Source organism: Pseudomonas sp. Marseille-Q8238, from assembly GCF_965111915.1.
This window is the reverse complement of sequence record NZ_CBCOPI010000001.1, coordinates 2,275,780-2,333,450: the sequence shown is the minus strand read 5'-3', so window position 1 is coordinate 2,333,450 and position 57,671 is coordinate 2,275,780. Positions and strand designations below refer to the sequence as shown.

51 protein-coding genes (2 of these 51 only partly in view) are annotated in these 57,671 nt (G+C 57.1%); 5 read left to right on the top strand and 46 right to left on the bottom strand.

The features are described from left to right. The 42 genes from fliG to ACWPW0_RS10590 all read right to left on the bottom strand — a co-directional run. A protein-coding gene (fliG, locus tag ACWPW0_RS10795) for a flagellar motor switch protein FliG (protein WP_447591906.1) crosses the window boundary here: on the bottom strand, positions 1-706 show its 5' portion. 311 nt of this gene lie to the left of the window's left edge; 706 of the gene's 1,017 nt are visible here — the first part of the coding sequence; it begins with the start codon at positions 704-706; the stop codon falls past the left edge of the window. Beyond that, positions 699-2,486, bottom strand: a complete 1,788-nt coding sequence (gene fliF / locus ACWPW0_RS10790; RefSeq protein WP_454255324.1) for a flagellar basal-body MS-ring/collar protein FliF — start codon at positions 2,484-2,486, stop codon at positions 699-701. The genes fliG and fliF overlap by 8 nt, the downstream gene beginning before the upstream one ends. Positions 2,487-2,503: 17 nt before the next feature. Continuing rightward, the gene (gene fliE / locus ACWPW0_RS10785; protein ID WP_447591910.1) at positions 2,504-2,836 is read right to left on the bottom strand and encodes a flagellar hook-basal body complex protein FliE; all 333 of its coding nucleotides are present in this window, start codon (positions 2,834-2,836) and stop codon (positions 2,504-2,506) included. 242 nt (positions 2,837-3,078) lie between these two features. After that, positions 3,079-4,488: a sigma-54-dependent response regulator transcription factor FleR gene (gene fleR, locus ACWPW0_RS10780; RefSeq protein ID WP_454255323.1), complete on the bottom strand. Its 1,410-nt coding sequence runs from the start codon at positions 4,486-4,488 to the stop codon at positions 3,079-3,081. Positions 4,489-4,491: 3 nt separating this feature from the next. Then, entirely contained in the window at positions 4,492-5,730 is a 1,239-nt protein-coding gene (locus tag ACWPW0_RS10775; protein WP_454255322.1) for a sensor histidine kinase, read from the bottom strand. Between the two features lie 159 nt (positions 5,731-5,889). Then, positions 5,890-7,365, bottom strand: a complete 1,476-nt coding sequence (locus tag ACWPW0_RS10770) for a sigma-54 dependent transcriptional regulator (RefSeq protein ID WP_447591916.1) — start codon at positions 7,363-7,365, stop codon at positions 5,890-5,892. Between the two features lie 209 nt (positions 7,366-7,574). Beyond that, positions 7,575-7,871 carry a flagellar protein FliT gene (locus ACWPW0_RS10765; RefSeq protein ID WP_447591918.1) on the bottom strand — a complete coding sequence of 99 codons (297 nt, stop codon included), beginning with the start codon at positions 7,869-7,871 and terminating at the stop codon, positions 7,575-7,577. A 15-nt stretch (positions 7,872-7,886) separates the two neighbouring features. Beyond that, entirely contained in the window at positions 7,887-8,273 is a 387-nt protein-coding gene (gene fliS, locus ACWPW0_RS10760; protein WP_447595656.1) for a flagellar export chaperone FliS, read from the bottom strand. Positions 8,274-8,609: 336 nt separating this feature from the next. Beyond that, on the bottom strand, positions 8,610-10,010 hold the full coding sequence (fliD, locus tag ACWPW0_RS10755) for a flagellar filament capping protein FliD (protein ID WP_447591920.1): 1,401 nt from the start codon (positions 10,008-10,010) through the stop codon (positions 8,610-8,612). Between the two features lie 69 nt (positions 10,011-10,079). Beyond that, complete coding sequence (locus ACWPW0_RS10750) at positions 10,080-10,430, bottom strand: flagellar protein FlaG (RefSeq protein WP_454255321.1); 351 nt, start codon at positions 10,428-10,430, stop codon at positions 10,080-10,082. Positions 10,431-10,505: 75 nt separating this feature from the next. After that, entirely contained in the window at positions 10,506-11,666 is a 1,161-nt protein-coding gene (locus tag ACWPW0_RS10745; RefSeq protein ID WP_447591923.1) for a flagellin, read from the bottom strand. A 254-nt stretch (positions 11,667-11,920) separates the two neighbouring features. Next, complete coding sequence (locus ACWPW0_RS10740) at positions 11,921-16,765, bottom strand: glycosyltransferase (protein ID WP_454255320.1); 4,845 nt, start codon at positions 16,763-16,765, stop codon at positions 11,921-11,923. Positions 16,766-16,822: 57 nt separating this feature from the next. Beyond that, positions 16,823-18,244, bottom strand: coding sequence for a glycosyltransferase family 2 protein (locus tag ACWPW0_RS10735; protein ID WP_454255319.1), 1,422 nt, complete (start codon positions 18,242-18,244; stop codon positions 16,823-16,825). Beyond that, positions 18,241-19,188: an FkbM family methyltransferase gene (locus ACWPW0_RS10730; RefSeq protein WP_447591928.1), complete on the bottom strand. Its 948-nt coding sequence runs from the start codon at positions 19,186-19,188 to the stop codon at positions 18,241-18,243. The genes ACWPW0_RS10735 and ACWPW0_RS10730 overlap by 4 nt, the downstream gene beginning before the upstream one ends. Next, on the bottom strand, positions 19,188-20,366 hold the full coding sequence (locus ACWPW0_RS10725) for a methyltransferase domain-containing protein (RefSeq protein WP_454255318.1): 1,179 nt from the start codon (positions 20,364-20,366) through the stop codon (positions 19,188-19,190). Before ACWPW0_RS10725 ends, ACWPW0_RS10730 begins: the two co-directional genes overlap by 1 nt. 79 nt (positions 20,367-20,445) lie before the next feature. Next, the gene (locus ACWPW0_RS10720; RefSeq protein WP_454255317.1) at positions 20,446-21,474 is read right to left on the bottom strand and encodes a hypothetical protein; all 1,029 of its coding nucleotides are present in this window, start codon (positions 21,472-21,474) and stop codon (positions 20,446-20,448) included. A gap of 60 nt (positions 21,475-21,534) precedes the next feature. Then, positions 21,535-22,290 carry a phosphocholine cytidylyltransferase family protein gene (locus ACWPW0_RS10715; RefSeq protein WP_447591932.1) on the bottom strand — a complete coding sequence of 252 codons (756 nt, stop codon included), beginning with the start codon at positions 22,288-22,290 and terminating at the stop codon, positions 21,535-21,537. Continuing rightward, positions 22,287-22,901, bottom strand: a complete 615-nt coding sequence (locus tag ACWPW0_RS10710; protein WP_447591933.1) for a gamma-glutamyl-gamma-aminobutyrate hydrolase family protein — start codon at positions 22,899-22,901, stop codon at positions 22,287-22,289. The genes ACWPW0_RS10715 and ACWPW0_RS10710 overlap by 4 nt, the downstream gene beginning before the upstream one ends. After that, positions 22,898-25,210: a PEP-utilizing enzyme gene (locus ACWPW0_RS10705; protein ID WP_447591935.1), complete on the bottom strand. Its 2,313-nt coding sequence runs from the start codon at positions 25,208-25,210 to the stop codon at positions 22,898-22,900. Before ACWPW0_RS10705 ends, ACWPW0_RS10710 begins: the two co-directional genes overlap by 4 nt. 6 nt (positions 25,211-25,216) lie before the next feature. After that, positions 25,217-25,999, bottom strand: a complete 783-nt coding sequence (locus tag ACWPW0_RS10700) for a class I SAM-dependent methyltransferase (RefSeq protein WP_454255316.1) — start codon at positions 25,997-25,999, stop codon at positions 25,217-25,219. Then, the gene (locus ACWPW0_RS10695; RefSeq protein ID WP_454255315.1) at positions 25,996-26,535 is read right to left on the bottom strand and encodes an adenylyl-sulfate kinase; all 540 of its coding nucleotides are present in this window, start codon (positions 26,533-26,535) and stop codon (positions 25,996-25,998) included. The genes ACWPW0_RS10700 and ACWPW0_RS10695 overlap by 4 nt, the downstream gene beginning before the upstream one ends. Further along, on the bottom strand, positions 26,522-27,586 hold the full coding sequence (locus tag ACWPW0_RS10690; RefSeq protein ID WP_454255314.1) for an NAD-dependent epimerase/dehydratase family protein: 1,065 nt from the start codon (positions 27,584-27,586) through the stop codon (positions 26,522-26,524). Before ACWPW0_RS10690 ends, ACWPW0_RS10695 begins: the two co-directional genes overlap by 14 nt. Continuing rightward, the gene (locus ACWPW0_RS10685) at positions 27,573-28,634 is read right to left on the bottom strand and encodes a class I SAM-dependent methyltransferase (protein WP_454255313.1); all 1,062 of its coding nucleotides are present in this window, start codon (positions 28,632-28,634) and stop codon (positions 27,573-27,575) included. The genes ACWPW0_RS10690 and ACWPW0_RS10685 overlap by 14 nt, the downstream gene beginning before the upstream one ends. After that, positions 28,631-29,278, bottom strand: coding sequence for an HAD family hydrolase (locus ACWPW0_RS10680; RefSeq protein ID WP_454255312.1), 648 nt, complete (start codon positions 29,276-29,278; stop codon positions 28,631-28,633). Before ACWPW0_RS10680 ends, ACWPW0_RS10685 begins: the two co-directional genes overlap by 4 nt. After that, a complete protein-coding gene (locus tag ACWPW0_RS10675; protein WP_454255311.1) occupies positions 29,278-31,107 on the bottom strand; it encodes a thiamine pyrophosphate-binding protein in 1,830 nt (609 codons plus the stop codon). The genes ACWPW0_RS10680 and ACWPW0_RS10675 overlap by 1 nt, the downstream gene beginning before the upstream one ends. A gap of 1 nt (position 31,108) precedes the next feature. Next, positions 31,109-32,635, bottom strand: coding sequence for an N-acetylneuraminate synthase family protein (locus ACWPW0_RS10670; protein ID WP_454255310.1), 1,527 nt, complete (start codon positions 32,633-32,635; stop codon positions 31,109-31,111). Then, positions 32,632-33,960, bottom strand: coding sequence for a lipopolysaccharide biosynthesis protein RfbH (rfbH, locus tag ACWPW0_RS10665; protein WP_454255309.1), 1,329 nt, complete (start codon positions 33,958-33,960; stop codon positions 32,632-32,634). The genes ACWPW0_RS10670 and rfbH overlap by 4 nt, the downstream gene beginning before the upstream one ends. Beyond that, positions 33,957-35,021 (bottom strand): CDP-glucose 4,6-dehydratase, encoded by a 1,065-nt coding sequence (gene rfbG / locus ACWPW0_RS10660; RefSeq protein WP_454256725.1) that lies wholly within the window; start codon positions 35,019-35,021, stop codon positions 33,957-33,959. Before rfbG ends, rfbH begins: the two co-directional genes overlap by 4 nt. Continuing rightward, positions 35,012-35,782, bottom strand: a complete 771-nt coding sequence (gene rfbF, locus ACWPW0_RS10655; protein WP_454255308.1) for a glucose-1-phosphate cytidylyltransferase — start codon at positions 35,780-35,782, stop codon at positions 35,012-35,014. Before rfbF ends, rfbG begins: the two co-directional genes overlap by 10 nt. 234 nt (positions 35,783-36,016) lie before the next feature. Next, positions 36,017-37,264, bottom strand: coding sequence for a flagellar hook-associated protein FlgL (gene flgL / locus ACWPW0_RS10650; protein ID WP_447591955.1), 1,248 nt, complete (start codon positions 37,262-37,264; stop codon positions 36,017-36,019). Between the two features lie 12 nt (positions 37,265-37,276). Further along, the gene (gene flgK, locus ACWPW0_RS10645) at positions 37,277-39,307 is read right to left on the bottom strand and encodes a flagellar hook-associated protein FlgK (protein ID WP_454255307.1); all 2,031 of its coding nucleotides are present in this window, start codon (positions 39,305-39,307) and stop codon (positions 37,277-37,279) included. Between the two features lie 8 nt (positions 39,308-39,315). Then, positions 39,316-40,497 (bottom strand): flagellar assembly peptidoglycan hydrolase FlgJ, encoded by a 1,182-nt coding sequence (gene flgJ / locus ACWPW0_RS10640; RefSeq protein WP_454255306.1) that lies wholly within the window; start codon positions 40,495-40,497, stop codon positions 39,316-39,318. Positions 40,498-40,507: 10 nt separating this feature from the next. Further along, entirely contained in the window at positions 40,508-41,608 is a 1,101-nt protein-coding gene (locus ACWPW0_RS10635; protein WP_454255305.1) for a flagellar basal body P-ring protein FlgI, read from the bottom strand. A 17-nt stretch (positions 41,609-41,625) separates the two neighbouring features. Then, positions 41,626-42,339 (bottom strand): flagellar basal body L-ring protein FlgH, encoded by a 714-nt coding sequence (gene flgH, locus ACWPW0_RS10630; protein WP_447591962.1) that lies wholly within the window; start codon positions 42,337-42,339, stop codon positions 41,626-41,628. Between the two features lie 64 nt (positions 42,340-42,403). After that, positions 42,404-43,189: a flagellar basal-body rod protein FlgG gene (gene flgG, locus ACWPW0_RS10625; protein WP_447591964.1), complete on the bottom strand. Its 786-nt coding sequence runs from the start codon at positions 43,187-43,189 to the stop codon at positions 42,404-42,406. Positions 43,190-43,234: 45 nt separating this feature from the next. Continuing rightward, a complete protein-coding gene (locus ACWPW0_RS10620) occupies positions 43,235-43,978 on the bottom strand; it encodes a flagellar basal body rod protein FlgF (RefSeq protein WP_447591966.1) in 744 nt (247 codons plus the stop codon). A gap of 195 nt (positions 43,979-44,173) precedes the next feature. Further along, a complete protein-coding gene (locus ACWPW0_RS10615; protein ID WP_454255304.1) occupies positions 44,174-45,670 on the bottom strand; it encodes a flagellar hook protein FlgE in 1,497 nt (498 codons plus the stop codon). A gap of 67 nt (positions 45,671-45,737) precedes the next feature. Continuing rightward, positions 45,738-46,403, bottom strand: a complete 666-nt coding sequence (gene flgD / locus ACWPW0_RS10610; protein WP_454255303.1) for a flagellar hook assembly protein FlgD — start codon at positions 46,401-46,403, stop codon at positions 45,738-45,740. A 23-nt stretch (positions 46,404-46,426) separates the two neighbouring features. After that, on the bottom strand, positions 46,427-46,870 hold the full coding sequence (gene flgC / locus ACWPW0_RS10605; RefSeq protein ID WP_447591972.1) for a flagellar basal body rod protein FlgC: 444 nt from the start codon (positions 46,868-46,870) through the stop codon (positions 46,427-46,429). Positions 46,871-46,884: 14 nt separating this feature from the next. Beyond that, positions 46,885-47,292, bottom strand: a complete 408-nt coding sequence (gene flgB, locus ACWPW0_RS10600; RefSeq protein ID WP_447591973.1) for a flagellar basal body rod protein FlgB — start codon at positions 47,290-47,292, stop codon at positions 46,885-46,887. A gap of 362 nt (positions 47,293-47,654) precedes the next feature. Beyond that, positions 47,655-48,482, bottom strand: coding sequence for a protein-glutamate O-methyltransferase CheR (gene cheR, locus ACWPW0_RS10595; RefSeq protein ID WP_447591975.1), 828 nt, complete (start codon positions 48,480-48,482; stop codon positions 47,655-47,657). 44 nt (positions 48,483-48,526) lie between these two features. Continuing rightward, the gene (locus ACWPW0_RS10590; protein WP_447591976.1) at positions 48,527-49,459 is read right to left on the bottom strand and encodes a chemotaxis protein CheV; all 933 of its coding nucleotides are present in this window, start codon (positions 49,457-49,459) and stop codon (positions 48,527-48,529) included. 82 nt (positions 49,460-49,541) lie between these two features. Here ACWPW0_RS10590 and flgA point away from each other — a divergent pair, with 82 nt between their 5' ends. The 4 genes from flgA to ACWPW0_RS10570 all read left to right on the top strand — a co-directional run bounded on the left by flgA (position 49,542) and on the right by ACWPW0_RS10570 (position 52,120). After that, positions 49,542-50,297, top strand: coding sequence for a flagellar basal body P-ring formation chaperone FlgA (gene flgA, locus ACWPW0_RS10585; protein WP_447591978.1), 756 nt, complete (start codon positions 49,542-49,544; stop codon positions 50,295-50,297). Positions 50,298-50,431: 134 nt separating this feature from the next. Further along, positions 50,432-50,770 carry a flagellar biosynthesis anti-sigma factor FlgM gene (gene flgM / locus ACWPW0_RS10580; protein ID WP_447591980.1) on the top strand — a complete coding sequence of 113 codons (339 nt, stop codon included), beginning with the start codon at positions 50,432-50,434 and terminating at the stop codon, positions 50,768-50,770. 50 nt (positions 50,771-50,820) lie between these two features. Beyond that, the gene (locus ACWPW0_RS10575) at positions 50,821-51,291 is read left to right on the top strand and encodes a flagella synthesis protein FlgN (RefSeq protein WP_447591982.1); all 471 of its coding nucleotides are present in this window, start codon (positions 50,821-50,823) and stop codon (positions 51,289-51,291) included. Positions 51,292-51,370: 79 nt separating this feature from the next. Continuing rightward, entirely contained in the window at positions 51,371-52,120 is a 750-nt protein-coding gene (locus ACWPW0_RS10570; protein ID WP_454255302.1) for a flagellar brake protein, read from the top strand. Between the two features lie 27 nt (positions 52,121-52,147). On the opposite strand, the gene ACWPW0_RS10565 is transcribed toward ACWPW0_RS10570, so the two are convergent. The 3 genes from ACWPW0_RS10565 to ACWPW0_RS10555 form a co-directional block, all read right to left on the bottom strand. Further along, entirely contained in the window at positions 52,148-53,491 is a 1,344-nt protein-coding gene (locus ACWPW0_RS10565) for a glutamine synthetase family protein (protein ID WP_454255301.1), read from the bottom strand. Positions 53,492-53,572: 81 nt separating this feature from the next. Continuing rightward, positions 53,573-53,809: a glutaredoxin family protein gene (locus ACWPW0_RS10560; RefSeq protein WP_447591987.1), complete on the bottom strand. Its 237-nt coding sequence runs from the start codon at positions 53,807-53,809 to the stop codon at positions 53,573-53,575. A gap of 44 nt (positions 53,810-53,853) precedes the next feature. Then, positions 53,854-54,978 carry a DUF5610 domain-containing protein gene (locus ACWPW0_RS10555; RefSeq protein WP_454255300.1) on the bottom strand — a complete coding sequence of 375 codons (1,125 nt, stop codon included), beginning with the start codon at positions 54,976-54,978 and terminating at the stop codon, positions 53,854-53,856. Between the two features lie 328 nt (positions 54,979-55,306). On the opposite strand from ACWPW0_RS10555, the gene ACWPW0_RS10550 reads away from it, so the two are divergent. Then, positions 55,307-56,611, top strand: a complete 1,305-nt coding sequence (locus ACWPW0_RS10550) for an OprD family porin (protein ID WP_447591991.1) — start codon at positions 55,307-55,309, stop codon at positions 56,609-56,611. Between the two features lie 53 nt (positions 56,612-56,664). On the opposite strand, the gene ACWPW0_RS10545 is transcribed toward ACWPW0_RS10550, so the two are convergent. Continuing rightward, on the bottom strand, positions 56,665-57,671 hold the 3' portion of the coding sequence (locus ACWPW0_RS10545; RefSeq protein ID WP_454255299.1) for an ammonium transporter. The gene runs 202 nt beyond the window's last position; only the last 1,007 of its 1,209 coding nucleotides appear in the window; the start codon falls outside the window, past its right edge — the gene reads right to left on this strand; it ends in the stop codon at positions 56,665-56,667.

The window sequence follows — 57,671 nt, the reverse complement described above, 5'->3', positions numbered from 1 at the left end:
CGATCTGGGTCGAAAGGTCTTCGTCGACTTCGCGAATCGAATCCATCAGTTGGCCTTCGATCGAACTGTCGAGGAAGTTCATGATATCGGCCGCACGCTTCACGCCGCCCAGGCTGGCACGGGTGGTGTTGGCGCTCCCGGAGAACTGTTTCTCCAGGATCAGGTTGAGTTCCTTCAATGCAGCCGGCTGCACGGTGTTCAACGAGGAAACGCGCAGCACGATATCCAGGCGTACCTTGTGGTCGAAATGGCTGAGCACTTCGCCAGCCTGGTCCGGGTCCAGATAGGCCACAACAATGGCTTGGATCTGCGGGTGCTCATAGCGGATCACATCGGCGACGGCACGTGGTTCCATCCATTTCAGGCTATCCAGGCCGCTGGTGCTGCCACCGAGCAGGATACGGTCGATCAGGTTGCCGGCCTTGTCCTCGCCCAGTGCCTGGGTGAGCATCTTGCGGATGTAACCGTCGGCGCCAACGCCCAGGCTGGTCTGGTCGCCGACGATGTCGACGAACTCGCCCATGACCTGCTCGACCTGCTCGCGATTGATATTGCGCATGCCGGCCATGGCCACGCCAACGCGCTGTACTTCCTTCGGCCCCAGATGGCGCAGCACCTGCGCAGCATCGGTTTCACCGAGGGACAACAGCAGAATGGCGGCCTTATCGACCTTGTTCAGCTTGGCGACGCTGCGATTATCACTCATCGGCATTGATCCAATCTTTCACGACTTGGGCGACACGGCCCGGATCTTCTGCCACCAGACCTTTGATGGCATTGAGCTGTGCATCATACCCCTCAGAAGGGCTCGGCAGCAGGATGCTTTGTGGGCCACCGAGACTGACACGATCTGCCGATAGCTCACCGACCAGGCCACCCATTTCACCCAGCTCCACATCACTATCGCGACCACCAGCAAGTCCCTGCTTACCACCGCCAGTGATGTTGTTCAGCACCGGGCGCAGGACGAACCACACCAGAATCAGGATCAGCAGCGCCGGGAAGAGCTGCTTCAGGCCGCTCATGGCCATCAGGAACAGTTCACTCTGATACCAGGGCATGTCGAACACTTCACCGATATTCGGTGCGAACGGAGCATTGATCACGCTGACGCTGTCGCCACGGCTGGCATCGAAGCCCACGGCGTCTTGCACCAGGCGAGTGAAACGCTCCAGATCAGCAGCATTCCAGGGGGCATGCGTAACCTGGCCGTTCTCACCGATCTTGGCCTGGTCATCCAGCACCACGGCGACCGAAAGTCGGCGCAAGCGCCCTTGCTGCTGTTTGGTGTAGCTGATCGAACGATCGAGTTCGAAATTACGCGTGGACTGCTCGCGCTTGTCCGCCGGATAAGGCGCCAGCATCGGTTGGCCAGTGGCCGGGTCCATGATCTGTTGGCCATTGGAATCGAGCAGCGGCTGACCCGGCTGTACCGGACCGGCAGGCGTAGCGGCGGCAGTCGCTTGCTGTGGCGCCGACGCCGCACCTGGTGGCTGGTTGCTCAGGGCGCCGGGCACGCCCTGCGGGCCGAGGCTGCTGGAGCGCTGTTCGTTGACCTGTTGCTCGCTGCGCAACGCTGGTTGGTCGGGGTTGAACATCTCCGAGGTCGACTCGACCGCACTGAAGTCCACATCTGCGGAAACCTCCGCCTTGTAGCGACCATTGCCCAGGACCGGTTGCAGGATATTGTGCACACGCTGGGTAAACAGGCTTTCCATCCGTCGGCTGTAGTCGAACTGCTTGCCAGCCATGGTCAGCTCGGACAGTTCCTGCTGATCGGACAGCAGCGTGCCTTTCTGGTCGACTACAGTGATTTGCGATTTACCCAGCTCCGGCACACTGGTCGAAACCAGATTGACGATGGCCATGACCTGGCTCGGCTCCAGGCCACGGCCCGGATACAGCTCGACCAGAACCGAAGCGCTTGGCTTGCGTTCGTCACGAACGAACACCGAGCTTTTCGGGATTGCCAGGTGCACACGGGCACCCTTGACGTTGTTCAGGCTGGAAATGGTCCGCGCCAACTCCCCTTCCAGGCCGCGACGATAGCGGGTCGCCTCCATGAACTGGCTGGTACCCAGGCCTTGTTCCTTGTCGAGTATCTCGTAACCGATGTTGCCGTCGTTCTGCGTAATGCCTGCGCTGGCCAGTTTGAGGCGAGCACGGCCAAGGTCGGACGACTTGACCAGCAGTGCGCCAGAGCTGGGATCAACGGTGTAGCTGATGTCGGCAGCATTCAGGGTTTCAACGACCTGATTGGCATCCATACCCGCCAGGCTGCCATACAGGGGACTGTAGTCCGGCTGTTGTGACCAGAGCACCACGGCGAAACCGATTGCCACGCTGGCAGCCAGACCGACCAGCAGGCCGACCTGACGCAGCATGGTCATCTCGGAAAGGTTTTCCAGGAAGGTGAGCCCGAACAAGGGCTTCTTCTCACCGGAAGAAGTGGTGGCAGGTACGTTTGCAGCGACTGCTTCAGCCATGACTCAATTCCGCCCTGTTAAACCGGCATCTGCATGATGTCTTGATACGCCTGAACCAGCTTATTGCGTACCTGAGTCATCGCCTGGAAGGATACGCTGGCTTTCTGCGAGGCGATCATCACATCACTGATATCGACACCACTCTGGCCCATCTCGAATGCTGTCGCCAACTGGTTGGAGGCCTGCTGGGTCTCGCTCACCTTGTTCACCGCCTGCCCCAGCATTTCCGAGAAGCTCGGAGCGCCTGGCTCTGGTGCACTGACGGCAGCAGGTCGCTGCTTGGCCATAGCATCCATTTGCATGGAGCGCATTTCCAACATCAGGCGATTGAATTCGATACCTTGGCTCATGACCTTCCTCCATCAGCCGCAGTTTTTTGACGCTACGCGGCTCTATACAGGTGTATTAGCAACAAGGATGCCAGATAGGCATTACAGCTTATTCAACGCAGCATTGAAGCGTCGACAGACCAAGACGTCGTGCAAAGCAGAAGGAATGAGCCGGCCCTGCCAGTCGCAGGAGCCAGCCAAATAGGAGCCCAGGTGAAAACTATGATCGACAGCCGGTTTATCCCTGCCGTCAAAGCTGCTCTTCAACTGGCGAACAGATACGCCTCGACATCCATACCGGCATCACGCATCTGCGCCAGCTTGTAACGCAGAGTACGCGGGCTGATGCCCAGACGCTCGGCAGCCTCCTTGCGACGGCCCCGCTCGGAGCGCAGCGTATCAATGATCAACTCAAACTCGCGGCGACGCAGATCCTCGCCCAGTACACCACTCACATCCCCACCCTGAGGCTCGACAACCGGCCGCTCTGAAGTCGACACCAGGCTCAAGGGTTTCGGTGCCACAGCGGTTACCGGCATGCCGATGAGCGTAGTCAGGCACAGATCATGCGGTTGAATCTGCCCGCCCTGCTGCAGAATCAAGGCACGCTGAATGGCGTTATCCAGCTCACGCACGTTGCCCGGCCAGGTATGCGCAACCAGGCTGGCGCGCGCCTGGGGTGAGAGTTGCACCGCCGCGTGATTCATTTTTTTGACGTGTTTGGCCAGAAGGCGCTCGGCTAACGGCAAAATGTCGGCAGGCCGCTCACGCAAGGCACGCCAGGCTAGCGGGAAGACAGAGAGTCGGTAGTACAAGTCTTCCCGAAAGCGCCCAGCAGCGACTTCGCCTGCAAGGTCGCGGTTGGTGGTCGCCAGCACACGAATATCCAGGTTAATCGGCTTGCGCGCCCCGACCCGCTCCACCTCACGCTCTTGCAGAACCCGCAGCAACTTGGCCTGCAGGCCAAGCGGCATTTCGGAGATTTCATCCAGCAAGATAGTGCCGCCCTCAGCCAGTTCGAACTTGCCAGGTTGTGCAGCAATCGCCCCGGTAAAGGCTCCCTTCTCATGGCCGAACAACGTGGCCTCCAACATGTTGTCTGGGATCGCCGCACAGTTGATGGCAATGAACGGTTTGTTGGCGCGTGGTGACTGCTGGTGGATATAACGCGCCAGCACTTCCTTGCCCGTACCGGACTCTCCGGAAATCAATACGGTGGAATCGCTCTGCGCCACGCGCGCGGCCAGATCCAGCAACTGCTGACTCGCCGGTTCGCTAGCGATCGGCCCCTCATCGCTGGATGCGCTCACGCGCCCCAGTGCATGCCGGTCAACCAGGTCAAGCAAGGTCTTGGGCTCAAACGGTTTGACCAAGTAATCCGCTGCCCCCTGACGCATGGCCTCGACGGCACGCTCGACAGCGCCATAGGCGGTCATCAGCAAAACCGGTAGTTGTGGGTAGCGGCTGCGAATCAGCCCAAGCAACTGATGGCCATCCATGCCAGGCATGTTGACGTCACTAACGACCAGTCCGAAAGGCTCCTCGGTCAATGCCTCCAGCGCATCTTCGGCGCATTCAACCGCTCGGTAATCATGTCCTCCGAGCAGCAGGGTATCCGCCAGGGCTTCGCGCAAGGCGCGATCGTCTTCGACCAGTAGAATTTTGGCAGTCATGACCTACTCCTGAACGACGGACTGAAAGGTGGATTGAATCGCTGGCTGATTTACATGAATCAGCGGTAGAACGAGGGTGGCGCATGTGCCACGAGCGACCCGGGAACGCAACTGCAATTCCCCTTGGTGAGCGCGTGCGACAGATTGAACGACAGCCAGCCCCAACCCTGTTCCGGTGGTTTTTGTCGTGAAAAATGGCTCGCCCAGACGTGCCATGGTGGCTGTGTCGATGCCCTGCCCGTTATCACTGACAGTCAGGCGCAAGCTATTGCCACGGGTGTACAGGTGAATTTTCAGACGAGCCTCACGGCCCGCAGCCTGGATCGAGTTTTCGATCAGATTGAGCACGGTGCCTACCAAGGTATCGCGATTGCACAGCAACTCTCCCGCATGCACATCGCACTGCCAACGCACGTTCATCCCCTGCACATGAGGGTCGGCGGCAGCACGCAAGGCATCGAACAATGCTGTGGGCGTCAGGCGATCTGGCAATGGCAATTCACCACGGGCAAATACCAGCATGTCGCGCACCTGATGCTCTAACTCATGCAAACGCTCTTTCAGGCGGCCGGCGAACCGCTGCTGCTGCTCCAACGGCAATTGCTGTTCGCAGAGGTGGCTGGCATAGAGCAATGCAGCCGATAAGGGCGTACGTATCTGATGAGCCAGTGAGGCGACCATTCGCCCCAGGGATGAGAGACGCTCGTGTCGGGCCAGTTCATCCTGCAGCCGACGGGTTTCTGTCAGATCGGTCAGCAGTACCAACTGCCCAGGCTCACCGCGCAGCGAACGAGTAGCGATGGACAGACGGCGACCATCCTTGAGAGAGATTTCGTGGCCATCATCTTTACGCGGGGCGAAATTGCGGGCGATTACTTCTCGCCAGAGCATGCCTACCAGCGGCTTATCCAGGAGCGCACGCGCAACGGGATTCGCCTCGTGCACCACGCCCTGACCGTCTATGACAATGACGCCGCCAGGCAATAGATCCAGCAAGCTTTGCAAACGATCGGCCAGCCGTTCTTTCTCGGCCAGTTCCTGCATCCGCTGGGCACTGACCAAAGCCAGTTGCCCTTTCAACTCGGACACCCGAGCCTCCAGCATGCTGTAGGAGGCCGTAAGCTGAGTCGACATCTGATTGAACAGGGAAAAGGCCTGTTCCAGGCTCTCGCGACTAGCCTGCTCTACCGGTGCATTGGCAACGGCTTCAGGATTGGGGAACTGTTCGGCAACTGAGCTCATGCTTCTCTCTCACGTGGCAAACCGTCAATAGACGGTCAGTCCATAGAGACATAGCAATCCTCGTGCCTAAAAAAATACATGTTATTTTCAATAACTTAAAAAACAAAGCCGGAGTCTGTGTCAAAGCTCCGGCTTTCTCTGGCGAAACGACAAGATAACTCAGTCGTCTTCGCCGCCCTCATCATCCCGTCGGCTCATGCCGTACTTGCGCATCTTCTCGACCAACGTGGTTCGACGAATTCGCAGACGCTCAGCTGCTCGTGCCACAACACCGGCCGCATCATCCAGGGCCTGCTGAATCAACCCTTGCTCCAGGCTCCCCAGGTAATCCTTGAGATCAAGCCCCTCGGGCGGGAGCATCGCCGTGGCAGTCAGGTCAGGCAAACCGGCGCCAATAGCCGCACGCTCTTCGAACTCTTCACGCAACGTGATTGCCATCTGCTCGTCGTCATCATCGACATGACGAAACTTCTTCGGCAACTCACCAACACCGATCACCCCATAGGGATGCATGATCGCCATGCGCTCGACCAGGTTGGCCAGCTCGCGCACGTTGCCCGGCCAGTCATGCCGGCACAGCGACATGATCGCCGCGGAGTTGAAACGAATGGAGCCACGCTTCTCGAACTCCATCCGCGAAATCAACTCATTCATCAACAGGGGGATATCCTCCACCCGCTCACGTAACGGTGCCATTTCAATCGGAAACACATTCAGGCGGTAGTAGAGATCCTCGCGGAAGGTTCCGTTCTCGATCATCTTCTCCAGATCCTTGTGTGTCGCAGCGATGATGCGTACGTCCGCACTCTGGGTCTTGTTGCTGCCCACACGCTCGAATGTGCGCTCCTGAAGTACCCGCAGCAACTTGACCTGCATGGGCAGCGGCATATCGCCGATCTCATCGAGAAACAGGGTACCGCCGTTGGCCAGTTCGAACCGTCCGGCCCGGCTGGTGATGGCGCCTGTGAATGCCCCCTTCTCGTGGCCGAATAGCTCGCTTTCCAGCAGCTCAGCAGGGATCGCCCCGCAGTTGACCGGAACGAAAGGCGCCTCGCGACGCTTGGAGTGGTAGTGCAAGTTGCGGGCGACCACTTCCTTGCCGGTACCCGACTCGCCCAGAATCAGCACGCTCGCCTCGGTATCGGCGACCTGCTGCATCATCTGTCGCACCTGGTGGATGGCGCGGCTAGTGCCGACCAAGCTGCGAAACAGGTTAGGTTCGCGCTGCCGCCCACGCTCGCGAGCCTGATCGTACATTTCACGATAGACCTGAGCACGATGCAGGGAATCAAGCAATTTGTTGTAGCTGGGCGGCATTTCCAGGCTGGCCAGTACACGGCGGCGGATGTCCTCAGGCCAATCTGCAGGCGCCTGGTCATCGATAAGCAGGATGGGGATATTTTCATCCCATACGGTCAACTGCTTGAGCAGCTCCAAGGTACCACCCTTGGTTTCGACCGTGCCAAGCAGAACAGACAATACGGTTCTACTGGACTCCAGAGAAGAAACGGTGGCCTTCCAATCAGATCCAGAGCAGGCAAGGTGCTCTTCACCGAGGAAGTTGAGAATGACCGACAAATCACGTCGGCGTTCGCTGTTGTCATCAATCAGCAGAATCTTGGTTTCACGCCACATAGTCGTCAATCTGATCCTAGGAGCGAAGAAAGCCCCCCTAGGAGAGCGCCGGCAATTGGCCACCAGTAAAGTCAATTTTCACACAATAGTCAATTTAATGACGTGAAAATTCCTACCTGCTGCAGACTCTGACAGCTCTAAGGGATTTTATGTATAGGGGTTGTGAGACTTGGCCGAAAGACCAAGTCCAGTGCAGTAGAAAAATGGAATCAAACGAAAAGCTGATAAACCTTCGCGCCTTGCTTGGCTTGATTGACCTCGATAAGTGCACCAGCAATACGCTGCTGCTCTTCTCGGCAAGCCGAAACTATTTCCTGGTACAGAGAAAGCAGCTCCTCCATACGCTCACGTAGCCTTGCATCGTCAGAACCTATATCAGACATTGCGTCTTCCACAGCCTGCCGGCACTGCAAATCAAGCTCGCCAATAGCAGCCCAGTCGCTGCACGCAAGCGCCTCGCGCAGCGCGCTACCGGTGTCTTCGAGATGTTGTACAGGTGAACTCATGTTATTTCCTCACGGTCACGCTGCAGGGGCGATGGCATCCCACCCCGATTTGATATTGCGCAGCAATCCGACAACCTCATCCAGCTTCGCGACATCATTGTCTTTGCTCGCCTCGAGTAGACGAACACTCATGTATTCATAAAGGCTATTCAGGTTCTGGGCAATCTCACCACCTTCGCGCAGGTTCAAACCATCACGCAGACCGCCAACAATGGCAATAGCCTTTCCAATCAGCTCCCCCTTAAGGCTGACCTCGCCACGCTCCAGCGCACCCCGCGCCTGGGCCATTCGCGTCAGCCCCCCATCCATAAGCATCTGAATCAACTGATGCGGACTCGCCTCAGTTGCTTGCGCCTGGGTGTTGACGGTCTGGTATTGACGCATAGCTGCCATGGCATTCATGTCATAAACCTTAATCATGAACTAGATACCTTCTGTATCGGTCACCAGGATCAAAGCTTTAGCTCTTTCGCTTACGCCTTCAGCCATTGCCCAGCTCTACCAAGAGCTAGAAAGCATTGTCGATAGCATACGCACAGAAGTGGAAACCCCTTCCATAGCCCCACTAAATAAGCAGTTCAAGATGCCCCCTGCTAACGCAGCCTTTTTCTTTAAAGCTGTACCTGCAGTGAGGATAAGAGCCAGAGCTGGCCTAAAGAATAGTAGCGGTAATCCATATTGGCCGGTCACCGCTACTGGGGAAAGAAACGAAAGAAGGATGAAGAAAGGTAGAACTCTTCACTTAACTACGCCAGGAAGGCTCGCGAGCGTCTGTGACAAACGGCTACTGGTCTGATTGAGCTGGCCCACCAAACTATCCATTGCGTTGAATTGCTTGAGAAGGCGGGCTTCCAGCTTGTCCATCCGCAGATTCAAATCGACACGCTGCTTACTAACTGACGTCATGGTGCCTTGCAAACCGTCCGTGCGCTGCTGCAGCGTACCTCCGGTTTGAGTATACGGGGTAAGCCTCTCATCAAGTCGGCTCATCAGCCCACTATCCCCCGTGAAAAAACCCGATACTGACTCGAAATTATCAGTCAAAATCTTGTCGAGTTTTTTGTCATCGATCTTCAGCGTTCCGTCTTTTTGGGTGCTGATGCCAAGATCTGCCAGCAAACGAACATCGCCACCGCCAGAGACCTTGCCCAGTTCGCCACGAACGCTGGTCAATAGAGATCGAACCGTAGCATCGCCAACCAAGGCACCTGTGACAGGCGCTTTGTCTTCGCCCACAGAGGTAACGCTGGTCAAGGAATTTGTCACGTTAATCAGTTTGTTGTAAGCATCGACGAACTTTTTGACGCTAGCACTTACAGCTGTTTTATCCTGCTCAACTGTCAGTGTAATAGGCTTATTAGCTTCGGTTACCGAGGTAAGCGCGAGCGTTACGCCGTCAATAACATTCTCCACGTTATTGGTTGCGCTCGTCATCTGAAGCCCATCGATGCTGAACTCGGCATCTTCTGCCATCGAAAGATAACTGACATCACCACCAGGAGTGCCCTTAGGCGGGATTGCCAACCCTTGCAGACTCGCCCCCGTCACTGAAACTGTGAGGTCATTGCCGGCCCCAGTCTTGGAGGAAGACAACACCAAGCGCGACTCCCCCGACTTGGGGTCGGTAATGATGTTGGCGCTGACACCATCATTCTTGAGCTGGGTGTTTATTGCATCTCGAACATCTTTCAACGTGGCATTGGGCTTGACGTCGATTTCTCGCAATGAATTACTTCCAAGGCTCACGGTCAGCGAGCCACCGCTCGCGAACACATGATCTGCACCATCGGCCACCGGCGCTGTAGCAACCTTGCTCGCTGTTGCCAGCTTGCCTATTTCGACACTATAGACGCCCGCCATAGCACTCTTGGTTGCCGTAGCGGTCAACAGTTTGGTATCTGAAGACGCTGCTGTACGACTCTGATACAGCTCAGGCTTGTTCAAGTCCTTCAGCGCGGTCTGTAAATCTGCTATCGCATTTTTTAGCTGACCCACACCAGATATCTTGGCTGTGGTGGTCTTTTCCAGCCTGGTGAGTTGAGACTCCTTTGGCGCTCGCTCGGCAGCAACCATGCTCGATACCAAAGACTTGATATCCAACTGTGTGTTGTAGCCATTTAACGTCGTAGGGTTCGCCATATATCACCTCGCCAGCCTGTTGACGCCACTCAGCGCCGATAGCCCATCCATACAATAATCATGCCGCAGTCACGCCTGAGCCTTGAACAACAGGCTTCGCACCTGATCAAGGCTCTCCGCAAGTTTTAGCGCATCTTCAGATGGAATTTGCCTGATGACTTCACCAGAGCTTCCATCTGTGACCTTTACCACAACACGCCCTGACGACTCATCGAGGCTGAAGTTCAAGTTACGACTGATGCTCTGTGTGTATGTTTCGATAGCTGTAACAGCTTGCTCAATCTCAGCGTACGAAGCATCTGTTTTCTCAGCATTAACGCGCTCAGCCTGTTGAGACTCGGCGCCATCCTTTGCAGCCTTTGCGACTGGCAAGCGCACAACAGCACCAGCAATTTTGGTATCCAGGTTAACCAGGTCCATTTCGTCACCTCTCATGGCAAGACGGGGAGAAGCGCAAGCGCTTCCCCCCGTTGTGACAACTTACCTAAATCCGTATTAGCGGAGAAGGCTAAGTACCGACTGGGGCAGTTGGTTTGCCTGTGCCAGGATCGCAGTACCTGCTTGCTGCAGAACTTGCATCTTGGTCAGGTTAGCTGTTTCTGCAGCGAAGTCTGTGTCTTCGATACGACCGCGAGCAGCCGATACGTTCTCACCAATATTCTGCAGGTTGGCAATAGTATTCTCGAAGCGGTTTTGCACCGCCCCCAGATCAGCACGCTGAGCATCGATTTGCTTGATCGCATCATCGATCACCAAGACTGCAGCCTGAGCACCTGCCGCATCACCGATATCAATATCTTTGATGGTGTCTGCAGTCTGAGCAGTTTGGCTCACAGCAGGAGGAGTATAGGTCGCGCCTGTAGTACCGGCTGCGAAAGTAAAGGACGTTAGAATATTGACGCCCTTGCTGTCCGCCTTGGAGACGATCTGGTAAACGTCATTTGCGTCCTTGTTTACACCGACGCCCATGTTGGCATCATTGATGGCTGCTGCCAGTTTTGCAGTAACCTGCTCAGCAGTATCACCCTTTTTCAGATCCGCTGTGACAGTTACAGGACCGCCCTCGCTAAGGGTAAGAACCATGGTGGCTGTACCACTTGCAGTTGCAGCAGCTGCATTACCGAAAGCAGTTTCGAAGTAAGTGCCTTTCAACGAATCGGCGCTCATTTCGTCAATGCCAACACTGATGATTTCGTTGGCAGCGGAGCCAACCTGGAAGCTGGCAACACCGAAAGTACCATCAAGCAATTTGCGACCACCGAAGGTGGTGGTGTTGCTGATACGATCCAGTTCTTTCTGCAGTTGCTTCACTTCAGAGTTCAGCGCAGTACGCTCTTTATCGCTGTTGGAACCGTTGGCCGATTGCAGAGCCAGATCCCGCATACGTTGCAGAATGTTGGTGGACTGCTGCAAGGCACCTTCAGCGGTCTGCGCCAGGGAGATACCGTCGTTGGAGTTTTTAACCGCAACGTTCAGGCCGTTGACCTGACTGGTCAGACGGTTGGCGATCTGCAGCCCTGCTGCATCGTCTTTGGCACTGTTGATGCGCGAACCAGTCGAAAGACGCTGCAGAGAGTTGTTCAGCGAGCTGGAAGACGAGTTGAGGTTACGTTGAGTGTTCAACGAAGCAATGTTGGTATTAACGGTCAAGGCCATGGTCATGTCCTCCAAGGACTAAATGTTTGCCTGAGCTTGCGACCTAGGGTGGGCATCGCCCAGGCACCCGTAAAGTTCGCATTCGTAATTTGTATCGGCGCTAGCTCCGGGACCTTTAGTCTTTTTTTTGACCTATCCTCTTTATTTTTTTAGACATCTAAAAACAAAGACTTACGCATAAATCTCAAGACAACCCAGCTCAGATCTGACGGGCGAGCTGGGGACCATCAATTGCCAAGAGGACTTCTCTGGAGTCAGTCTGGCATCCAAGCCCTGCGCCAAGCCAGAAGGTTTTCTCCCTCCAGCATCCAGCCGCTGAGCACAGCCTCCCTTAGCGCATCCCCAGCCCTGGCACTCGCATCTAGATCCGTAATGTGAGCGCGAATGGCATCGACCCAGTCTCGGAAACGGTTCTTTACACGCATTACCGGCAAGTTATCCTCCTGGTAGCAGCGCACATCGCTGCAGATAACCGGAAAACCACAGGCCCCGTACTCCAGAAGGCGCAGATTGCTCTTGCACTCATTGAACAGGTTCTGTTCCACAGGTGCCAGAGCAAGATCCAGATCCAGAGCTGCCAGCGCCTGCGGGTAGTACTCGATTGCCATCCCTGCATGCACCTCTTTTACATAAGGGCGAATACTGGCCGGGCACATACCAAAAAACACCCAGTCGACCTCGCTTGCCAGCTCCTTGACAACATCCGCAATCATTTCCAGATCACCGGTATGACTGGAACCGCCTGCCCAACCAATGCGAGGGCGTTGAGAGACCTGCCGCCTCCCCTGCAGCTCCGACCACCAGTCCTTGGGCAATCGGTTCTCGATAACCCGAATATCCTCATGTAAGCCTGCAAAAGCCTCGGCCAATGCAGGCGTGGAAACGACAAACCGATCTACATAACCAAGGCCACGACGCAATGTCTTGAGAATGTCCTTAGGCATATGCTGGCGATGGATGCTCTTGAGCGGCAGATTGGGCAAGTAGTCATCCAGCTCATAAACCTTGAAGGCACGTGAGAACGCCTTGATTCGCCGCATGGCCTCCAGTCGCTCCTCGCCAATCTGTCGCTGCATCACAATGACATCCGGGTCATAGCGCTCCAGATCAGCGACGGGGATAAGCCCCATCGACAATGCCCCTTCTATCAACCCTCCACTCTTCATCGCCTCAAAAGGCTGGGTAACTCGATAATGCCCACAGCCCAGGGAATCTGCAGGATGGACAAGGATGCTCGGCAGCGGGCGCCAACTCTGCAAAGGACGCCAAATCAATTGCGGATCGGCCAATTTGAAGGCTGACCCTGCTTGTAAAGATAGCCCCGAGTTATAGGCCGGATCGCGTGCCAAAAGCGGCAACCAACGCTCATACATGGCATCATCTTCGGCACTACTCGCTTCTGCAGTTTCAGAGCGGTTTATCAGTAGCTTCGCATGCGGCGTCCAAACATTCAGATACCCCGCCTGCTGCAGCTTCAGGCATAGGTCTACAGTTGCTTGTCGAGCCAATAGTGGATCCACATCCAGACCGCCAGCCTCCAGAAACAACGCCTTGCTGACCATCAGACACTCGCTACTCAGCGCGGAATAATTCTGATCAACCTGCAGACGCTGCATATACCCTGGAGCATCTAGGGCTTCTCCCACAAAAGGCCTACCCACCGGCCCATGAAATCCTAGAACAAGCCCTGCGCGATGTACCTTTCCATCCGCGCCCAATAATTTACTACCGACAGCACCTACTTCCGGGCGCTGTGCATGGTTGACCATCGCATCCAACCATGTGCCGTTGATAACAGCTGTGTCGGGTGAGAGCAGCAACAAGTAATCACCGTTCGCCTGCGTAGCCGCCTGATTGAGCGCTGCTGACTCTGATTGCATGGAGGAAGACCAAACCATCCGCAATCGCGGCTCACCCAGCCCTTCGAGCGCTTTTAGCCACTCATGCACATCATTTGCTGAGGGATCGCTCTCAATCAACAGCAGTTCATAGTGAGGATAAAGAGTTGCTTCCAGTAGGCTCTCTACACAACGCTGCAAACGTGCCAGTTGATTTCCCGCTATGACCAACACTGAAACCAGTGACTGTTGCACATGCCCGTAATCGATCTGATAGCGCCCGGGAAGAGAAGAGGCAACATGGGCCTGTTCATATCCCCTGCCCTGCAAATGTTTGAGGATCGCTCGCTGTTCATCCTCGATATCAGCCAGTACTGGAGCATCTGTAATTAGCAAAGGTTCGGCGACGTGCTTCAAGCCACCCAAACCAGCGATATTGACCAATCGCAGCACAGCCTCGAACTCAAGCGCTTCATTAAAATCAGCATCAAAACCACCCGCCTCGATCAGCACCTCGCGCCGAAATAGCCAGTGGTGAGCCATTCCCGCTGGAAAGCTCAACAGGTAATCAAGATTGAACGCTGGGCGAAGAGCAATGCCTAGGCGTCCGTCCGACTGGCGGTAGAGCTCATCGCAATACACTGCGCGGCACTCCGGAGCTTCCAGCAGCTCCAAACTAACCATGAGCAAACCATTGGCCGTGAACTCGTCGCCAGCACGGACCAAGATCAACCAATCGAACGAGGTGTCATGCAATACCTGATTAAGAGGTGCAACCCAGTCCTCTTCCGTTACTGTCACGATCTGGCCAGAAAAATCATCCATATGCGACTGTGCAACTGTTAGCACCACCGACTGGATGTTGCCGATGATGCCCTGCAACTGACGTAGCGACTCCAGGCTTTTTGAAAGCTTGTCACCTTCTCCCTGCATATCCAAAATCAGAACCGTGAATGAAGGTCCCTGATTGAACTGTTGCAGCCGCTGCGCAACCAACTGCTGCTGGGCGGGTGAGCATGTACGCGCGGCGACCCAGTCTTCGACTACACCTCTAGAGCCGGATACAAACGAGCCTCCTATCTGCAGGAGCTTGGCTGTACGCTCGTTCTGGACACGCTCATTGCCTAAGTCCGAATGCCTGGAGTAAATCTCACGATACAGGGCTGGATAACTCTTAAGGGCGTGCAGCGAACGCCGCTCCTCGTCACCCACACGCATACGAACCTGCACGGTTTCCTGACGCACATGATGGAACGACGTTTTGGCAGCCAAACGCAGAAGGAAGTCCCAGTCCTCAAGGCCAGGTAAACGCTCATCGAAACCACCTACTTCTGCGACGAGGGCTCTCGGCCAGGCGAAGGTATTGATCGGGATGTAGTTGTCCACCAACAATCGCTCACGCGAATACAGATCATGTCGGTAGCGCCGCTCCTCGCCGAGAACATGACGACTTCCCCCTTCGATCCTTTCGACGAGGAACACCGCATCGCTGTATACAACCTTGCCTGGGTGTTGCTCCAGGGCGTTCGCTAAAGCGCTCAAATGTCCAGGCAAAAGCCGATCATCATCGTCCAGATAAACCAGATAGCGACCACGCGCCAAGCAATGGGCAGCATTACGCGCCGCTGCTGGTCCGCGGTTGTACCCCTGATAGACATAGGTGATGGGGAATTCATAGTTACCCAGTAGATGCTCCACTGGCTCCCCATGGTCGTTGATCAGAACGACCTCGAAATCACACAGTGTTTGCGCACCGACACTGGCCAAGGCATCTGCTAGCAAAACCGGCCGGTTATAAGTAGTAACTACGATGGAAAACAGGGGATGAGAAAATGCTTCCAAGCGCTCAATCAAAGCTCTGGCACGCACTCCCAAAGACGATGAATGCTCACCAGGGAACAAGGCGAGACGACGTTCGATATGTGCGACTACCTCGCGCTCCCGCCCCTTAAGGTAGTGTTGCGCGTTACGCTGGAAAACACCTTCAACAATAGTGAGGTGGGCTTCCAGCGGCTCGGTAGAAGCATAAAACCGGTTGGATTCCTGCTCACCATGCCAGCGATAACTAACCCCCGGCGTATTAACATAAGCAAAATCAGGATATTGCTCAGCCATCTGTACAGCCATTTCCCAATCGCCTGCGCCATAGGTCTTCTCAGGATTCCATGTCCTACAGAAGGCCTCTCGACGATAGATGACAGCAGAGGGAGCCATATAACAATCGTGAATTAATAAATCTGCGACCTCGTTACGGCCACCCACATAATCGCTATTCCAGTATCCAGGGTGACGCGACTGGCTCAATGCCTGCCCTTGGTCGTTAACCCAGCGAATCCCGGTATAACCGACAGCCGTCTGTGGATTTTTTTCTAGGATGGGTAGCAGGCGTGACAAATGCCCCGGGTTGAAATAGTCATCAGCAGACAAGAAGGTGAAGTAACGCCCCTGAGCGATCCGTAGACCATTCCTCCAGTTATAGCCTCCCCCGTAGTTGTATCGATTGCGGATATAACGCACGCGCGAATCTGTGGAGAACGTAGACATAACCTGGGGAGTATGGTCGGTAGAGGAGTTATCCAGCACCAGCACCTCAATGTCATTCTCTCCTTGGTCTAATACAGAGCGGACACATTGCTCAAGAAAACGCCCATAGTTGTATGTCGGAATGATAATACTCATGAGCGGCGCGATGCCACGCAGAACCGCCGCATTGGCAGCTATAGCAGAAGTCAGGGTATAGATCCAAAAGTCGGCCGAGCGGTGATAAAGCCTTGAATAATCTCGCTCATCAGGCGCCCGAGCAATGGCCCACTCCTCCGGGTTTGGACACGAGGTATCAGTCAATATCCGAGAATCTAAATAAACCAATCGTTCATCGGCACTTGGCACAGGCGCCGGAGTGAACAGCTTGGCAAATGCCGTTTCGTCTGAGAGAAGGGCTCGCTGAGTCTCTACACGCAACAATAGGTATTGGGGCAGTTGCGGTATGAAATTGAATACAGGCTGCTGTCGACGCTCATGGGTGACCAGCAAAAGGCCATCGCCATCGAAAGACTCCGCATTGGTAATGCGCTCGAACAATAGGCCATTGCTTCTTCCGTAGACTATCAATGGCTCCAAGGGTAATTGCTGGCGAAGCCCATCCCAGTCCGTCTCGGAGAGCAGGAACACCTGCTGTTCTTCTGGAGCGAAGCCTACAATTCCTACGCGCCAAGGCTGCTTGGAGCAACGCCCACCCGCGATCAAAGTCCAGTCTGTCATGCTGCTCCTAAAACTATATCCGAGCGATCCGCCTATGAAACCAACAAGCTCACAAACTTACAAGAGTGAAAACTCAATATTACCCAGCAACTCCTTCCAAGACACTATAGCTATTCTTTTTTCTGTATTTTGCTTAATCACAGCCTCTATGTAATGCTCATGATCCCCTTCAGAACTGATGATAACAACATCCCCATCCTCAAGATTCCCCTGCATCCAGGCCAGAGATTGAATAGGAATACCAAGCAGCTTTCTTCCATGACGATTAACATTGGAATCTATGCATGCCACGATGTGAGTATTATTCTTCCTACCCTCAAGCACTAGAAGCGCAGCAATAAATGCACTTCCGAAAACAACTATCCTTCGGCCTAATAAAACTTCCAAGAGATTTGAATCAGGCGCTCTATCAACCTCCAACGCCCAGGACAAAAGCTTCCGGGTAGCGCTACCATACCCATCCAGCTTTAATTCTTTGAGCTTATCAAACCGCACCTCAGGATTCAGCAAGCTGTTGAGCATAAAAACGGGCAGCCCTGCCAAAAAAGCCCCGGGAGATATTTCAATATTAGTCTGCAATTCAGCAGCCAGCCTTTCAACCTTCCTGATGATATTTTTCTTTACTGTAATGCTTTCATTGGTCGTAATGGCTTCCTGCACATAAAAGCGCGCCATTAGCGCATCGAAATGCAAAGCATGAGATTGGAAATCTGGAATTCCTCGGGCAAACTTCTTGAGCCAGCGATAGAGATATATGCCAGGACGCGAAAGGCTCGCCGCATGGGAAAATTGATTAGTATGTACCCTCCGCTTTAATAAGGGCCTATTAATATACCCTATGGCATTCTTACGATTGATGTACGCCGGCATCAGAACATCCGCGATACCTGCTGCGTCCATGGGGTTCTTGGCTGGTTTCTTGGATCGAAAATGAAGATCTATCGAATATCCCTTGGGAAGTATCGCCCGCTCTAACATCAATCCACTGGGCATAGGCCATAGACGCACCTTGAGAAAACTAGTGATGTACTCCCCAGGCCCAAAAATTTGATCTTCGCCGTCAACAGCTGAATTAGAGGCGATTTCCTTTCCATGCTGATCAATATCACTGACACGAGTCCAGACCAGGCGTACATCAGGATGAGAGTCAAGAAAGCGCATTTGGCATTCCAACATATCACTCTCCATAATGTCGTCATCGTGGGTAACGATAACCCTAGCCCCTAATGCAATGTGGTAAGCCGAGAGGCAATTAAACTCCACCGTCGATATATTTGAAGAATTCCTGACGTAACGAATCCTGGGATCATTCAAACCCAGAATAAATTCACCCGTTCCATCAGTACTGCAATTATCTAGCACTAAAAGCTCGAAATCCCTATATGTCTGATTGAGGATCGCCTCAAGGGACTCTTTTAGATAATGCAAACGATTGTAAGTTAGCAGTGCGACCGTGAGCGGAGGCGCAGATGAAGTCATGACGTGGGCCGTATTGTTTTTATATTAAGTATTTTTATGTGCTGCTGCGAATGCAGGAAAACGAAATTTGTCTCAAGGGTCTCTTCGGTTATAGCTATACAAGGCGTCAAACCTTCGGAATCCAAAGTATAAGCTTGATAGCCATACTTGCCTAACAACGCTACGACATCATTGGGATGATAGTTGAACTGCCGGGCCCATTTCCTCAGCAACTCGATAAGAATCACCGGTTTGTGCGTAGCAATAGCCTGCTCCCCTCCCTGAATCACCATCAACTCTGCCCCTTCCACATCGCACTTGATAATGGTCGGTGCCAAGTCGTGCTTAGTGCAAAAGAGATCTAGCGTCGTGCCTGGACATTGGATCCTCTCCAGGCGCTCTTCGCTATCGGGCTGTCCAGCCATGGTCAGGGACGTCGCCCCTGAGCAGTTCGGCGTGTATAGAAACTCCAGCGCGCGCTCCTGGTTCGAGAAGGCCAGCTGATGTGCAGTGATATTGCCAAAGCCGTTATGGCGGATGTTGCGTAGAAGAATCTCGTTGGTCGGCGGAATCGGTTCGAATGCATGAATCTGTGCGCTCGGGCAGTGCTTGGCCAGAGCCAAGGAGTACCAACCACAATTGGCACCGATATCCAGAACCGTCGCGTTTTCCTGGATAATGGATTTGAGAAACTCGGTTTCAGCCGTCTCGTAGGCACGAAAATTCATTAGGGTACAAGGAACCAGATGCTGGTCATGGGGATCGAGAAGCAGCTCGATCTGCTGTGAACGGGAGCGGACGAAGACACCATCGGCCCTGATACTCAGCGCCTCGACATCAGTGCCAACGATGAACTCGGGGTAGTCGAACAGAAAGGTGTGCCGGGCGTGAATTGCCTCGATGTAATCCTGCTTTCTGGTTTTTCCCGCCTCGTGTGCCTGGCGGATCTGAGTAAGTGTATTCATCAGGTCTGCGTAGCTCCTGGTGCGATGCTGACTATCCGGCCTGTCCAGCCGTACTGGTTGATCAGCGTATTGCGGATCTCTGCTGCATAGGTAGTGCTGGCGATAAAAATTGTGGCACCCGGGTGATCGACTATTGACTCGGGTGCCGATATCTCAACTCCGAGCAACGGCTTACCCTGCAGGTTACGGTTGCGGTCGATGATGCCGCGGATATTTGCCTTGCCCAGACGCGTATCGCACAGCAAGCGGCTGGTCAGGGAACCAGCGCCCCAGATGAGTACGGGCTCGCCGCTTTCCTCCAACTGTGCAGCCAGCTCTTCAACTGGGCGCAGAGCCTGTCGCGATAACGCTACGTATCGGCGCAGGCTATCTGCCGCTTCGTCGTCAACCCTGAAAGATTGCCCAGATTTGGCGACCTTGCGGTACATGGCCAGCAGGTAGTGGTTGTCGTAGAAATCATTGTGCTGGGAGATAACAGCCACTTTCTCGAAGCCAACTGCCGACAACAGGTTGTCAAGGCTGGTGACACTGAAGAAGTTGATGTGCTCCAGCGCGAACTCGAGAAACGCCTCCGCAGGCGGTGACGCACCGAACGAAACCGCATCCGGCACCGCAAGGAACAGATAGCCATCGTCCCGCAGTAGCGCGTCAATCTTCGCCATGCTGTCATGCAGGTCGGCGATATGCTCCAGCACACCACACAGGCTGATCAACTGAAAACGCTCATCAGCTACGAAGGTGTCCACCGTCGCGGTGCGAATTTCCAGTCCGTATATCTTGCGCGCCAATGCAGCCGCGGCCGGGCTGGGCTCCATACCAAGCAGCCGATTGAATCCGGCGTTCTGGAAATGCCCGAGAAAGTGCCCCATGCCCGAACCGATATCGAGAATGCGGGTGTCTGCCTGCAACGGTGTGTGCTCTCGCACAAATTGGAAGAAATCAGCATGAATACGTTTGAGACCGAGAGGTAGCTCGGCATGCAGATGGTGCTCGGAATCTTGATAGAACTGGTTGAGCGCCGATTGATCAGGTATCTCACTGGCGAAAGAAAACCCGCAGGCACGGCAGGTAACCGCATCGTAATGGACGGGGCTCGACAGGCCTGGGAACAGGAAGTGCTGGCGGTGCAGCAGCTCCAGATCAATTCCGCTACAGATTTCACAAGGTCGAATGGTCATTGTTTTCGATGCTTCGGTCAGGTTGTGCGGAAGGTTCCCAGCCTGTTTCCCGGTCGTTAAGACCTATTCCAGGAGGACATCAGGAAAAATCGAGTCTAATGGATTTCTCCTGCAGCTTTTGCCTCGCGATCTGCGGCATGAGGCTCTCGTTTTCTTCCACCAATTTGAGCGCGACCAGAGTATTGATCCGTTGCTCGAAGCTGGCGTAGTTCTCTCGGGTAATGGGAATGACCTGCCAAGGGTCCAGGGACGTTTGGATTTTTCTTTTATAGGCACGCGGAATCCTGAACCACTGATCAGGGGCAACAAAGATGTTTTTCTGTATCTCCAGTGTCAGTGTCCCCTGGTTCGGGAAGGCTCTGATCGGATTGAAATAGCCCACCGTTAACGGCAAACCATCGATAGAAAATTTGTTCCTGAAGGCAAAGGAGACCTGCACAGCCCAGTTGTCGCCACGCGGGTATTCAACCTGGCTGATAGTGGGCTTGCCGAAGCCTATGCCCGACGCCCGCAGGACAGCCTCAATCTCCCCCTGAAGATCAGTACTGAGGCGATGGTAGGGCCGCATATGGACCGGGTGTCCAGCACTTGAATACAGCGCTCGCTGGGCTTCGTAATCGACAATGTAATGATGCTTGTCAACAAACTCGGAAAAGCTGAACGGCGTGGCGGAACTGAAAACCTGATAGATACCCTGTGCGTTCTCGTTGCCCTCACAGACCTGGAAGATGAAGTAGGTAGCCAGGTAGGTCTTGTACGAAGACATGAGGTTCTCGACCGGATCGCGAGTCCATAGAAAGACCGGCGCGCCCTCTGCTAGCAGGTTGTGCAAGCTCCTGCCGGTTTCTTCGGCATCGCCACGCCGGGTCGGAAAATTGTGATTGATCAGGCCCAGAGCCACATCACCTAAGGCTACTGGCAGCGTGCTCTGCTCGGATAGCCGAGTATCGTTACGCAACAGTGATTCCAGGTTGCCGCTCGTCATGAGCGGGTCGGTATGCCAGTAACTAGGCACGAATACCTCATCAATCTCCTGCAGGCTTTCCAGCAGACTGGCAGTCCCTACCCTGCCGTGGCATAGCAGCATGAATCTGGCTTTCATGACCATGGGTGAAAACACTCCAGATATTGGCGGCCTGCGTGCACGGCAGTGCAGCTGGCAAGCGTCTCAATGATCATTTTCAAGGGCCGTAATGAAGCGACGAGCGGCGTCCTGGGATGCCAGCAGGTCATGCTGACTATCGATTTCGCCCCAGATGCCGTCGTAGGCAATCGTGACGATACTCAGGCGTCCTGCTTCAATGATTTTCTGCAGCGCACCGGTCATATGCATAGTGTCTCGCTGGGCCCGGGGAAGCTCGGCACGAATCGTCCTGATCTCGGACCAGGCCTGCGGCGTGAAGCGCAGCAGGCCCATGTATTGGCCCTGCACTGTGTCGATTGCTGTGGGGCGCTGGCCAATCTCGCTCAGGTTTCCTTTTGCATCGATACGGAAGGTCTCTGCGTCTACCAGGGGATCCTCGAATCGCTGCTCCCATAGATGGCGCCAGTTGACGTCGTAGGTAATGGCCAGTGAGGCCGGGCTGGCCATGAGGCTGCGAACCGCCTGAGGCTGGTAGAAGATGTCCGTGTAACTGACTAGGCAAGGGCCGGAGAGCAGCCACTCTTCGGCACAGGCCAGGGAGCTGACCATGTTGGTCTGTGCCCACTCTGGATTGTGGAACTCGACCATCCCCCGCCCGGCGAGCAGCTCGCGCCGGTAGCCAGTGACTATCGCAATCTCCGCGATACCGGCCAGGTACAGCGCTTGCAACTGCCACTCGAGCAAGGGTTTGCCGTGCAATTCGACCAAGCATTTGGGATTGGTATCGGTCAACTGCTGCATGCGACTGCCGCGCCCAGCAGCAAGAAGAATGGCTTTCATTGCAAAAGGGCCTTCAGGCGAAGAATGTCTCGAGGATTGAGGCGAGACTCCCGCTCCGGGTGCCACATCCAGCCCTCCCAGGGCAATGATGCATGACGGATGGCCTTGATGACGCCATCGACGCTGGTCGCAAGAACATCGAAGTCCTTCGGGCAGGCCGATAACGCCAGGCGATGGAAGCTGTTGGTCTCACCCTCGATGGCACCACTGATCCACTGACGACTAGCCACATGCCCACTCACAGGCTCCAACGTCATACCCGCCCAATGCGCCAGCATCTGCATCCCGCGGCAAATACCCAGCACCGGCAGGCGCTGGGCCTCGGCGTGCTCAAGTAGAAGAAGCTCCGTAGCATCTCGCTCGGGGCACTCGCCGATGTCATTGCCACCGGAGAGCACGATCCCGGCAGGATGGAAGGTAGCCAGCCAGGCACTCAGCGCAGTGACTGGATCACCGCCCTCCTCAACGGCGCTCTGCAGAGTGTTGGGGACCGGCACCGGCAGGTAACCACCGGCGAGCAGAAAAGCTGTCAGGCGCTGGTCCAGGGCATCGCGGGATTCACCGTACTCGGCGATGGTGTCGACGCGCTGGCTAACGGCAACGAGTTTCATGACAACACGTCCACCTGCCGACCAGCGCAGTCAATGCGTAACCGTTTGGCATTGCGCCAGCGCTGGTAGAGCGTTTCTCCCGCACCGATGACAGCGGGCAGGCCCAGTTCACCTGCGCGGATAGCCATGTGCGAGTTGGCGCCGCCCCAGGTAGTGATGAGGCCGGCAATTGGATAGGCAAATAGCCAATCGAAACCAGGATCGGCACTGGGGATGCAAACGATGCACCCTGCCAGTCGATCACGCTCGAGAATGGCCGTGACCGGGGCGTTCACTTGCTTCTGAGTGATGAAGTTCGGCTGGTTTTCCGGATGCTCGAACGCCCAGACATCTTCCGCGCAAGTGATCAATGGCGGCAGCGCAGTTCTGAGGGTGTCGGCATAACGCTGCTGTCCTGCCTCAATGCTTTTCGCCAGGCAGGTCTGCGCATCACTGGAGCCAATGTAAAGCTCCTGGAATACGCCGATGTCGCAGCAGGCCAATTCTTCACGGCTGAATCCCAGGCTGACCCCCAGCTCGCCGATCAGGGTCAAGGCATCGGACAGGTTGCGCGTGAAATGGAACTTGGCCAGCTCTCGCAGCTCGATGCCGGCCTGAAGGAAATCGAAAAGACCCACCGGGTCCGGATGCAAGCCATGCTCATCCAGCAACCGCGCGATCTCGCGCATCTGTGGCAGCGTCAGGGAAAACGGTGACGCCACTTGCGGTACCGAAGGACGTTCATTCCAGTCGAAGTACTGAGCGGGAGCCTCATCATAGCGCGGCGAAAGAATGTCATAGGTACCTGGGCGCAAGTGCCCGTAGCGTGACAGGAACAATGCCTGGTCGAGGACGCTGCGATCACGTGCCAGCTGACCACTGACCGTGGAGACGCTGCCCACGAAAGCGTCGTAGTCGGTCTGCGAAAACACGCCCACGGCAACCAGAGACTTCAGAATCTGAATGGCGATGAATCCAGCCCGCGCCAGCCCTGCGAAAGGCAGGGTGCCATAGCGTTTGGCGTCCTCCAAGAGCCAGTAGATTCGCTCGACCGGACTAGCATCTGACGCTTCGAGGTGCTTGCGGCGTGCCTCCAGGGTGTCGAGCTTGGCGGCGTCGGAACGCCACAGCCCCTCCTTCGGATGGATGATGCGGTTGGTTAGGCGACGCAGGCTCTGGGTGATGGCTTCGCGCTCACTCGTACTGAAGCCTGCTTCTGCCAGGCACTCCAGGCGCTGCGGTAGATCGAGGGTGTAACACGAGAAAAGAATCTCGAACTCCACCTTGTCGTGCAATTGCGGCGCCGCCACCAGTCGTTCGATGTAGTAGTCGACCAGGCGTCCCGCCAATCCCTCGTCCAGGTCGGCTGGAATGAAGGAGTTGAAGGAGACACGCACGTCAATATAGGGCAGTCCTGCGAAGTGCGGCATCAGGGGAAAGCTGCGCAGGTTGCGATAGCCATAGTTATGGCGCTGGTAGGCCCATATGGCGTCGGTCACCAGCTCCCGATAAAGGGATAACGCCAGAGGCTTGGGCCGCACCCCGACGATCTCGGCCGGATTCCAGTCCGGCATAACGCCGTAGACTGTGCGACGTCCCAACAGAAACGGCGATGAGCGCACCCCACTGGCCACTTTATCGGCAACCTGACTCAGGCGTTTAGTCTGCGCCGCCACGCTTTCCGGCGGCTGACGCAGAACCAGCGGGCGGGCCTGTAGTAACCAGAGGACTTCCTGCCCCTTCTCTAGGGTTACCGCAAACTCGCAGTCCACCGGTTGCTCATCGAACAAGCCCAGCAGTTCATCCAGTAATCCAAGTATTGGCTGCAGGGATGACGGCGCAGGAATTGCGCTGCCTGCCGCCTGCTGCCAGGTACGGCCACCCAGGCCGCCGGTAACCATCAGGGTATCAGCACCCTCGGACCAGTTGATGATCCGATACGGCGAGCAGGTGTTGGGATCGTGGCTGAAGGCAACACCGGCGCGAAGCACCTGAGTCAGCATTGGCTGGATCAGCACTTCGTCAGCCTCATCCGTCTCGCCGTACGACGCAATAACCTGCTCGACAGCCGTCTCCAGGGCCGCCGCATCGACGTTTACCACGGAAAGAAACGCCCCGGCATTGGAGGTAATCGAGCTGTCCTCTCTCGAACAGCTGGAACGAACGATCCAGGGACCAGCACCTAGGTACTCGGGAATATCGAGGCACGCGTGCCGATCTGTCCGCCAATCCGTTACGGCGAATGATCGCTGCGGTGCAACGCGGGCGCACCTGAGTACCTGATGCAGGTTCGCCAGCGTACCGGCCTTGCCGGAGAACAGAATTGTCATCGCGCTCTAGCCTTTGCGCCGTGCAGACCATGCGCGGGTCAGGTAAGTCGCCTCGATGGCTTTCATGCCTGCAATTCTTTTTTCGACAAACTCCAGAAACGCATCGAAATTCTCCGGACCGAGCTGAACGCGCAGATCGTTGACCGAGCGCCATGCCCCCAGATAACGCTCCGGCGTCATTTTGATGACATGGAGCCCCTCCAGGTAAACCACGTTTTCGAAATAGGGTGATGCCCACAACTGCTCGGTCAAGGTTTCGGTGATTCCCGAGCGCCCGGAAGAAACGCGCTTGATGTTCGGACGCAGGGTATCAAGGTGAGCCTCAATTTCGACCAACAAGGGATTGGCCTCGATCAGTCGGGGGTTCCACAGCGCGGTGAAATAGCCGCCGGGCCGTAGTACACGATGGAATTCCTGCGTTGCAAGATCGAAGTTGGCCCAGTGAAAACTTGAAGCCATCGATAGCCAGTCGGCTGACTCGCTCGACAGTCCTGTCTGCTCTGCACTACCCGCCAGCCAACGGATCAAGGTGTGCTGGCTATCGGCAGTACCGTTGGCACGCATGTCGTCATTCGGCTCTACGGCCGTTACCGAGCGAACCCCCGCGTCGTAAACCATCCGCGTCCAGATACCTGTACCTGCCCCAACATCGACAAAGTCGATGGCGTCGGCCGGCTTGCCCACGAGCCCGAGCAGCCCTTCCAGCACCGCTGCACAATAATCAGGACGGTGCTGCGAGTAATCCTTGGCCAGACCCGTGAAGTCGCCTGATTTGAGCGCCTGTGTCATGCGTATTCCTTGCTCTCTAGAGCCTTGATCAACTCACTGGCCAATGTCGTTACGGATTGCTGTGGATCGAACACCACGTTCCAGTCTGCCGCCTCTGGCTCGTCAATCGGTAAGTCCAGGCCCGCGACATGTTGCAACTCGCCGGCGTCGAAGCATTTATAGATACCCTTAGGATCGCGGCGCCGCAGCTCCTCAAGGGGAACCCGGAGATACACCTCGAAGTAACCCGGGAGATGTGCCCGATTCCAGACATGAACCTCGTGAAACAAGGAAATCGTGGCAATCACCACTGTCATGTTCTGCTCGGCGATGACCCGACATAGATGGGCATACTGCATGGCCAGCGCCAGGCGCCCTTCCCGGCCGTGGTTCTGGGCATTGGCAGCAGCAGCGCCGAAAACGTCGCGTAGCTCATCGCCATCAAGCATCACGACGGACTCATCGCGCGCGCGCAGGCGCTCGACCACCTCCCGCGCCAGCGTCGATTTGCCGGCACCGGACAGCCCGGTGATCCACAGCACCCTAGCTCCGCTCATGTCGCCCCCGCCGACGACTGCGGAGCAGCCTACCAAGCCCTTCGTCCAGGTTCACCATAGGCTGCCAACCCAGACCGCGAATCTTGTCGATATTGAAATGGCCGGCACTACGGGCAGCAGGTGCCAAGGCACTGCGGGCCTTCGCCCTGACGGTCAACTGCTCGACCTTGCCAGCAGCGGCGATCATCTTCTCGGCGAGGGTCAGAATCGTAGTTTCCTGGGTTTCCCCCACGTTGTAAGCCTGCCCAGGCTCACCCAGGAGCAGAACATGTAAAAGCCCCAGCACAGTATCGGAAAGATAGCAGAACGGGCGTGAGGCGCTGCCATCGGAGTCAAGCTGAATATCACGTTCGCTCAACACATCGGCGAGCAGATCGGCAATCGCACGACCATCGTCCAGACGCATGCCTGGGCCATAACAATGAGAAACGCGAGCAATCTTTGCGTCAACGCCATATTGGGTGTGATAAGCGCGGCATAGGGTTTCCGCCAGCCGCTTGCTTTCGCTGTAGCAGGCACGGGCCGAGAGAGGGTCCTCGCTGCCGAAGTCGGTTTCGCCGATGGCCTCAATCTGCAGGATGTTGTCCCCATACACCGCTCCGCTACTGAGAAAAAGCAAACGGGCTTGCTTGTACCGGGCCAGTTCAAGCAACTGCCGGGTACCGTCGGCATTGGCCAGGATGGTATCCACCGGCTTTTCCAGGTAGTAACGGGGGCTAGCAGGACTGGCCGCGTGAATGATGAAATCCACTGGCGCTTCAGGTTGCCAAGGTTGGGTAACATCCTGAATCACCGGTGTCAGCTCGCCAGGTATTTCCACCCAAGGCATTCGCTCGCGCAGCTTCTCCAGATCCCTAGCCAATGCATGAATATGCAGGCCCGCCTGTGGTTGGCAGCGATTGAGCCAGACCAGCGTTTCGATAACGTGCCCACCGATAAAGCCGGAAGCGCCGGTGACCAAAATGCTCCGACCATAAAGCTGCTCCCATGGCAGCGCCGCCGCGAGAATGCCGGACAGGTCCTCGGCGAGAACGGGCTCAGGCGCCTTCATAAACGGTCTCGAGGCCTATGATGCGATCAGCGGCGATCCCTGCAGCGAGCAGCTGTTGTCGGATTCCCGCACCAAACTTTATCGAGCAGACCAGAATCGGCAGCGCACCGTGGACCGCTTCATCGTAGCCGCTAACGATGTGACTACCGACCTGTTGCCCCCACTTCGAAGCAGCCGAATCCACCAGTGCTCGTATATCCAGCGCATCGGCCAGGGGGGCCACGTAATTGAGAAAGTCCCCGCCAATTGCGTAGGCGATGAAAGCCCCCCCGAGCAGTTTCTCAAAGCGTTGCACAAGCTGCGCACGCAGCTCATCGGGCTGACGCCTAGGCTGGGCGATAACTCGAATCGAATCCGGGTACACCGGCGACTCATAGTGGCCGAGAGACAGTTCATGGCAGGTAAGACCGCAATGGGCGAGCAGTACCGTTAGCGAAGCTGGTGTGAACTGGTGCAGATGTTCGGGGTTACGGTCATTGTCGAGCAAGGGATGGCCAGCCTGATGGGGCACTTCGATCAGCAGTTTGCCGCCAGTTGCCAGCAGCCTGGACCATGCGCGGAGTTCCTCAGCGGGGTCGGGGATATGCTCCAGCACGTGAAAGGAAACGATCAGGTCATAGGGCTGCGACTCAACCTGGTTGGCGTAGGTCTGGAAAACCTGATCCAACCGAGCCCTCGCCAACTCCCTGTCCTGAGAAAGCTCCAGGCCGTCATAGGCCAAGGGAAACCGAGCCTTGATCGCTTCACCCAATGCGCCTTCCGCACAGCCGACCTCAAGCACACGCTCGACCTGTGGCGTCAGCAATGCGGACAACGCAGCGACCCGGTCGGCTATTTTCCTTTTAAACCAGGGCGTCTGCAGATCATTACGCGCCACCAACGCCTCGTAATAACGAGCGCCGACGACTCCTGACGACATACGCCAGCGGTGCCCACAGCAGGTGCAGCGTGTGTAGACAGGACTGGGCAGGAGTACGTCAACCATGCGGCAACAAGGGCACGCGGTGGTTGCTGGTGTCATCGAGGTCGTCATGTCGGCACGACTCATTTGTGGGTCTGCAGCTGTGCCAGGCGCTCCAGCAGCTGTTGTGGATTGAGTAAAGGCTGCTCCTGGCTGGAAAAGCGACCATATCCCCAGGCTACTGGCCAGAAATCGACAGCATTAGCCGCAGCGGCGTGACCATCGTGATCCGTATCCCCCACATAGATAGCAGCCTGCGGCGCTATGGCGCCGGCCTTCAGCAACACGCCGATCATCCCGCTCTTGTCGGTGTAGTGTCCTGGGTGGGAGTCGCTGGCGAAGACCTCTGCGAACAGCCCCTTCCAACCCAGGGCCGCAATGATTTTCTGAGTTGGCAGCAGACGTTTGTTAGTCGCGACGGCCAGGGTCAAGCCCTGCTCACGCAACCCCTCCAGAGCGGCCTGGCAGCCCTCGTAAGCAGGCGTGCTTTGACAGACCTCACCATCGTAGATTTCCTTGAAGCTGGTGCTCAGGGCGTCGAGCAGTGCGGGGTTACTCTGTCCGCTCAAGGTTTCGAGCGTCTGCCTCAACGGTGGGCCGATGAGGCTATCGTCAATGTCGCGACGCGCCTGCAAGCCATGAGCCTTCAATACACGGGAAAAGCAGGTAAGGATGGCCGGTGCAGAATCAACAAGTGTGCCGTCGAAATCGAAAAGGACATGAGTTTTCATCAGCGGGCCTGCTGCCTTACCTGCCGCGACACCTGAGCGAGCCTGCCAGCCATTTCCGCCTCGAGAACCTCAAGAGGCAACAACGGGCTCATGTCTTCAAGTGGCATCGAGGTCATCGAACCATCAGCCTGCGGGATGGCGGCGACCTTCGGACTCAACGCCTCGTCGCTCATCAGCATCACTTCCACGATCATCGGGCGAGGTTGGGCGACAGCCTCGACCAGGCCCTGGGCCAGCTCGGATACGTCACGAATGCGTTTGAACGGCAGGTGATAGGCACGAGCCACCTCCTCCAGATCCGGCATCCATAGGCCCGCTTCAGGGCCGGTGCCGACATAACGGCTTTCAAAGTAGTTACGCTGGGTATTGCGAATCGAGGCATAACCGCCGTTATTCATCACCACCAGGCAAATCGGCAGATTGAAGCCACGCAGGGTGGCCAATTCCTGAATGTTCAGCTGCAGGCTGCCGTCGCTCTCCACTGCCACCATCGGCTTGCGCCCATTGGCAAAGCAGGCACCGATCGCTGCCGGCAGGCCATAGCCCATCGCCCCGAGACCCGAGGTGAGAAATACGCGCTGGCCTGGGCGGTTGCGGAATACGGTGTAGAACACCTCCACAGCCAGCCCCGAGCTGCCGGTGCTCACCAGCGTATCGGCAGGCACGGCCTCAGACAGCGCATCTGCGAACTGGAAATGACTAATTGCGCCTGCGCTCGGGAACGGCCTGCCGTCGTTGACGCCGTAGCGGGCTTTCCAGTCGCTGCAACGCTCTAGCCACTCTGGGCGGCGGAACTCAGCACTATTGAGCGTCGTGACCAATGCGGCAATGAAGTCGGCGGCATCGCTGGTGACCGCGACGTCGATAGACATATCGAGTTTGGTGATTTCGTTGCTGTCCACATCCACCACCACCTTGCGTGCATTGCGAGCGAAGTCGCGTGGTGCATAGGCGGTAATGATGTTATCCAGGCGACAGCCGATGGAGATCAGCAGGTCGGCATTCTGGATCGCGAAATTCGGCGCACGCAATGCCACCACACCTGGGCGCCCGACGTATAGCGGGTGCTCGTAGGGCAGCAGGTCCATAGCGTTCCAAGTGGTCACCACCGGTACGCCAAGAGCTTCTACCAGTTGGCGAAAGGCTTCTGCGGCTCCACTCAGACGCACACCATGCCCGGCAAGAATCAGCGGACGCTGGGCCCCTTCGAGCAAGGTACGAACTTGCGCCAGCAACGTCCAATCGATTGGCGCAACAGGTGCCGAATCGTTCTGCCAGCCGTCAAGGGTTGAGGCGTCAATGGGAGCACCCTGCACATCCAGCGGTACGTCGATCCATACTGGCCCCGCCCGACCATCACGAGCCAGGAAAACCGCGTATTCCAGTTCACGACGTATGTCTTCCGGACGCCCGATGGTTACTGCGTACTTGGTGATTGGCGCAACCACGCTGACGATATCGACCTCTTGAACCCCCTTCTGCCGCAACGGCGCATCGCGCAGCAGGTCGGCCCGTTTGACCTGGCCGGAGATAACCAACAGCGGCACCGACTCGATCCAGGCACCGGCGACCGCAGTGACCGCATTGGTCGCACCAGGGCCAGTGGTCACCATGGCCACGCCGAGATTCTCGTTGATCCGGCAATAGGCTTCGGCAGCGATCGCAGCCGCCTGCTCATGATGACACGCCACCACCTCAAGGTCCGGGTGCTTGCCTACCGCATCGTTGAGGTGCATGGCACCGCCACCTGGCAACAAGAAGACATGCCCTACATTCAACCCGGCAATGAAATCGGCGATGTAGTCGGCAACACGATAAGGGTTCGGCACGTCAGTCCATCCAATAGCTCAAAAGGGTTTTACGCTCCCGATTGGCATTGATGGCCTCATCGGTATAGAACGAGTCGTTGAGGAAATGCGTGGAGGACAGCTCTTCGATAATGGCTCCGTTCTCACTACGGAAAGCATGCCGCACGCCAGGCTCGACAGTTTCCACATCGCCCGGCCCGCAGACACGCTCCACACCATCCAGCTGCAGAATCAGCTCGCCTTGCAGAACGTGGAAGGTTTCTTCCTTGAGCTGATGATGCTGCTCGGGGTGCTGCTGACCCGGAAGGAGCATCAGCAGTTTCTTGCAGTAGCTGCGGTTGACCACGGTGAGCATGGTCAGGCCGTACTCGTCGAAGCGATCCAGGCCATAGTGATGGGAAATTTCAAGGTCTACCCGACCCGGTATCACTACATGACTGCCCTGCAACTGTGCGCGCACCCGCTGAACAATCTCCCAAACCTTGTCGCGCATATCACGCCGTACAGTGTTGGTCTGAGCCAATGCAGCATCTACGGAAATATCGGCCTCAGCCGTGAAGGTCGCATACTTGGACCAGTCATTAGCCGTGAACTGTCCATTCTGAGGTGGGAAGGCAAAGTACACATCCTCCGCATGTACCACTTCACCTGCTGCGATTTCTCGCCGTGCAAACACACCACGTCGCAATGAGCGCAGGCTATCGCGCTCGGACTCGTTCAGCGGCAGGCGCTGCTCTCCTTCACCGCATAGCAGCAAAGCGTACTGTGCAGCCTCCAGCCAGCGCCGTACCTGCTCTGGACTGGCTGAATAGGCGTTGATCGGATACTGCTCGGTGGGCAAGCCGACGTGCTTTTCAAAGATACGGGCCCCCTTCGCCAGAGCCATCTTGACGATATCAGTGTTATTCGGGTCCTCGTGGGTGGAAAAACCAACGCGCACCCCTGGGTAGCGCCGCTGCAGAAAATCCACTTGGGACAGATGCATGTGCGCATCCGGAGTTGGGTATTCACCTACACAATGCAGGATGGCGAAGTCCTTGCTACGGTGAGTGAGGAAACTGACCAGCCGATCCAGCTCCTCCAAGGTCGAACCAGCGGTAGAGACGATCAGTGGATGCCGGGTTTGCACCACTCGCTCAAGCAACGGCCAATCACTCATGGAACAGCTGGCGATCTTGATCGCATCCAAGTTCTGCGCCTCAATCACCGCTACAGATGCTTCATCGAAGGGTGTAGACAGGCATTGGAACCCTTGGTTACGGATTTCCGCAACCAGGATGTCAAACTGCTCGCGAGACAAGCGTGTCTCACTGAATCGTTTGATGTACTTCACATCGTCACGGCCGCGCATCGCGGGGTGAATGAACGTATCCAGATCACGGTACTGAAGCTTGAAAGCGAAGCGGAACGGGAACGGTCGGCACACTTCGGCGAACGCACGAATCAGTGCAACACCGTGAGCCACGTCGCCCATGTGGTTATTGGCCATTTCCAAAACGAACAACGGCCGGTCAAACAACGCGCCGGTGCTAATGGGGGTAGTGCTCATCGATGGGCTCCTATGCCGAGCCAGCGTTCTATTCGGCTAGCAGCATGTTCCAAATGGGCTTCGCTCAGGCCAGGCCAGAGGCCGATCCAGAAGGTGTCATTCATTACTTTATCGGTGTTATTAAGTTCACCGGACACACGATAATTCTGGTTACGCATATAAGGCTGGCGAGTCAGATTACCGGCAAACAGTAAACGCGTTCCAACCCGCTGCTCGTCCAGATGGCGTAGCAGCTTCACCCGTTCAAGACCACAACCGTCTCGCAAGGTCAGGGGAAAACCAAACCAGGAAGGATCACTGCCAGGCGTGGCACGGGGCAGAATCAGTTGCTCGGTACAGCCGGCCAAGCGCTCGCTGAGCCAGGCAAAATTGTGTTTGCGCGCGGCAACGAAGCCATCCAGGCGATCCATCTGCGCCAAGGCGCAGGCAGCCTGCATGTCAGTTATCTTGAGGTTGTAGCCCAGATGCGAGTACGTATATTTGTGATCGTAGCCTTCAGGTAGATCACCCAAATGCCAGCAGAAGCGCTTGCCACAGGTGTTGTCCTCACCCGGAGCGCAGTAACAATCACGCCCCCAGTCACGGAACGATTCGACAATACGTTTCAATGCCGGACTGTTGGTGAACACGGCGCCCCCCTCGCCCATGGTGATGTGGTGCGCCGGATAGAAGCTGAGCGTGCCGATATCACCGAAGGTACCGACCATCTGCCCCTGATAGGTAGAACCCAGCGCGTCGCAGCAATCCTCGATCAGCCACAGGCCGTACTTGTCGCACAGTGCCCGGACGACGCTGAGGTCGAACGGATTGCCCAAGGTATGGGCCAGCATGATGGCTTTGGTCTTCGGGCCGATGGCAGCCTCGATCTTGGCTGGATCAATGTTGTAGGTCGCTAACTCGACATCGACGAACACCGGTACAGCGCCGAATTGCAGGATCGGATTGACTGTGGTCGGGAAACCCGCCGCAACACCGATCACTTCGTCACCAGGTTTGATCGCCCGTTCGCCAAGGCGCGGCGAAGTCAACGCGGAAAAAGCCAGTAAGTTGGCCGAAGAACCGGAGTTGGTGGTGAGGACGCAGCGGCGTCCCAGGTACTTGGCCAGACGTTTCTCGAACGCCTCGTTGAAGCGCCCGGTGGTCAACCAGCCATCCAGCACCGCCTCGGTCATCGACTGTAGCTCACCTACGCCAATTACCTTGCCGGACGGGGGAACAGTAGTCTCCCCCGCCGTGAACGGCTTGGGTGCCATCTGCAGCTCGGCGTAGCGCCCGACCAACTCGGCAATTTGTTGGCGCAACTGCTGCGCAGTGCTGTCACTCATTGGGTTTCGCCTTGGTGAACCGCGATCTGCTCGCGGGTAACGGTGTTCATGTCGCGGCCATTCTGCCAGGCCAACTGCCAGTCCAGGGTATGTTGCAGGGTGGCATCCAGCGACCAACGGGGCGACCAGCCCAGCAGTTGTCGCGCCTTGCTCGAATCCAGCGCCAGCAAGCCTGCTTCGTGGGGCTGGGCATCGGCACTGGTCGACCAGCGCGCCTCGCCCTGCCAGCGTTCAGCAAGGCGGCGAACGACCTCTTCCACGGTAGCGAGACCGGCACTGTCCGGGCCAAAATTCCAGGCACCCGCATGAGGCTCAGGATTACTGAGCAAGCCTTGGGCCAGTTGCAGATAGCCCATCAACGGGTCGAGTACATGCTGCCAGGGGCGTGTCGCCTGAGGGTAGCGCAGGACCACCTCGCGCCCCTCCTGCCAGGCGCGAAAAATGTCCGGTATCAACCGCTCGGGAGACCAGTCACCGCCCCCCAATACGTTGCCAGCACGCGCTGTCGCCAGCGCAACGCCGGATGCACGCAGGAAAGAATCTCGGTAGCTGGCGCACAGCAGTTCGACACAAGCCTTGCTGTTGCTGTAAGGATCGAATCCACCCAGCGCGTCCTGTTCCCGGTAAGGCCAGACCCACTCATGATTTTCGTAGCACTTGTCGGTTGTCACCACCAGCACGGCACGCACTGACAGCGTTGCCCGCACTGCTTCCAGCAGGTTGACCGTGCCCATCACATTGGTGGCATAGGTCTCTGCTGGCGCGCGGTAGGATTCGCGCACCAACGGTTGTGCGGCGAGGTGCAGTACGAGTTCAGGCTCAAAGCGCTGCATGGCAGATGTCAGCACGGTGATATCGCGGATATCGGCAAGATTCCCAGCGACTTGCGATTCCACCTGCGCGACCTGCCACAAGGCCGGCGTAGTGGCTGCCGGTAATGCATAGCCACGTACGTCAGCGCCTAACTGCCGCAGCCACAGCGCCAACCAGCCACCCTTGAAACCGGTATGGCCGGTCAGCAACACCTTGCGCCCAATCCAGAACGCCGGAGTCACCGCCACAGTTGCCACTCCGCCTCACCGCTCTTCCAGCGGTCTTCAAGTAGTACACGGTCGCGCAAGGTATCCATGGGGTGCCAGAAACCACGATGCAAATGACTCATCAGTTGGCCCTCACTGGCCAGACTGCGCATGGGCTCGAATTCCCATGTGGTGTCATCACCCTCGATGTAATCGATTACACCCGGTTCAAGAACGAAAAAACCGCCATTGATCCAGCCCCCGTCACCCAAAGGCTTTTCCTGAAAACCACTGACCATCTGTCCCTGTACATCAAGGGCACCATACCGACCGGGCGGTTGTACGGCTGTCACGGTAGCAAGCTTGCCGTGCTGCTTGTGGAAGGCGATCAAAGCGGAAATATCAATATCGGCAACGCCGTCACCATAGGTGAAGCAAAAAGTTTCATCACCCAGGTATTCCTGCACACGTTTGAGACGGCCACCCGTACTGGTAGCCTCTCCGGTATCGACCAGCGTGACGCGCCATGGCTCGGCGTTACGCTGATGGATGTGCATGCGGTTTTCCACCATATCGAACGTGACGTCCGACATGTGCAGAAAATAGTTGGCGAAGTACTCCTTGATTACATAGCCCTTGTAACCGAGGCAGATTACGAAATCGTTTAGACCGAAGTGCGAGTAGATCTTCATGATGTGCCAGATGATCGGCTTGCCGCCTATCTCGATCATCGGCTTGGGCCGCAGGTGGGATTCCTCACTGATACGAGTACCCAGTCCGCCCGCCAGAATTACTACTTTCATTATATTCCCCAGGCAACCCAGTCCCTTGCACCGCGGAGTCTACACGAACGCAGGCACGTCAAAAATTGGCTCGTCCAACCCTCTGGCTGACTCAAGGATCTTCGCCTGCGTTCTATGCACAAACAAATGCAAAGAGAGAGTCTCCGGGGGCGTGCATCCATACCCATCGATACAGGCAACGCAGTCACGCCACTACTACACAACCGACAGCAAAGGATGAATCTGAATAGCTCTTTACATCTTGTTGAACAAGGTCATCTGAGAGATTTTCACATAGCTCTGCTGTGCAGCTTCCAGAACCAGGCTTTGCATGGACAGCCGTGACAGCGCCTCGGCATAGTCCAGCTCTCGCAGACTTGCCTGAACTCCTTTGTTGACCAGCGCCACATCCTCATTGTCCGTCTGTGTTGTCTCGATAATGTTCAGACGTGCACCAATGTCTCCGCGGGCACTGTCAACACTGGTACTGGCAGTAGCCAGGTTGGTCAGCGCCAATGCCACCGCATCGCGAACCTCGTATGCACCTTGAGGAGTGTCAGGTGCCCCTTCGAGGGTGCTGCGCAGCTGAGCGATGCTATCAAGAAGGCCGACCCTGTACCGGCTGGGGTCGTCTCGTATGGTAATGGTTTCCCCACCGACCGGCTCACCGTCAAAGCTCAGCGCGACCCCACGGAATACCAGTTGATCGCTCTTCTTGGGATCATCGTCCATCTTGCCATCCGCCAGCGCAGGCGCGGTGGTACCGGCGGCAAAGACCTGATAGCTACGGGCATCCGGGGTGCCGAAAACAATATCTACACCTTGAGGTGGAAAAGCCGGATTGCCGGAATAGGCCACTTCATCTTGCACAAGGGGCGCGGAGACCCCGAGCGTCGAGCCGGGTGGCGATACAGTAATCGTACGATCCAGGCGCCCAGCGTTGATATTGTTCTGGAAGATCTTCTTGCCATTGTCACTGATCGGCACCTGGAGTGAACTGGCTATCTCCAGTTGGCGCTGCCCCTCATCACCTTGGTAGCTGTAACTACCATCAGCACCTCGCACAAAGGGCTGACTTTTGCCCTGAAAGCCCGAGAAAATGTATTCGCCACGGGCATTCTTGGTGTTGAGCAGCCCGAGTAACTCGTCCTCCCTCTCACGCAGCTCCGACGCAATAGACTGCCGGTCAGAGGCATTCAACGCCCCATTGCCCGCATGCCCTGCCAGTTCCTGAATACGCAGCAGTACGGTGTTGACCGAGTTGAGGGTGACCTCTTCCTGGCTCAGGCTGTTCTTGGCAGCTCCCAGGTTGTCGCTGTACTGCTTGAGTACGCCTTGCTGATGCTCAAGTTGCAGCAGACGTACGGAGGCTACCGGATCATCCGCCGGTGTGAGAATTCGGTTGCCGGTACTGATCTGCTCTTGAGTACGCGTGACATTGGCGTAATTGCGCTGCAGGCCCTGCACACCATTGTTGAATGCCTGAAGAGTGGAAATGCGCATTGAGGGCCTCGTTTATCGGAACGTACTGATCAGGGTATCGAACAAAGATCGAGCAACTTGAATGATCTGTGCCGACGCGTTGTAGTACTGCTCGAACTTGATCAGGTTGGCGGCCTCCTCATCCAGATTCACCCCTGACAAAGAATCACGGCTGTCTTGGGCCTGCTTGAGGATGGTCGTGGTGGCATCCGTGTCCAATCGCGCCTGTGCGGTGCGTGTGCCAACGTACTCGATCAGCTCACCATAACCATCGGAAAAGTTCGTACCGGTAGCGATATGACTGACGCTGGCATCAAGCCCAACCGTGGCTTTTTGCTGCAGATTCACGAGTTTCAGTCCATTGCGGTTATCGGACACGCCGTTCTGGTTGAAGCCTACACTGAACTGGTCGCCATCCTCGGGCCGGCCGTTGAGCGTGAAACGCACACGACTGCCATCGGCGAGGGTCATCTCGTAGAGGTTGTCCTGCCCTGGCTGGAACTCCGGAGGCACAGCGGGCGCCCCGCTGCTGTCCAGCCGCGTCATCGTGGCTCCAGCCGGCAGCGTGAAGTTACCGGTGGCCGCATCGTAGGTCAGGCTCAACGCTGGCGTCAGCGCAGCTTTGAGAGCGGTCATGTTACTGCCGGCACCGAAGGCCATCAGGTCGGGCTGAGTAATACGTCCGGTGCCCTTGTTCTGCTGGCCGCTCTCCGAGCGGACCGGTGCAGCAAAAGCCAGTTGATCCGCCTGGTCCAGGCTCTTGGCAATCTCAGTCGCACCACGCCGCGTGGGTTGCAATTGGAAGGTATCGCCGGCCATTGGCGGCGGTGTACCCATCACGATCTGGAAACCTTGATCACGTCCCTTGCTATCGATCAGGGTCAAGGTACCCGGTGGGTTGTTCTGCACGGTCATCGGTTCGTTGTCACTCAACCGGCGCGCCGTGTAGTTGGTGCCATCGAACTCCAGGCGATAGTCACTGGTCGTCAGGATGGAGCTGTTGGTGATGTTCAGAAGCGGACGGGAATTACCCAGGTTGTCAGCATTACCGAGCACCCGTAGTGCCGCTTGCCCAGGCTCATTGAAGTCCTTGAACAGTGCCGTACCGACCTCTCCCTTGAGGTCCAACCCCTGCCCCAGTTGCTGGTTGATCTGGTCAGCAATGGCCAACGCCAACCGCCCTACCGAGTTGTAGGTAGTGTCCAGCACATCCTCGCGGTAACGCAACAGCCCGCCCATTTCCCCGCCTTGGAGCTGAGCAGTGATCGACTGACGAGAATTGCCGACGACGAACTGCACTTCCGCACGATTGGGGTCATTGGCGCCGGGCACTACTTCCAAGCGGTTGGCATTACCGCCCAAGACCAGGGGCTGGCCGCTGCCAATGAAGATGTTCTGAATGCCATCGTCCTGGGTGACCACAGTGACGCCGATATATGCCGACAGTTGGCGCACAGCCTCATCACGGGCATCCAGCAGGTCATTGGGTTGCTGACCACCAGAAGCTGCTCTACCAATCGCATCGTTCAGGCTGGCGATCGAGCCAGCCAGGCGATTGATCTGGTCAGTCACTGCGCTCATCTGCTTGTTCAGCGATACGTTCTGCTGATCGAGACGGTCATAGACGGTGTTGAAGCGACGTGCCAGCCCATCGGCCTCGGCCAACACCAATTGCCGCGCTGGCATATTGGCCGGATCTTCTGACGCGGTCTGTAGCGCGGCAAAGAAGCTTTTGAGCGAGGGGCTGATACCCGTGGTGGTGCCAGCCAACAGCGAGTCAAGTTGATCGATCTGGCTCTGATAGGCCGCAGCCTCATTGGCCAGCGAAGTGCTTGCGCGCAACTGGGTCGTCAGAAACTCACTGTAGAAACGGCGCACGTCGGTGAGCGATGTGCCCTGACCGATGTACCCAGCTCCCGAGAACTGCGGCGGACGCGTTTCCTGAACCGTACCCTGGCGAGAAAACCCAGGGGTGTTGATGTTGGTGATGTTGTGACCGGTCACCGACAACGAGGTCTTGTTTGCTGAAAGGCCGGAAAGGCCGATGCTCAGAAGGTCTGCCATGGCTCAGCCTATATGCTCGTGGTGGAACCGTCCGCGGCTGCTATGACCTGGTAGGTCTGCATCTGCCGGGCGATCTGGGCAATCTTGCGGGCGTATTGCGGATCGGTGGCATAGCCTGCCGCCTGCAGCTCACGCACGAACTTCTCGGGCTTGTCGGCAACGTCCAGGGCATCCTGATAGCGGCCATTGCCCTGCAGGAAATCCACATAGTCATTGAAGCTCTGTTGATACGAGCCATAAGCACGGAACGAAGCAGCTTCCTTGACGGGCTTGCCGTTGTTGTACTCGGTGGTCAGCACCCGCGCCGACTCACCCTGCCAGCCGCCGTGGGCTTTGATGCCGAACAGGTTGTGGCTGCTGGATCCGTCTTGCTGGCGAATGATGGACTTGCCCCAACCGGTTTCAAGGGCTGCCTGAGCCACCAGATAGCGCGCATCGATACCGATTTTCTGCGCGGCTTCCTCAGCCATCGGCAGCATGGTCTCAATGAACTCCTTGGCCGATCCGAACGCCGACTTGCCAGTCGCGAGCGGTGGCTGGGCCACGCGCCGACCACTGATCGCATCACCATCGTTCAGGCTCAGGGGTTTGTCGCTACGTACCGCCCGAGCTTGCGCCGGGACCCAATCTGTACCTGCCAGAGGTTGCGCATCACCTGCCTGCTCCGTGGGCACGATCCCAGCGAGCAGACGGTCGGTAAGCTTGCCCGGCAAGCTCAAGCGCCGCTGGTTGAGCAACTGCGAGTCATCGCGACTTACCGGAGCATCGCCCTTGAAGCCACTCGGAGCTGCAACCACGCCAGCAACATCACCGGCCTTGGCGAAGGGGTTCGGCCGCTCGCTGCCACCGCCACCGCGCATCTTGTTCAGCTGCCGCTCCAGCACATCGGCCAGCCCGATACCGCCTTTGTTTTTCGACAGGGTCACGGCTAGCTGCTGGTCGTACATGTCCTGGTAGGTCTTGCTTTCGTTGCTGTTCATGAAATTGCCTTCGCCGAACGATTCGTTCGCCTTGCGCATGGCTTTCATCATTTCGTTGAGGAACAGCGATTCGAATTCCTGGGCGACCTTCTTGATGTTGCCATCGCTGTCACCCCCCACCTTGAATTGGCTAAGGCGGTTCAGGTCGGTGTAGGCACCGGTGTCGTAGGGCTTGCCAGCAACCAGGCCGGCCGAAAGTGGGGTATCCATGGCGGCCTCCTTAAATCACGATCAGGTCAGCCTGGAGTGCGCCTGCTTGCTTGAGCGCCTCGAGGATGGCCATCAGGTCGGACGGAGCGGCACCCACCTGGTTAACCGCGCGAACGATTTCATCCAGTGTGGTGCCGGGGCCGAACTTGAACATCGGCTTGGCCTCCTCCTCCGCATTGACGCGGGAGCGTGGCACCACGGCTGTCTGCCCGCCAGAAAGCGGTCCGGGCTGGCTGACGATCGGATCTTCGGTGATGGTGACGGTCAGGCTGCCATGGGTCACCGCAGCAGGCTGCACTTTGACGTTCTGGCCAATGACGATGGTGCCGGTACGTGAGTTGATGATGACCTTGGCCACCGCCTGTCCGGCCTCGACTTCGATGTTTTCCAGCACCGAGAGGTAATCCACCCGCTGATTCGGGTCCAGCGGCGCACTGACCCGGATCGATCCACCATCCAGCGCCTGGGCCACACCTGGGCCCAACAAGCCATTGATCTGGTCAACGATGTTCTTGGCGGTGGTGAAGTCCGGGCGATTGAGGTTCAGAACCAGGCTATTGCCCTGATCGAAGCCGCTGGGAACCGGGCGCTCGACCGTGGCACCAGCCGGGATACGGCCAGCAGACGGAATATTGACGGTGATCCGCGAGCCATCTGCGCCACCGGCATCGAAACCGCCCACCACCAGGTTGCCCTGGGCGATGGCGTAGACGTTGCCGTCGATCCCTTTCAGCGGGCTGAGCAACAAACTGCCGCCACGCAGGCTCTTGGCGTTACCGATGGAGGAAATCGTGACATCGATGGTTTGCCCTGGCTTGGCAAACGGTGGCAGCTCCGCATGAATGGAGACTGCTGCCACGTTTTTCAGCTGCACGTTGCCGCCACCCGGCGGCACCTTGATGCCGAACTGGGCCAGCATGTTGTTGAAGGTTTGCAGGGTAAATGGCGTCTGAGTGGTCTGGTCGCCGGTCCCGTTGAGGCCGACCACCAGGCCGTAGCCGATCAACTGGTTGGTACGCACACCCTGGATGCTGGCGAGGTCTTTCAACCGTTCGGCCTGGGCCGTGCCGGCCATCAGCAGCAGGCAGAAAATGCCAATCAGACGATTCATGCTCACAGTCCCCCTGCTTAGAACGGCCACAGCGGGCTCATGAAGAAACGGTCGAACCAGCCCGGCTGGCTCGCATCGGCAAAGGTGCCAGTGCCTGAATAGGTAATGCGTGCATCGGCAACCCGAGTGGACGGCACGGTGTTGTCGGTGGAAATGTCGTCGGCACGTACCAGGCCGGCAATGCGCACCAGTTCGTTACCGGTATTGAGGGTCAGCCACTTCTCCCCGCGTACAGCCAGCACGCCATTGGGCAGTACTTCGGATACCGTCACAGTGACCGAACCGGTCAGGCTGTTGCCCTGTGCCGCAGCGCTGTTGCCCTTGTTCGCCCGTGAACCGCTGTAACTGGCTTCCAGACCAAGGTTATTGGTCTTCAGCGGATTGAGGCTGCTGTTCGGGTTGTTGATCCCTACGCCACCGCCGAACAGAGAAGTCAGACCCATGCTGGTGTTGCTGGTCTTGGTCATGTTCGAGTTGGCTGACTTGCTGGCCTGCGTGCGCTCACTGAGGGTGATGGTGATGATGTCGCCAACACGGTAGGCCTTGCGATCGTCATACAGGTTGGTTTCGAAACCCGATTGGAAGATCGCGCCATTGCTTTGTGCGGCGGGCATCGGTGTGCGCGGCAATACCGGCGCGTAGTAGGGGTCGTCCGGCTTTGGCGGAGGCGACACACAGCCGCTCAGGGCGATGGCGCTCAGCACGGAAACAAGAGTAATCAGCCGGTTCATAACCACGTACCTCACGGCGAACGTATTGCTCAGGCAGTCACCGGCTCTCGCCAGCGATCACGCGTTAAAGTTGTTGCGTAATGAAAGACAGCATCTGGTCAGCGGTGGAGATGACCTTGGAGTTCATCTCGTAGGCACGCTGGGTGGTGATCATGTTCACCAGTTCCTCGACCACACTGACGTTGGAGTTTTCCAGGGTGTTCTGCAGCACCACGCCCAATCCGGTCAGGCCTGGTGTACCGATTTGCGGGGCACCACTGGAGCCCGTCTCAAGGAACAGGTTGTTGCCGATGGCTTGCAGACCAGCCGGATTGATGAAGTCGGCGGTCTGGATATTGCCGATCACCTGAGGGGCTGGATTGCCGAAGGTGGTGATAGAGGCAGTGCCGTCCTCACCCACGGTGAATGTCTGGGTTTCCGGCGGCAGTACGATGGCCGGCTCCAAGGCATAGCCTTGGGAAGTCACCACCTGGCCATCGGAGTTCAGGTGAAAGCTGCCATCACGGGTGTAGGACACCGTGCCGTCCGGCATCATGACCTGGAAAAAACCACGTCCGTTGACTGCGATATCCAGCGGCTGCTCGGTCGTTTGCAGGCTGCCCTGGGTGAACATCTTTTGCGTACCGGCGATGCGCACACCGGTACCCAACTGCAGGCCGGACGGCAGCTCGCTGTCCTGGCTCGACTGAGCGCCAGGCTGCTTGCGGATCTGATAGAGCAGATCCTCGAATTCGGCGCGATCACGTTTGAACCCGGTGGTCGAAACGTTCGCCAGGTTGTTGGAAATCGTGGTCAGGTTCATGTCCTGAGCGGACAGACCGGTTTTACTGACCCAAAGTGCCGGAAGCATTGTCTTCTCCTCGAACGCCGGTTTTACGGCGTTTCGCGCTGGTAATTAGTTGATTTGCAAGACTCGCGCCATGGCGCTCGAGTTCTCTTCGGCGGTGTGCATCATCTTCACGTGCAGCTCGAACTGCCGGGCCAGGGACATGATCGATGTCATCTCCTCCACCGCATTCACGTTGCTCGCTTCAAGAAACCCGGACGTCAGTCGTGCATTAGCGTCGGCTTCGATGGGTTGCGTCTGATCCTTGACCCGGATCAGGCCATCGGCGCCCTTCTCCATGGTTTTCAGATCCGGGTTCACCAGCTTGATCCGATCGACCTCGGCCATCACATTCGGAGCCTCACCGAGAGCGCGAATGGTGATGGTGCCGTCCTGGCCGATCTCTACTTTCTGCTCTGGCGGAATCGCAATAGGGCCGCCATTGCCGAGAACCGGCAAACCGTTGCCGGTGCGCAATTGACCAAGGGCGTCGATCTGCAGGCTGGCGGTGCGCACATAGGCCTCGCTGCCATCGGCGGACTGCACGGCAATCCAGCCCTGCCCATCGACGGCCACGTCCATGTCACGCCCGGTCTCCTGCAGCGAGCCTGGGGTGAAATCAGTCCCGGGGCGCTCGCTCATGGCATAGACCCGCGACGGGAAATGCTCGCCGAATACCGGCATCGAACGGGCTTGTTCGAAATCCCGGCGGAAACCGGTTGTGGAGATGTTCGCCAGGTTGTTGGCGTGGGCACGCTGGGCCATGGTGTTCTGGCTGGCGCCAGTCATGGAAACGTACAGCATCTTGTCCATGTTCTTCTCCGCGGGTCGGCACTTGCCGCTCATTACTCTGTTGACAGAGATATAGCAAAGCGTGTGCCACACCAGAGAAAAACTCTCAAACTATTGATTAATAAAGAATTTAAAAAACAAAAAAGCTCCATAAGGAGCTTTTCGACGACGATATCGGCGATGCCTTGCCGCAGGCGGCAAGGCATCGCCAGCCCATCAACGCAGGTTGATGATGGTCTGGGTGATCGCACTTTCGGTTTCGATGGTCTTGGCGTTGGCCTGGTAGTTGCGCTGGGCCACGATCAGGTTGACCAGTTGGTCTGACAATTCGACGTTCGACCCTTCAAGCGCGCCGGACTGCATCGCCCCCATGGTCCCGCTGCCGGGCGTACCGATCACAGGCTCGCCCGATGCCGAAGACTGGACCCAGGCCGTGCTGCCGATAGGCGTCAGGCCTTGCAGGTTGGCAAAGTTGGCCAGTGCCACCTGCCCCATGACCTTGGATTCCTTGTTGGTGTAGCGGGCAAAGATCACCCCGTTTTCGTCGATCTCGATACCGGCCAGCTCACCCGTGGTGTAGCCGTCCTGATTGAGGCTGTTGACTGCAAAACTGCTGGCGTACTGGGTGCTGCCGCGCATGTCGAACTTGATACCGGCCACGTTGGCCGCTGCCTGGTTTGGCCCCCAGACTGGCGGAACCGAGTCATCTGGAGCGGACGGTACCCAGTTATTCATGTTCAGGGTGCCGTCGGCATTCACGGTCAGCCCGGTAGCCGTGAGCTGATTCAAGTCCAGCTTGCCTGCCGAGGTGAACACCAGGTTGGCCGTGGCCGGTGTGGTCGCAATTTGCTCGGAGGCATTGAAGACTGCAGCGGCAACGCTCGCCGCCGTAGCGCCAGGCTGCGCTTCAGCTGCAGTTGCAGCAGCAACAACACTGGGATTACCCCCAGCCACAGATGCCAGCACACTGGCAGGCGTTGCACCGGCAGCCGCCGCAGCAGCGTTAGCCGCTTGTACCGAAGCAGCGTCACCCGAAGCATTCGCCGGATTACGTCCATCGACAAGAATATGCATGTCCCACGTGTTGGCACCGGTTTTCACGAAGTACTGCGTGAACGAGTGAGCATTGCCCTGAGAGTCGAAGATGGTGGCCGAGGTCGAGGAGTTGTAACTGGCACTGTCCTTCGGATTGAACGCCACCGTGGTAATCGGCGTGTTCGTCGAGTTCAGGTTGAACGGTTGGGTAATCACACCCGTTGGTCGCGGCGCCTGATTGCTCTTGTCGATACGCAGATCACCCAACTGGCCATTGAGCAGGTTGCCGTTGGCATCCACCCCATAGCCCTGCAAGCGGTAGCCCAGGTTGTTGACCACATTACCGTCACGGTCAGTGCCAAAATAACCAGCACGGGTATAGCTGATTGCCCCATTGTTACTGGTAACGAACATGCCATTGCCGTTGATCGCCAGGTCCAGCGGGTTCTGGGTGTAGTCCAGGTTCCCCTGCTTGAACAGCTGCGAGACGTTGTTAAGCAGCACACCACTGCCTTGCGGGTTACGACCACTACCCAGGATAGACGCCGAGTACAGATCGCCGAACTCGGCGCGCGACTGCTTGAAACCTGCCGTGCCGGCGTTGGAGATGTTGTTGCCGGTTACGTTGAGATCGCTACTGGCAGCACGCAGGCCGCTCAGGCCGATGTTAAACGACATGGTGTTCTCCTAGCCGGCTGTCCGGCACTGTCAAACGATAAGGGGTTGGCCTGGGGCCACACTCGAATTACTGGCCGATGACCTGGACCTGGGAAATCGGAATACTGCCAATGCCTGCCAGATTGAGCAGCAATTCACTGCCACCCAGGACTACGCTGTCGACATTCGCCGGAAGCATGGTGTAGAGCCCTTTGGTCTCGTTGCCGTAGGTCGCATGTGCCTCGAACTTGTACTTGCCGGCCGGCATTTCTTCGCCGTCGCTGTTCTTGCCATCCCAGGTGAAATCGATATTGCCGGCCTTCTGCTCACCCATATTGATCCGCGTGACCAGCACACCTTTGTCGTCATACACGTTGAAGTACACGTTGCTGCTGCTGGCTGGCAGCACCATTCTGGCCTTGAAGGGCTCCGACGTATCCACGATGGCTTTGTCGGTCGGGACGATGACCTTGCGACCGACCAGGGAAGATGCCTGCAGCGCCTGCGAGGACTGATAACTGGAAAGCAACGAACCCATGCTGGAATTGAGTTTCTCGATCCCCTCTACCTGGCTGAACTGCGCCAGTTGGGCAATGAACTCACCATTGCCCTGTGGCTCGAGCGGGTTCTGGTTATTCAACTGCGCCACCAACAGGTTGAGGAATTCGTTCTTGCCGAGATCCTTGTTCTGCTTGGGTTCTTGCTTTATCTGGTACTGATCAAGCACCGAGTTATTAACGCCACTAACGCTCATTCTCTACACTCCTCGCTGGTGGCTTATTGGCCCAGTGTCAGTACACGCTGCATCATCTGCTTGGCGGTGTTCATCATTTCCACGTTGGTCTGGAAGGCACGACTGGCAGAGATCATGTCAGCCATTTCCTCGACCACGTTGACGTTCGGGTAATACACGTAGCCCTTTTCATCCGCTGCCGGATGGTTGGGCTCATAGCGCGGCATCAGGGTGCTTTGGTCTTCCACGATGCCCAGCACCTCGACGCCACGCCCGGACGCATCCTGATCAGCGAACAACGAACCGCGATCACCCTGCATGCTCGAATTGAACACGGTGGCAAACACCGGGTGGCGAGCGCGGTAAGTCTGGTCGATGCTCGACGAGACCGTTTCGGCGTTGGCGATGTTGCTGGAAATGGTGTTCAGGCGAGTGCTCTGCGCGCTCATGCCGGTTCCGGCGATATTGAAGACACTGGCGAGTGACATGGCATCGTTCTCCTTTATTCGCCGCGCAGGGCGCTGACCAGCCCTTTGAACTTGCTGTTGAGCAGCGTGAAGCTGGCCTGGAACTGCACCGAGTTCTGCGCGTAGTTGGATTGCTCCTGCTGCAGATCAACGGTGTTCTGATCAATCGAGGGGCTGAATGGGGTACGGAAGCGTAGGGCCGGATCGGCCAGCTCGATGCCCATGCCCGCTATGTGACGGCTGCTGGTCATGTTCAGGTTGAAGTCACCACGTTTGGCCTTCTCGCTTTGCTGAGCCAGCACAGCGGAAAAGTCGAGATCACGTGCTTTGTAGTTCGGTGTATCGGCGTTGGCGATGTTGTTGGCCAATACCTCGGCACGCTTGGCGCGAAAGCCTAGGGCCGTTTCGTGGATACCGAGTGCACTGTCGAAGCTGATGCTCATGATCTTTAACCTTTGCCGCTGGGCAATCTGGTGTGGCGTACCAGACATTTAGCAAAGGCCATGCCATTTTTAATTATTCTTATATATCAATGGTTTACTAACAAATCGTGATAAGGAAAAGCGGCAAGCGGCAAGCCTTTACCGCTCTCTGGCAAGGTAAGCGGCAATGGTTTTGCCGCATCGGCAAAGTACGTATCCGTTTTTTCGCCCTCCCCAGTGACAATTCACATGCGTCCAAAAATTGCCAGGAGCTATTTTTAACGCCGCCCGAAGAGGGTCGACGCGCGGCTGTTATGGATAACAGGGCATAAAAAAACGGGAGGCCATTGGCCTCCCGTTTTACTGACTTGCTCGTCCGTCGGTCATTTGACCTTATAGATAATGCCAGGGCTGCACTGCACCATCTGGTAGAGGTCCGGCAATCCATTCAACGCCTCAGACGCCCCCAGGAACAAATAGCCGCCTGGTTTGATCGTGGCATGAATGCGCGTGAGGATGTCTTTCTTCACCTCAGCGGAGAAGTAGATCAACACGTTGCGGCAGAACACCACATCGAACTTGCCGAGGCTGGCATAGCTGTCCAGCAAGTTCAGCGCACGAAACTCAACACGACTCTTTATTGCCGGCTTCACTGCCCAACGGCCTGGTCCCTTGGGATCGAAGTAGCGCTGCAGCCTTTCCTGGGACAGACCGCGTCCGATGGCCAGGCTATCGTACTCCCCCCCCTTGCATGCGGTGAGCATCGAGCCGGAAAGATCCGTGGCAACGATCTGTACGCCGCTTTTCAACAACCCCAGGTTACTTTTCTCGAACTCATCAATGGTCATCGACAGCGAGTAAGGCTCCTGCCCCGAAGAACAGGCAGCCGACCAGATGCGCAAGCGCTGACCGGCGCAAGCCTTGATCATCTCGGGGAGGACACGGCTCTTCATGACCTCGAAGGGATAGCCATCACGAAACCACAGCGTTTCGTTGGTGGTCATGGCATCGACGACCTGCTCCCGCAACCCACCGCGGGGCTGCAGTTGCATCTTCTGCACCAACTCCCCCAGCGTCTTGATGCCCTGTTGTTCCATCAGCTTGTTGAGGCGACTGGACACCAGATATTGCTTATTGCTGCCCAGCAGAATACCGCAGGCCTTTTCCAGAAAAATCCGGAACTGCTCGAAATCCAAATTGCCAGAAGACACTCGTGCCGCCTCACCATGCATATAAACCGCAGAGGTCTGAACCCTCAGCCCCCATCCGACACTCGGATACGCTCAACCACACGAGAAGCAAGGTCATCCGGACGGAATTTCGCCAGGAAATCATCCGCCCCCACTTTTTTCACCATCGCCTGATTGAATACACCCGACAGGGAAGTATGCAGAATCACATGCATGTTCTGCATCCTTGGATCAGAGCGAATTTCCGCCGTGAGCGTATATCCATCCATTTCCGGCATTTCAATGTCGGAAATCAGCATGAGAAATTCCGTCTCCGGCTTCTTGCCCTCCTCAACCATCTTCAGCAGGTACTCATACGCCTGGCGGCCGTCGTTGAGCGCTACCACTTCCACTCCGACGCTCTCCAGACAACGCGTGACCTGCTTGCGCGCCACCGAAGAGTCATCGCAGATCAGTACACGCTTGGTGCTGGCCTTCACCTGGGTTTCAACGTCCACCACCCCTTCAGAAATGCTTTCCGACATAGGGGCAACCTCGGCGAGGATTTTCTCCACGTCGATGATTTCCACCAGTTGCTGATCCAGTCGCGTAACCGCAGTCAGGTAGTGATCGCGGCCCGTTCCCTTGGGTGGCGGATGGATCTCTTCCCAGTTCATGTTGACGATGCGCTCGACCGAACGCACCAGAAACCCCTGAACCTTGGTGTTGTACTCGGTGATGATGACAAAGCTGTTTTTCAGGTCATCCAGCCCGGCACGGCCGGTTGCCATCGCCAGATCGAGAATCGGGATCGTGCCGCCACGGATGTTCGCGACGCCCCGTACCACACGGCTCGACTTGGGCATGATGGTGAGCTTGGGGCATTGCAGCACCTCCTTCACCTTGAACACATTGATCCCGTACAACTGCGGCCCATCGAGGCGAAACAACAGCAGTTCCAGGCGGTTCTGTCCGACTAATTGGGTACGCTGGTTAACCGAGTCCAATACTCCGGCCATGCCAGACTCCTTATTGATCTATATGTATCCGAACATCCAGCTCTAGCGTAGCAGGCGGCACGGGCCTTGCTTTACTGCAGCCATGAACGCAATAACGACACTTTACCGACGCATGATGGCGAAACGCCGCAACCTGGCTGGTGTTTTACCTGCTTTGTGGCTGCTCGGCTATAACCCGATTGCACAGGCAGATACGCTACCTGAAGAGCTTATCGGCGCCACTGAGGGCTTTCTTGAGTTCACGGTTGAAGACTATCTGCAGCGAAGCGAGATCGAGGCGCGCCATGAAATCCGCGTAGCACCGCTCGATCCTCGGCTGCGCCTGGCTTCCTGTGACAGAGATTTGACACAAGCGCTGCAAAGCACGGGGGCTCCGGTTGGCCGAGTGACCGTCAAGGTCAGTTGTGAAGGCAGCTCGCCCTGGAGCATCTTCGTACCTGCGCAAGTCAGTATCTTTCGTCAGGTTGTCATCCTGACCCGCCCACTCAAACGTGATGCCGTCATTGGTCTTGGCGACATCGGCATGATGGAAAAAGATGTAGGATCGCTGGGCCGCGGTTATCTTACTGATCCCAACCAGGCGCTGGGCAAAAAATTGACGCGTCCCCTGCAAGCCGACCAGATTATCGTGCCAGCCATGCTGCTCCTGGCAGAATCCGTACGCCGCGGCGATCATGTGATCATCAGCGCTCGCAGTGGTGGAATTACCGTACGCATGCCAGGCGAGGCCATGGCCAGCGGGGTTCTTGGAGAACAGATCAACGTGCGCAACCAGCGCTCGCAACGCGTCATTCGTGCCCGTATTACCGGCCCTGGCCAGGTCGAGGTGGGAATGTAGGCATGTTTTTTGTAGCGTGATGAGTTGATGATTTCCTACACTGTTAAACAACGCACACTTTTGTGCCCTAAAGTTCCGACGGGAACGGCCGATAAGCCAGGCAAGCGTCCATATACCGTCCGAGGTTTTGAATCATGGTTATCGACTTCAACCGACTGAACAATGCTGCCACGCCTGCCGCTACAGGCCGTGCGGGCAATGCCCAGTCCAGCGGCCGCACTGAAGCCGTCGGCAGCAACCCGTCCAGCACATTGCCTACCGAAGAGCAGGCAAAAGCCGGCAAGAGTGGCGAGTCGGTACAACTCAGCCGCGAAGCCCAGCAGTTGCAGCAAGCCAGCGACAAGCTGCGTGACTTACCTACCGTCGATAAAGAACGCGTTGCCAAGCTGAAGCAAGCCATCGCAGATGGCAGCTATCAGGTCGACAGCAAGCGCGTCGCCAACAAACTGCTCGACTTCGAATCCCAGCGCTAGTCTCACGGCTGCGCTGGGGGATATTGGACGCCCAAACCCCAGAGCCAGCGATGACAGACACCACCTTGCTTCAACTCTTCACCGACGATATCGGCACCGCTCAGCAATTGCTTGAGCTGATAGAAGCTGAACACCAGGCCCTCAATGAGCGTGATCTGGCACGTCTGCAAGATATCCTCACCCAGAAACTCCCTCTGCTCAGCCTGCTCGACCAACACGGCACTGAACGTGCGGATGTACTCACTGCTGAGCAACTGAGCCCGGATCGTGAGGGGCTGCAAATACTTGCTTCCCGCTCGACGGAAGGTTCCTCCCTGCTTGCTCGCAGTGAAGAGTTGAATGAATTGCTAGCCCAGTGCCGCGAAGCCAACCTGCGTAACGGACGCATCATCCGCTCCAACCAGGCCTCGCTTTCCAGCGTCATGAGCATCCTGCGTGGCGGCGACGCAACCCCTGGACTCTATGACAGCCGAGGCAGTGCCGCTAAGATCGGCCAGCAACGCCCCCTCAGCCAAGCTTGAGTAATGACTGTGTCGCTGGGATAGAAGGCAATATGCCATTATCCTAGCGACCTATTTTGTGCCTGGAGACTTTTGGACCGTGTCCAACCCATTTGCCGAGGAAGATGGTCCGCAACCCCCGAAGGTGCTGACGGCGCCATTGGAGATATTTGCCAGCCTGCGACAGCTGCAGCAGGACAACGACCCGCTCATCATCACCTTCAAAGACCGCAGCCAACGTTTCCAGAGCTATCTGGTCGAAGTCAACCGTGAACGCGGGCTACTGGCCCTGGATGAAATGATCCCCAATGAAGGGGAACGCTTCATCAAGGCCGGCGAACCGTTTCGCATCGAATCCTTCCATGAGGGCGTGCGGATAGCCTGGGAGTGCGAAGACCCGGTACATATTGGCGAATTCCAGGGCGCACCCTGCTTCTGGTGTTACATGCCGGAGAAGGTGATCTATCACCAACGCCGCAATGCCTATCGCGCTGCCGTACAGACCACCCAACTGGTCGCGATCGAACTGGCGGGCGGCAAACTGAGCCGCCCACTCAAAGGGCAGATGCTGGATGTCTCTGCAACCGGCTGCAAACTGCGTTTCGAGGGCAATATCACCTCTCGCCTGCAGCCTGGCCAGGTGTATGAGCAACTGCGCGTACAGCTGCCATTTGGTGTCATGACAACCGCCGTCGAGCTGCGCCACCTCTCCTACGAAGAGAAAGTGGACACCAGTTTTGCCGGTTTGCGCTTTCACCGCATGAGCGGACTGGAGCAGCGTCAGCTCGAACGCTTCGTCTATCAGTTGCAACGCGAAGCTCGCCGCGAAGACAGTGACCAACTGCCCTGATCCCAGGGCAGCGCCGTCTACTATTTGTTAGACCTGCCCGGCCAGTACCCGCCGCTCCCAAGGCGTGATCTCATCGAGGAAGCTGAGCAACTCCATGTGCTTGCTGGCGATGTAGCCCTCGATAAACTCCGCTCCGAAACAGTCCCGAGCCAGTTGGCTGTGCTGCAAACGCTGCAATGCTGCATGCATGGTGCACGGCAGGCTCAACGCCTCCGGCACACTGAACTCACCCTGAATGGACTCCTCAGGCTGGATACGCTGAAGCAGCCCATGCAACCCGGCCGCGAGGCTTGCAGCCAATGCCAGGTACGGATTGGCATCGGCGCCGGGCAAGCGATTCTCGACGCGACGTGCCACTGGAGCACTGGCCGGAATGCGCAGGCCTGCCGCGCGATTGTCATGCGACCAACACGCATTGTTCGGTGATGCATAGGGATGACAAAGGCGCTGGTAGGAATTCACGTTTGGCGCGAACAGAGCCGTGAAATCAGCCAGCGCCGCCTGCTGCCCACCAATGAAGTGATGAAACGCCGGGGTCGGGTCACCAGCGGCGTCGCTGAAAATGTTGCTACTACTCCCCTGCTCCACCACGCTTTGATGAATGTGCATGGAACTGCCAGGTGTATTCGCAAGCGGCTTGGCCATGAACACGACGTTGAGACCATGCTTGAAACCCACTTCTCGCAACAGATGCTTGAACAGGAACGTCTGGTCGGCCAACTGCAATGCATCGCCGTGCAGCAGATTGATCTCGAACTGACTGACGCCCATTTCATGCATAAAGGTATCGCGCGGCAGCCCTAAGGCCTCCATGCTGCGATACACCTCGCTGAAGAATGACCGCAAGCCATTGCCGGACGACACGCTGAACGCCGAACACCCGCTTTCGCGCAGCCCATCCAACCCCAGGGGTGGACGAAATGGCTGCTGGGGATCGACATGCCTGTCGAAGATGAAGAACTCCACCTCGGTCGCCACAACCGGTTGCCACCCCCGCTCGGCATACCCTGCCAGTACCTGCTTGAGCAGGGCACGCGTAGAGAGCCCAGACGCCCGACCATCGAGTTCATCGGCATCGCAGATGGCCAGCGCACGCGGCGGATCGCTCCAGGGCAAGCGATAGACGCTAGATAGCTCGGCTGTCAGTTGCAGGTCGCCATCGTCACTGCCGTAGAAGCGTGCAGGCGGATAGCCACCCATGACGCACTGCAGCAAAACGCCTCGCGCCAATTGCAGCCGACGCCCCTCGAGAAAGCCAGCAGTGGTCATCACCTTGCCGCGCGGAACACCATTGAGATCCGGGGTGACACATTCGACTTCATCAATACCGAGCAAACGTTCGGCAAGCGAATGGCGGTCATCGAGAGGCATTGGGAATTGTCCTTGATGCGTTCAGACCGCATGCGCGGCAATCTGTACAAAATACGCATCAGGCGTTCGGGATATCAAGCATCAGCTCAGGAAGTGCACCACCTGATCGGCATCGAAGGGCCAATCCAGCTCGGCCCCGGTATCACATCGGCGCAGGATAGGAATGCGCAGACCATAGCGCTCGACCCAATCCTCTCGATCAGCGATGTCGATCAACTCCACCAGCAATCCATGCTCGACGAACGGCATCAACACAGCCTCAGCCACTTCGCACAAGTGGCAGCCCAAGGTTCCGAACAACTGACATTCGGGGAGCATGACCAGCGCCTCCAGCTATGACGAGAGGCGCAGTCTAACCGCCATCAGACCTTGGCGGAATCTATCGCCTGTGGCGCGACCAATCCCTGCAACCCGGAGAGCAATCGCTCATTGAGCGTTTTGGCCTTATCCAGCTTCGATGCATCGAAACGCTCATCGAGACTGAAACCACCTTGCAGCAGTTGTTGCAGGACATCTTTTGCGTTGTCGGCCAGGCTGCTGGTGCTGCGCAAGGCGTCCAACAGGCTTTGCGCGTAGTCGAGCAATGCACCATTGACGGCCGTACCCTCCTGAGCAACGGCCTGATAGGTATCCGTGGCCTGGTGGACGCTGCTCTGCGTCAGGCGCAGCGACAAGGAGGCCAGCTGAGAACCGTCCATGTCCAGTTTCAACGCACGATCAAATGCCCCACTCAGATCGCCGGCATAGAACTTGTCCGAAATATCCTGAACCTGAGTGAACAGTTTCTTGAGGGCGGTGATTTCATCCTCATCCAGTTCCCCGTCCACCTGTACCTGCCACGCACCAATGCGGATGCTACCGGACTCACTCTGGCTGACCGCTACCGTTCCGGAACCATCACTGGCCAACGCAGCACTGCTTTTCGACCAGTCTGCCGACGCCTTCGCAATGGAGACGCTCAGACGATCACCGTCACGCGTGGTGATCTGCATGTCGAACGTCTCTGCCTGAGCGACCAGCCGTGTACTCGACGCCGCCAGGGCCCCGCCAGATGCACTGACCGGGGTGCCAGACAAGCTGTTTTGCAGTGACTTCAGGCCGGACTGAATCTTGTCGTAAGTAGTATTGATGTCCTCGGCAACCTTGCCCTTGAGCACACCCATGCCATCCAGAATCTTGCGGGCTTCAGCAAAACCCTTTTCCACTCCCTCCTTCGCCTGGTTCAGGAGTTTTTCCAGCTTGCTGGTATCGGCACCGGCAGCCTGCTCCCGTTGCAAACGCTGCTCGATGAAACCCATCAGGCGATCTGCCACCTTGTCGGGAGTGAAATCATTGTTGGTGCCACTCAGTGCACCTGGCTGCAGACCCAACCGATCCGTCAGGCGATTGGCCAGGGTGGCCTGCGCATCGGTGTTGCGCGTATTGCTCGCGATAGTGGCTGACAAGGGTCGCGACAGAACAGGAAACAGATTGGTCAGCTTGTTCATGGCAGAGATCTCGACAAGATATCTACAGATAGAGCGGCCGATTGCGCCGAACCTTGAGCCACCCCGACAAATGGCCTGCTGTAGGCCATGCCCTGGTCGACCAGGCACAGGGGCGACAACGACACTGGAAACGCATGCCGACGATCAGAAACGCATGCGGTTCCCACTCACGATGAGGCCGAGCACCCGGCGATGGGCTGCTAACTGCGCTGTGTGCAGTGACTCGACCAATGTCTAAAGGTGGCGAGCGTTACGAAATGTTTTAGTCACCTGGCTGTAATCAGGGCGGCCATCCGACCTGCAAAACTCCCAGCCGAGGACAATAACAATGAGCAAGTCCCCTCTCGCCCTTGGCGTGGCACTCGCCGCGCTGGGTACCAGCCTCACCCTGCCGAACCTGGCACACGCCGACTTCATCAAGGACAGCAAAGCCAGCCTGGAACTGCGCAATTTCTACATGAATCGCGACTATCGCCAGGACGGTAACCCCAACCCGCCCGCCGTGACCGGCAAGACGCCAACCGAATACCGCAGCAAGTCCGAGGAGTGGGCTCAGGGTTTCCTGCTGCGTTACGAGTCAGGTTTCACCGAGGGCACGGTGGGCGTGGGTGTCGATGCCATCGGCACCCTGGGCGTCAAGCTGGATTCCGGGCGCGGCACCACCGGCACCGGCCTGTTGCAAGTCGACCGGGAAACCGGCAAGGCCCAGGATACCTATGGCGACCTGGGTGTTACTGCCAAGGTGAAGATCTCGCAGAGCGTGCTCAAACTTGGCACCCTGATGCCCAAGCTGCCCACCGTTGGCTCCAACGACACGCGCCTGCTGCCGCAGAGCTTCCAGGGTGGCTGGCTGAGTTCTTCCGAACTGGAAGGCCTGACCATCGACGCCGGCCAACTGAGCCGCGTCAACCAGCGCGACTCTTCGGACCACGAAACCATGACCATGACGGGCGGCAATGGTCGTGGCTTCACTGGTACCGGTGGCGTCACCAGTGACGAGTTCAACTTTGCCAGCCTCACCTACAAGTGGAACAACCAGCTCACTACCGCGTACAACTACGGTGGGCTGGACAACTTCTACAAACAGCACATTCTCAATGCCGTGCACGTCCTGCCCATTGCCGAAGGCCAAAGCCTGAAAACCGACGTGCGCTTTGCGCGCTCGACCGACGATGGCACCACCAACGTCGATAACAAGGCGCTTGGCGCCATGTTCACCTACTCGCTGGGTGGCCATGCCGTTGGCCTGGGTTATCAGAAGATGAGCGGTGACACCGGTTTTGCCTACATCAACGGGACCGACCCGTTCCTGGTCAACTATGTGCAGATCGGCGACTTCGCCTTCAAGGACGAGAAGTCCTGGCAGGTGCGTTACGACTTCAACTTCGCCAGCATCGGTATTCCCGGCCTGACCTTCATGACCCGTTACCTCAACGGCGACAACGTCGACCGTGGTGCCGGCGTGTCCGAGGGCAAGGAATGGGAGCGCAACACCGACATCGGCTACGTCTTCCAGGAAGGCCCGCTGAAAAACCTCGGGGTGAAGTGGCGTAACGCAACCGTGCGCTCGAACTTCGGCAACGACCTCGATGAGAACCGCCTGATCGTCAGCTACAGCTTGCCACTCTGGTAACAAGCGACAAAAACAAAGCCCGCCAACTGGCGGGCTTTTTCGTGCTTTGCACATCAGTCCTGGCTGTTGGCACCAATCTTGTGGATCGACAGATCCGCGCCGTAATACTCCTCTTCCTGGCTCAGACGAATCCCCAGCGACACCTTGAGTACGCCATACACCGCAAAACCACCGAGCAAGGCCACGACCACACCCAGCCCAGTACCGATCAGTTGGCTGAACAGGCTGACGCCACCAAGACCGCCAAAGAACTGCTGACCGAAGATCCCGCAGGCGATACCGCCCCAAACACCACACAGGCCATGCAGTGGCCAGACGCCCAGCACATCGTCGATTCGCCACTTGACCTGAGTCGCGGTGAAGGTCCAGACGAACAAGGCTCCCGCTATCGCCCCGGTAACCAGCGCACCAACCGGATGCATCAGGTCCGAGCCGGCACAGATTGCCACCAGCCCGGCCAACGGCCCGTTATGCAGAAAGCCCGGGTCATTACGCCCAACTAACAAGGCAGCCACGGTGCCACCCACCATCGCCATCAGCGAGTTGACTGCGACCAGGCCGCTGATGCTGCCCAATGTCTGGGCACTCATCACATTGAAGCCGAACCAGCCGATGATCAGGATCCAGGAGCCCAGGGCGAGAAAAGGAATATTCGAGGGCGCAAAAGCCACCAATCGTCCATCACGATAACGACCATCGCGCCGCCCCAGCAGGATCACGGCGCCAAACGCCAACCAGCCGCCCATGGCATGCACCACCACGGAGCCGGCGAAGTCATGGAAGCTCGCACCGAACTGCTCAGCCAGCCAAGCCTGTAGGCCCAAGTTTCCATTCCAGATCAAACCCTCGAAAAAGGGATAGACGAACGCCACGATCAACAGGGTCGCGCACAGCTGCGGGCCGAACCGCGCACGCTCGGCGATGCCACCGGAAACGATCGCGGGAATCGCCGCGGCAAAGGTCAGAAGGAAGAAGAACTTCACCAGTGGATAGCCACTGTCTGCCGTCAGTACCGCGGCCGGCTGCATGAAGTTGATGCCATAGGCCACCCAGTAGCCGA

Bases quoted from the DNA above. Each gene is read 5' to 3' on its own strand.
- fliF (WP_454255324.1), bottom strand. From the start codon at position 2,486: ATGGCTGAAGCAGTCGCTGCAAACGTACCTGCCACCACTTCTTCCGGT.
- fliE (WP_447591910.1), bottom strand. From the start codon at position 2,836: ATGAGCCAAGGTATCGAATTCAATCGCCTGATGTTGGAAATGCGCTCC.
- fleR (WP_454255323.1), bottom strand. From the start codon at position 4,488: ATGACTGCCAAAATTCTACTGGTCGAAGACGATCGCGCCTTGCGCGAA.
- ACWPW0_RS10775 (WP_454255322.1), bottom strand. From the start codon at position 5,730: ATGAGCTCAGTTGCCGAACAGTTCCCCAATCCTGAAGCCGTTGCCAAT.
- ACWPW0_RS10770 (WP_447591916.1), bottom strand. From the start codon at position 7,365: ATGTGGCGTGAAACCAAGATTCTGCTGATTGATGACAACAGCGAACGC.
- ACWPW0_RS10765 (WP_447591918.1), bottom strand. From the start codon at position 7,871: ATGAGTTCACCTGTACAACATCTCGAAGACACCGGTAGCGCGCTGCGC.
- fliS (WP_447595656.1), bottom strand. From the start codon at position 8,273: ATGAATGCCATGGCAGCTATGCGTCAATACCAGACCGTCAACACCCAG.
- fliD (WP_447591920.1), bottom strand. From the start codon at position 10,010: ATGGCGAACCCTACGACGTTAAATGGCTACAACACACAGTTGGATATC.
- ACWPW0_RS10750 (WP_454255321.1), bottom strand. From the start codon at position 10,430: ATGGACCTGGTTAACCTGGATACCAAAATTGCTGGTGCTGTTGTGCGC.
- ACWPW0_RS10745 (WP_447591923.1), bottom strand. From the start codon at position 11,666: ATGGCCTTGACCGTTAATACCAACATTGCTTCGTTGAACACTCAACGT.
- ACWPW0_RS10740 (WP_454255320.1), bottom strand. From the start codon at position 16,765: ATGACAGACTGGACTTTGATCGCGGGTGGGCGTTGCTCCAAGCAGCCT.
- ACWPW0_RS10735 (WP_454255319.1), bottom strand. From the start codon at position 18,244: ATGACTTCATCTGCGCCTCCGCTCACGGTCGCACTGCTAACTTACAAT.
- ACWPW0_RS10730 (WP_447591928.1), bottom strand. From the start codon at position 19,188: ATGAATACACTTACTCAGATCCGCCAGGCACACGAGGCGGGAAAAACC.
- ACWPW0_RS10725 (WP_454255318.1), bottom strand. From the start codon at position 20,366: ATGACCATTCGACCTTGTGAAATCTGTAGCGGAATTGATCTGGAGCTG.
- ACWPW0_RS10720 (WP_454255317.1), bottom strand. From the start codon at position 21,474: ATGGTCATGAAAGCCAGATTCATGCTGCTATGCCACGGCAGGGTAGGG.
- ACWPW0_RS10715 (WP_447591932.1), bottom strand. From the start codon at position 22,290: ATGAAAGCCATTCTTCTTGCTGCTGGGCGCGGCAGTCGCATGCAGCAG.
- ACWPW0_RS10710 (WP_447591933.1), bottom strand. From the start codon at position 22,901: ATGAAACTCGTTGCCGTTAGCCAGCGCGTCGACACCATCGCCGAGTAC.
- ACWPW0_RS10705 (WP_447591935.1), bottom strand. From the start codon at position 25,210: ATGACAATTCTGTTCTCCGGCAAGGCCGGTACGCTGGCGAACCTGCAT.
- ACWPW0_RS10700 (WP_454255316.1), bottom strand. From the start codon at position 25,999: ATGACACAGGCGCTCAAATCAGGCGACTTCACGGGTCTGGCCAAGGAT.
- ACWPW0_RS10695 (WP_454255315.1), bottom strand. From the start codon at position 26,535: ATGAGCGGAGCTAGGGTGCTGTGGATCACCGGGCTGTCCGGTGCCGGC.
- ACWPW0_RS10690 (WP_454255314.1), bottom strand. From the start codon at position 27,586: ATGAAGGCGCCTGAGCCCGTTCTCGCCGAGGACCTGTCCGGCATTCTC.
- ACWPW0_RS10685 (WP_454255313.1), bottom strand. From the start codon at position 28,634: ATGAGTCGTGCCGACATGACGACCTCGATGACACCAGCAACCACCGCG.
- ACWPW0_RS10680 (WP_454255312.1), bottom strand. From the start codon at position 29,278: ATGAAAACTCATGTCCTTTTCGATTTCGACGGCACACTTGTTGATTCT.
- ACWPW0_RS10670 (WP_454255310.1), bottom strand. From the start codon at position 32,635: ATGAGCACTACCCCCATTAGCACCGGCGCGTTGTTTGACCGGCCGTTG.
- rfbH (WP_454255309.1), bottom strand. From the start codon at position 33,960: ATGAGTGACAGCACTGCGCAGCAGTTGCGCCAACAAATTGCCGAGTTG.
- rfbF (WP_454255308.1), bottom strand. From the start codon at position 35,782: ATGAAAGTAGTAATTCTGGCGGGCGGACTGGGTACTCGTATCAGTGAG.
- flgL (WP_447591955.1), bottom strand. From the start codon at position 37,264: ATGCGCATTTCCACTCTTCAGGCATTCAACAATGGTGTGCAGGGCCTG.
- flgK (WP_454255307.1), bottom strand. From the start codon at position 39,307: ATGGCAGACCTTCTGAGCATCGGCCTTTCCGGCCTTTCAGCAAACAAG.
- flgJ (WP_454255306.1), bottom strand. From the start codon at position 40,497: ATGGATACCCCACTTTCGGCCGGCCTGGTTGCTGGCAAGCCCTACGAC.
- ACWPW0_RS10635 (WP_454255305.1), bottom strand. From the start codon at position 41,608: ATGAATCGTCTGATTGGCATTTTCTGCCTGCTGCTGATGGCCGGCACG.
- flgH (WP_447591962.1), bottom strand. From the start codon at position 42,339: ATGAACCGGCTGATTACTCTTGTTTCCGTGCTGAGCGCCATCGCCCTG.
- flgG (WP_447591964.1), bottom strand. From the start codon at position 43,189: ATGCTTCCGGCACTTTGGGTCAGTAAAACCGGTCTGTCCGCTCAGGAC.
- ACWPW0_RS10620 (WP_447591966.1), bottom strand. From the start codon at position 43,978: ATGGACAAGATGCTGTACGTTTCCATGACTGGCGCCAGCCAGAACACC.
- ACWPW0_RS10615 (WP_454255304.1), bottom strand. From the start codon at position 45,670: ATGTCGTTTAACATCGGCCTGAGCGGCCTGCGTGCTGCCAGTAGCGAT.
- flgD (WP_454255303.1), bottom strand. From the start codon at position 46,403: ATGAGCGTTAGTGGCGTTAATAACTCGGTGCTTGATCAGTACCAGATA.
- flgC (WP_447591972.1), bottom strand. From the start codon at position 46,870: ATGTCACTCGCCAGTGTCTTCAATATCGCCGGAACCGGCATGAGCGCG.
- flgB (WP_447591973.1), bottom strand. From the start codon at position 47,292: ATGAGCATCAGCTTCGACAGTGCACTCGGTATCCACGAAACGGCCCTA.
- ACWPW0_RS10590 (WP_447591976.1), bottom strand. From the start codon at position 49,459: ATGGCCGGAGTATTGGACTCGGTTAACCAGCGTACCCAATTAGTCGGA.
- flgA (WP_447591978.1), top strand. From the start codon at position 49,542: ATGAACGCAATAACGACACTTTACCGACGCATGATGGCGAAACGCCGC.
- flgM (WP_447591980.1), top strand. From the start codon at position 50,432: ATGGTTATCGACTTCAACCGACTGAACAATGCTGCCACGCCTGCCGCT.
- ACWPW0_RS10575 (WP_447591982.1), top strand. From the start codon at position 50,821: ATGACAGACACCACCTTGCTTCAACTCTTCACCGACGATATCGGCACC.
- ACWPW0_RS10565 (WP_454255301.1), bottom strand. From the start codon at position 53,491: ATGCCTCTCGATGACCGCCATTCGCTTGCCGAACGTTTGCTCGGTATT.
- ACWPW0_RS10560 (WP_447591987.1), bottom strand. From the start codon at position 53,809: ATGCTCCCCGAATGTCAGTTGTTCGGAACCTTGGGCTGCCACTTGTGC.
- ACWPW0_RS10555 (WP_454255300.1), bottom strand. From the start codon at position 54,978: ATGAACAAGCTGACCAATCTGTTTCCTGTTCTGTCGCGACCCTTGTCA.
- ACWPW0_RS10550 (WP_447591991.1), top strand. From the start codon at position 55,307: ATGAGCAAGTCCCCTCTCGCCCTTGGCGTGGCACTCGCCGCGCTGGGT.